Source organism: Embleya hyalina (genome assembly GCF_003967355.1).
GTDB classification, from domain to species: Bacteria; Actinomycetota; Actinomycetes; order Streptomycetales; family Streptomycetaceae; genus Embleya; species Embleya hyalina.
In genome coordinates this window covers 1,371-59,041 of sequence record NZ_BIFH01000045.1, presented here as the reverse complement: position 1 = coordinate 59,041, position 57,671 = coordinate 1,371, and the positions used below count along the sequence as shown (strand labels likewise).

Genomic DNA, 57,671 nt, shown 5'->3' with positions numbered 1-57,671 from the left:
GGGCGGCGTCGGGGTGGGCCGGCTCGGGGAGGGTGATCTCCGCGTAGACGTCGTCGCCGGTGCGCCAGGCGGCGGTCAGGCCCCGGAAGGTCTCGCCGTACTCCAGGCCGAGGTCGGCCAGGTCGTCGTAGAGGGTGTCGACGTCCACCGGTTCGGCGTCCTTCGGCGGCCACTGGGTCAGGTCGAAGCGTGGTGTGTCGGTGGCGGTGGTGGTGAGTACGCCTTGGGCGTGGCGGGTCCACGTCGTCGAGGCGTCGTCCTCGACGCGTGCGTGGATGGACACCTCGCGCCCTCCTGCTTCGTCCGGGGCGGCGACCGCGACCTGGAGCCGCACACCGCCGTGCGCCGGCACCACGAGCGGGGCATGGAGGGTCAGTTCCCGCAGTACGGGGCTGCCGGTCTCGTCGCCGGCCCGGATGGCGAGTTCGACGAGGGCGGCTCCCGGCACGATCACCGTGCCCGCGACCACGTGGTCGGCCAGCCACGGCTGGGCGGCCAGGGACAGACGGCCGCTGAAGACGACGGACTCCCCGCCCGCGACCTCTGTGGCGGCGCTGAGCAGCGGGTGGTCCACGGCACCCAGACCGGCACCGGTGACGTCGCCGGTGGACGTTCCCGATTCGAGCCAGTAGCGGCGGTGCTGGAAGGCGTAGGTGGGGAGGTCGAGGTGTCGGGTGGGGGTGGTGGTGAAGTGGGCCGTCCAGTCGACGGCGGTGCCGTGGGTGTGGAGGGTGGCGAGGGTTTCGAGGAGGGTGCGGGTCTCGTCGCGGTCCTTGCGGGTGGTGGGGACGAAGATGGTGTTCTCGTCGGTGTCGAGGGTCTGGCGGGCGAGGGCGGTGAGGACGCCGTCGGGGCCGATCTCGACGAATGTGGTGGCGCCGGCCGCGCGGGCGGTGGTGACGGAGTCGGCGAAGCGGACGGCGTGGCGCACGTGCTCCACCCAGTAGGCCGGGGTGGTGAATACGCCTTCCTCGGCGAGTTTGCCGGTGACGTCGGAGACCACGGGGATGCGCGGTTCGAGGTAGGTGAGGTTTTCGGCGACCTGCCGGAAGTCCTCCAGCATGGGCTCCATCAGCGGCGAGTGGAACGCGTGCGAGACCCGCAGTCGGCGGACCCGGATCCCCCGCTCCCGCATCGTGCTGCCGATGTCGTCGACGGCCGCTTCGGTGCCGGAGATCACGATCGCCATGGGCGCGTTGACGGCGGCGATGCCCACCTCGTCCTCACGGCCGGCGAGGAGCGGCAGGACGTCCGCCTCGGGCGCGGCGACGGCGAGCATCGCGCCGCCGGTGGGGAGGGCCTGCATCAGCCGGGCCCGGGCGGCCACCAGGCGGCACGCGTCCTCCAGGGAGAACACGCCCGCGACGTGCGCGGCGGCAAGTTCGCCGATCGAGTGTCCGACCAGGACATCCGCCGTGACCCCGTAGGAAAGCAGGAGCCGGTACAGCGCGACCTCGAACGCGAACAGCGCCGGTTGGGTCATCCCGGTCTCGTTCAGCGACTCGGCACGCTCGCTGCCCACTTCGGCGAAGACCACCTCGCGGATCGGACGCGCGAGCAGCGGGTCGAGCGCCGCGCATACTTCGTCGAACGAGGTTGCGAACGCCGGGAATGCGGCCGCGAGTTCGCGGCCCATGCCCAGACGTTGGCTGCCTTGGCCCGCGAAGAGCAGAGCCAGCTTCCCGCTGCTGCCCCTACCCGTGATCACGCCGGCGGCCGGCGATCCGGAGGCGAGGGCTTCCAGACCGGCCAGCAGTTCGTCCCGGCTTTCGCCGATGACGATCGCGCGTTCGTCCAGCATCGCGCGGTTGTTCGCGAGGGTCGCGCCCACGGTGGTGATCGAGGCTTCGTCGGTTTCGGTGATCCATGTGTGAAGTCGTTCGGCCTGGGCGGCCAGTGCCTCCGTGTTTCGTGCGGAGATCATCCACGGCACCAACGGCTTTACGTCGCCGATGACTTCGGCCTCGGTCTCGACCTCGGCCGGATCGCCCTGCTCGACGACTACGTGTGCGTTGGTGCCGCTGATTCCGAACGAGGAGATCGCCGCTCGTCGGGGGCGGTCGAGTGTGGGCCAGTGTTGGGCTTCGGTGAGGAGTTCGACGGCTCCTGTGGACCAGTCGACGTGTGGTGACGGCGCGTCGACGTGGAGGGTTTGCGGCAGCACTCCGTGGCGCATGGCCATGACCATCTTGATGATGCCCGCGACGCCTGCGGCGGCCTGGGTGTGGCCGAGGTTGGACTTCACGGAGCCGAGCCACAGCGGCCGGTCCTCGGGTCGGTCCTGGCCGTAGGTGGCGAGCAGCGCCTGCGCCTCGATCGGGTCACCGAGCGTTGTACCCGTGCCGTGCGCTTCGACCGCGTCCACGTCCGACGCGGACAACCGCGCGTTCGCCAGCGCCTGGCGGATCACCCGCTGTTGCGAGGGGCCGTTGGGGGCGGTGAGGCCGTTGCTGGCGCCGTCCTGGTTGATCGCCGAGCCGCGGACGATCGCGAGGACCCGGTGGCCGTTGCGCCGCGCGTCGGACAACCGCTCGACGAGCAGCATGCCCACACCCTCGCCCCACCCGGTGCCATTCGCCGATGCCGAGAACGCCCTGCAGCGCCCGTCCACCGACAGCCCCCGCTGACGGGAGAACTCGATGAACGTCCCCGGCGTCGCCATCACCGTGACACCGCCGGCGAGTGCCATGTCGCACTCGCCCGAGCGCAGTGCCTGTACCGCCCAGTGCAGGGCGACGAGCGACGACGAGCACGCGGTGTCCACCGTGACCGCCGGACCCTCGAACCCGAAGGTGTAGGCCACTCGGCCCGAGGCGACGCTGCCGGAGTTGCCGGTGCCGATCAGTCCTTCCAACTCCGGCGGCGCCCCGCCCGGTTGCGGGCCGTAGTCGTGGTACATGACGCCGGCGAAGACTCCGGTACGGCTGCCGCGCAGTCCGGCCGGATCCAGGCCCGCCCGCTCCAACGCCTCCCAGGACGTCTCCAGCAACAACCGCTGCTGCGGGTCCATGGCGAGGGCTTCGCGCGGCGAGATCCCGAAGAAGTCCGGGTCGAACCCGCCCGCGTCGTGGAGGAATCCGCCGTGGCGGGCGTATGTCGTGCCTCGGTTGTCCGGGTCCGGGTCGTACAGCTTTCCGAGGTCCCAGCCGCGGTCGGTCGGGAATTCGCCGATGGCGTCGCGGGCTTGGGCGAGCAGTTGCCAGAGGTCTTCGGGCGAGGTCACCCCGCCGGGGTAGCGGCAGGCCATGCCGACGATGGCGATGGGTTCGTCGTCGGCGGTGGTCGTGGCGACGAGCGTCGGGGCGTGGGTTGTGGTGCCGAGGAGTTCGTCGCTCAGGTGGTGGGCGAGTGCGGTCGGCGTGGGGTGGTCGAAGACCAGCGTGGTGGGCAGGCGTAGTCCGGTTGTGGTGTTGAGTCGGTTGCGGAATTCCACGGCGGTGAGGGAGTCGAATCCGAGGTCCTGGAAGCTCCGGTCGCGGGGGACCGCCTGCGTGTCGGGGAAGCCGAGGACCGCGACCAGGTGGCCACCGATCAACTGCACCAGTTCGTCGAGCCGTTCCGCGTCGGTGAGGCCGGACAGGCGGCGCTTCAAGGCGTCGTCCACTCCGGTCGCCTCGGTGCCGTTGCGCACCCGACGCATCGGGGCGCGTACGACTCCGTGCAGGATCGGCTGCAACACCCCTGCTCGGGCGTGTGTTTGAAGGGCCGGCACGTTGATGCGAACCGGCACGAGGACGTCATGGCCGCTGCGGACCGCGATGTCGAAGAGGTCGAGCCCCTCGTCGGAGGACAGCGCGGCAATCCCCGAACGTTGCATGCGTTCCAGGTCCACCCGGCTCAGGGCGCTCGCCATGCCGCCGGTCTTCCACAGGCCCCAGGCCAGGGAGGTGGCGGGCAGACCTTGTGCGCGGCGGTGTTCGGCGAGTGCGTCCAGGAAGGTGTTCGCCGCCGCGTAGTTGGCCTGACCGGCTCCGCCGAGGATGCCGGAGAGGGAGGAGAAGAGCACGAAGGTGGTGAGGTCGAGTTCGCGGGTGAGTTCGTGGAGGTGCCAGGCGGCGTCGGCCTTCGGCCGCAGGACGGTGTCCATACGGTCGGGCGTGAGGGCGGAGATCGTGGCGTCGTCGAGGACACCTGCGGTGTGGATGACGCCGGTCAACGGGTGGTCGGCGGGGATGTTCGCGATCAGGTCGGCAAGGGCCTCGCGGTCGGCGACGTCGCAGGCCGCGATGGTCACCTCGGCGCCGTGGTCGGCGAGTTCGGTCACCAGCTCCTCGGCGCCCGGGGCGTCCGGGCCGCGGCGGCTGGTCAGTAGGAGGCGGCGCGCGCCGTGTTCGAGCACGAGGTGGCGGGCGACGAGAGCGCCCAGGCCGCCGGTGCCGCCGGTGATCAGTACCGTGCCGTCCGGTGTGAATACCGGCGCGGCTTCGTCCGTGACGGGGACGGTGGCGCGGGTCAGGCGGGGGGTGTAGGTCTTGCCCGTGCGGATGGCGAGTTGGGGCTCGCCGGTGGCCAGGGCCCGGCCGATGGCGTCGTGGGATGTGGGGTCGTCGTCCAGGTCCAGCAGTACGAACCGGTCGGGGTGTTCGGCCTGGGCGGCTCGTACCAGGCCCCATACGGCTGCCTGCACCGGATCCGGGCCGCCGGCGGTGTCCGTGACCACCGCGCGATGTGTGGCCACCACCAGCCGGGAGGCGGCGAACCGCTCGTCGGCCACCCACTCCTGCACCCGCGCCAGCACGTCGTGCGTGACGTGGTGCAGCGCATCCGGAACATCCCCGGCCGACTCCGAGGGCGCGAGCAACACATACCCGGGGATATCCTCGGCCGCCGCGAAACCGTCGCTCCCGAGCGCCGCCCACCGCAGGTCCTCCCGCGACGAGGTATCCACCGTCATCCAGCTCAGCCGGAAGAGGGCATCGCGGAGGCCATCGCCCGAGGCGGCCGGCCGGTCGATCGCCATCGGGCGCAGGATGAGGGAGTCGATTTCGGCGACGGGTGCGCCGGTGGTGTCGGCGAGGGTCAGGGACACTCCGCCGTCGGTCGGGGCGATCCGGACGCGGAGTGTGGTCGCGCCGGTCGCGTACAGGCTCACGCGGTTCCAGGCGAACGGCAGGTACGGGCGCCCGGACTCGGCTTCGGGGAGGAAGTCGCCCAGCGCCGTGCCGTGCAGGGCCGCGTCCAGCAGGGCCGGGTGCAGACCGAACCGCGCGGCGTCCGCATGCGCCGACTCGGCCAACACCACCTCGGCGTAGACGTCGTCGCCGGTGCGCCAGGCGGCGGTCAGGCCCCGGAAGGTCTCGCCGTACTCCAGGCCGAGGTCGGCCAGGTCGTCGTAGAGGGTGTCGACGTCCACCGGTTCGGCGTCCTTCGGCGGCCACTGGGTCAGGTCGAAGCGTGGTGTGTCGGTGGCGGTGGTGGTGAGTACGCCTTGGGCGTGGTGGGTCCACGTCGTCGAGGCGTCGTCCTCGACGCGTGCGTGGATGGACACCTCGCGCCGTCCCGATTCGTCCGGGGCGGCGACCGCGACCTGGAGCCGCACACCGCCGTGCGCCGGCACCACGAGCGGGGCATGGAGGGTCAGCTCCTCCAGCACCGGACTGCCGACCTCGTCACCGGCCCGCACGGCGAGTTCGACCAGAGCCGCGCCCGGCACGATCACCGTGCCGCCGACCGCGTGGTCCGTCAGCCACGGCTGGGCGGCCACGGACAGACGGCCACTGAAGACCACCGCCTCCCCGCCGGCAACCTCTGTCGCGGCACCCAGCAGCGGGTGATCGACGGCGCTCAGACCCACACCGGTGACATCACCGGCTGTGTTGGTGGACTCCAACCAGTAGCGGCGGTGCTGGAAGGCGTAGGTGGGGAGGTCGAGGTGTCGGGTGGGGGTGGTGGTGAAGTGGGCCGTCCAGTCGACGGTCAGGCCGTGTGTGTGGAGGGTGGCGAGGGTTTCGAGGAGGGTGCGGGTTTCGTCGCGGTCCTTGCGGACGGCGGGGACCAGGATCGCGTTCTCGTCGGTGTCGAGGGTCTGGCGGGCGAGGGCGGTGAGGACGCCGTCGGGGCCGATCTCGACGAACGTGGTGGCGCCGGTGGCGCGGGCGGTGGTGACGGAGTCGGCGAAGCGGACCGCGTGGCGGACGTGCTGGACCCAGTAGTCCGGATCGGTGAGCACACCCTCCCCGGCGAGCGTGCCGGTGACGTCGGAGATCACCGGGATGGTCGGTTCGCGGTAGGCGAGTCCTTCGGCGATCTGCCGGAACTCGTCCAGCATCGGGTCCATCAACGGCGAGTGGAACGCGTGCGACACGCGCAGTCTGCGGACGCGTACCCCGCGCTGGGTCATCTCGCGGCCGATGTCGTCGACGGCCGATTCGGTGCCGGAGACCACCACCGCCGACGGTGCATTGACCGCAGCGACGCCGACCTCGTCCTCACGCCCCGCGAGCAGCGGCAGTACATCCGCCTCCGGCGCGGCGACCGCGAGCATCGCGCCGCCCGCCGGGAGGGCCTGCATCAACCGGGCCCGGGCCGCCACCAGACGGCACGCGTCCTCCAGCGAGAACACCCCGGCCACGTGCGCGGCCGCAAGCTCACCGATCGAATGCCCGACCAGGACATCCGCCGCGACCCCGTACGACACCAGCAGCCGATAGAGCGCGACCTCGAACGCGAACAACGCCGGCTGCGTCATCCCGGTCTCGTTCAGCAACCCGGCCCGTTCGCTGCCGTGCTCGGCGAACACCACCTCGCGCACGGGGTGCGCCAGCAATGGGTCCAGCACCGCGCACACCTCGTCGAACGCAGCCGCGAACACCGGGAACGCAGCCGCCAGTTCGCGGCCCATGCCCAGGCGCTGACTCCCCTGGCCCGCGAACAGCAGCGCCAACTTCCCGCCGCTGCCGCTGCCCGTGACCACCCCGGCCGCAGACGACCCGGCCGTCAACGCCGCCAACCCGGCCAGCAGCTCGTCCCGCCCGGTACCGATCACGACCGCGCGTTCGTCCAGCATCGCGCGGTTGTTCACGAGGGTCGCGCCCACCGTGGTGATCGAGGCTTCGTTCGTTTCGGTGATCCATGTGTGAAGTCGTTCGGCCTGGGCCGCCAGTGCCTCCGTGTTTCGTGCGGAGATCATCCACGGCAGCAACGGCAGTTCCGGAGCATCGGTCTCGGCAGCCGCGATCTCGACCACCTCGCCCTGCTCGACGACTACGTGTGCGTTGGTGCCGCTGATTCCGAACGAGGAGATTGCTGCGCGTCGTGGGCGGTCGAGTGTGGGCCAGTGTTGGGCTTCGGTGAGGAGTTCGACGGCTCCTGTGGACCAGTCGACGTGTGGTGACGGCGCGTCGACGTGGAGGGTTTGCGGCAGCACTCCGTGGCGCATGGCCATGACCATCTTGATGATGCCCGCGACTCCGGCAGCCGCCTGGGTGTGGCCGAGGTTCGACTTCACGGAGCCGAGCCAAAGCGGCCGGTCCTCGGGCCGGTCCTGGCCGTACGTCGCGAGCAGCGCCTGCGCCTCGATCGGGTCACCGAGCGTCGTACCCGTGCCGTGCGCCTCGACCGCGTCCACGTCCGACGCGGACAACCGCGCGTTCGCCAGCGCCTGCCGGATCACTCGCTGCTGTGAGGGGCCGTTGGGGGCGGTCAGTCCGTTGCTGGCGCCGTCCTGGTTGATTGCGGACCCGCGCACGACGGCCAATACGCGATGCCCGTTCCGGCGGGCGTCCGACAGCCGTTCGACGAGCAGCATGCCGACGCCCTCGCCCCACCCGGTGCCGTCCGCCGCTGCGGCGAATGCCTTGCAGCGGCCGTCGATCGACAGTCCTCGCTGTCGTGAGAACTCGATGAAGGTGTTGGGGGTGGCCATCACGGTGACACCGCCGGCGAGTGCCATGTCGCACTCGCCCGAGCGCAGTGCCTGCACCGCCAGGTGCAGGGCGACCAGCGACGACGAGCATGCGGTGTCCACTGTCACCGCCGGACCCTCGAACCCGAACGTGTACGACACCCGGCCCGACGCCACACTGCCCGAATTCCCGGTGCCGATCAGCCCTTCCAACTCGGGTGGAGCCTCACCCGCTTGAGGGCCGTAGTCGTGGTACATCACGCCGGCGAAGACTCCGGTACGGCTGCCGCGCAGTCCGGCCGGATCCAGGCCCGCCCGCTCCAACGCCTCCCAGGACGTCTCCAGCAACAGGCGCTGCTGCGGGTCCATCGCCAACGCTTCACGTGGGCTGATCCCGAAGAAAGCCGGATCGAACTCCCCAGCGTCGTGGAGGAATCCACCACGCCGGACATACGACGTCCCCCGGCTCTCCGGGTCCGGGTCGTACAGCTTTCCGAGGTCCCAGCCGCGGTCGGTCGGGAATTCGCCGATGGCGTCGCGGGCTTGGGCGAGCAGTTGCCAGAGGTCTTCGGGCGACGTGATTCCGCCGGGGTAGCGGCAGGCCATGCCGACGATGGCGATGGGTTCGTCGTCGGCGGTGGTCGTGGCGACAGCCGCTGGCATGTCGGTGCCTGTGCCCAGGAGTTCGTTGCTCAGGTGGTGGGCGAGTGCGGTCGGGGTGGGGTGGTCGAAGACGAGGGTGGTGGGCAGGCGTAGTCCGGTTGTGGTGTTGAGTCGGTTGCGGAACTCCACGGCGGTGAGGGAGTCGAATCCGAGGTCCTGGAAGCTTCGGTCGTGGGGGACCGTCTGCGTGTCGGGGAAGCCGAGGACCTGTGCGGCCTGGTCGCGGACCAGGTCGGTGAGCAGTTGTTCGCGGGCGGTGGGTGCGAGTGCGGCGAGTTGTTGCGCCAGACCGTCCACGGCGGCGCCGGTGTTGTGGGCGCTGCGTCGTGCCGGAGAACGCAACAGTCCCCGCAGCAGCGGTGGCGCGGCAGCGCCGCCCGTGAAGGACGACAGTACGAAACGGGCCGGAACGAGAGCGGCATGGTCGGAGCCGAAAGTGGCGTCGAACAGGGCCAGGCCGTCTTGGGCGGATAGCGGTGTGATGCCGGAACGCTCGAGGCGTCGCAGATCGACCTCGTCGAGTTCGCCGGCCATGCCGCCTTCCGTCCACAGGCCCCAGGCCAGGGAGGTGGCGGGCAGGTCTTGTGCGTGGCGGTGTTCTGCGAGTGCGTCCAGGAAGGCGTTGGCGGCGGCGTAGTTGCCCTGTCCGGCTCCGCCGAGGACGCCGGAGATCGAGGAGAAGAGCACGAAGGTGGTGAGGTCGAGTTCGCGGGTGAGTTCGTGGAGGTGCCAGGCGGCGTCGGCCTTGGGTCGCAGGACGGTGTCGATGCGGTCGGGGGTGAGCGATGCGATGGTGGCGTCGTCGAGGACGCCCGCGGTGTGGACGATGCCGGTGAGCGGGTGGTCGGCGGGGATGTTCGCGATCAGGTCGGCGAGGGCGTCGCGGTCGCCGACGTCGCAGGCGACGGCGACCGCGAGGGCGCCGTGCTCGGCGAGTTCGGCGACGAGCGCGTCCGCGCCGGGGGCGTCCGGGCCGCGGCGACTGGCCAACAGCAGGTGCCGCACGCCGTGTTCGACCACCAGGTGGCGGGCAACCAACGCACCCAGGCCACCGGTGCCACCGGTCACCAACACCGTGCCCTCCGGCGTGAAGACCGGCACCTGGTTCTGCGTCGCGGGGAGGGGCATGCGCGTCAGGCGCGGTATCCGTACCTCACCGGCGCGGACGGCTAGTTGCGGTTCACCGGTGGCCAGAGCGCGATCGATGGCGTGCTCTGTTGCGGGGTCGTCGTCCAGGTCCAACAGTACGAACAGGTCGGGGTGTTCGGCCTGGGCGGCCCGCACCAGACCCCACACCGCCGCCTGCAGCGGATCCGGGTCGCCGTCCGTGTCGGTGATCACCGCGCCGTGTGTGACGACCACCAGCCGGGAGGCGGCCGAATGCTCGTCCGCCACCCATTCCTGTACCCGCGCCAGCATCTCGCGGGTGACGTGGCGCAACGCGTCGGGCACGTCCGTGTCCGCGGTGCGTGGGGCGGTGTCGGGGGCGGTGACGAGCACGTAGTCCGGGGCGTCGTCCCGTTCGGGAACGTCCACGTCGGAGGGCGGGGTCGTCCACTCGATCCGGAACAGCGAGTCGCGGTTCCGGGCTCGGAGGCCGGCCGGGCCGTCGACGGCGAGTGGACGCAGTGTCAGGGACCCGATCTCGGCGACCGGCGCACCGGTCGAATCGGCGACCGCCAAGGCGACCTGCCCGCCGGAGGCCGAGGAAACCCGCACCCGAAGCGTCGTCGCACCGGTGGCATACAGCCTGAATCGGTTCCAGGCGAACGGCAGATATGGCTGCCCCGCCGGGGCCTCGTCCAGGAATTCACCCAGGCCGATGGCATGCAGGGCCGCATCCAGAAGAGCCGGGTGCAGACCGAAGCGCGCCGCGTCGGCATGCGCCGACTCCACCAAAGCGACCTCGGCGAAGACCTCGTCACCGACGCGCCAGGCGGCCGTCAGGCCCTGGAAGGCCTCCCCGTACTCCAGCCCCAGGCCCGCCAGATCGTGGTACAGGTCCTCCACCGGGACGGTCTGTGCGCCCTTCGGCGGCCAATTCGTCAGATCGAAGGCGGGCGTTCGGGCAGTGTCGGCCAGTATGCCTTCAGCATGCTGTTGCCAGTTCCCTCCCGTTACGGCGTCCTCGGCTCGCGAATGGATGGCGAGCGTGCGTCGCCCGGTTTCGTCCGCGGACTCAAGAGTGAGTCGAAGGTGAACGCTGCCTCGGTCGGGCACTACGAGCGGGGCGTGAAGGGTGAGTTCCTCCAGCTCGGCGCAGCCCACCTCGTCACCGGCCCGGACGGCGAGTTCGGCCAGTGCGGAGCCCGGGAGGATCACCGTGCCGCCGACCGCGTGGTCGGCCAGCCACGGCTGAGCCGCCAGGGACAGCCGACCGGTCATCAACAGGCCATCCGAGCCCGGGAGTTCCGCCAACACGCTGAGCAATGGGTGCTCGACCGCCGCCAGACCCGCCGAGGCCAGGTCTCCCGCCGGTGCGCCGGACTCCAACCAGTAGTGCTGACGCCGGAAGGCGTAGGTGGGGAGGTCGAGGTGTCGGGCCGGGCTGGTGCCGAAGTGGATGTTCCAGTCGACGGTCAGGCCTTGTGTGTGGAGGGTGGCGAGGGTTTCGAGGAGGGTGCGGGTTTCCTCGCGGTCCTTGCGGACGGCGGGGACCAGGACCGCGTTCTCGTCGGTGTCGAGGGTCTGGCGGGCGAGGGCGGTGAGGACGCCGTCGGGGCCGATCTCGACGAACACCGACGCGCCGGCCGTGCGGGCGGTGGTGACGGAGTCGGCGAACCGGACCGCGTGGCGAACGTGCCGGACCCAGTAGCCGGGGTCGGTGAGCACACCCTCCCCGGCGAGCGTGCCGGTGACGTCCGAGACCACCGGGATGGTCGGCTCACGGTAGGCGAGCCCTTCGGCGACCCGCCGGAACTCCGCCAGCATCGGCTCCATGAGCGGCGAGTGGAACGCGTGTGACACCCGCAACCGGCGAACCCGCACTCCCCGCTCGGCCATCACCCGGCCGATGTCCTCCACGGCCGTTTCGGTACCGGAGACCACCACCGCCGATGGTGCATTGACCGCGGCGATCCCCACTTCGTCCTCACGACCCGCGAGCAGCGGCAGTACATCCGCCTCCGGCGCGGCAACCGCGAGCATCGCGCCGCCCGCCGGGAGGGCCTGCATCAACCGGGCCCGGGCCGCCACCAGGCGGCACGCGTCCTCCAGCGAGAACACGCCCGCGACGTGCGCGGCGGCCAGTTCGCCGATCGAATGCCCGACCAGGACATCCGCCGTGACGCTGTACGAGACGAGCAGCCGGTAGAGCGCGACCTCGAACGCGAACAACGCCGGCTGCGTCATCCCCGTCTCGTCCAGCAGTTCGGCCCGCTCGCTGCCCGGCTCGGCGAACACCACCTCGCGCACGGGGTGCGCCAGCAATGGGTCCAGCACCGCGCACACCTCGTCGAACGCGGTTGCGAACACCGGGAACGCGGCGGCGAGTTCGCGGCCCATCCCCAGTCGTTGACTGCCCTGTCCGGCGAACAACAGGGCCAGCTTTCCGCCACCGGTACCGCTGCCCGTGATCACTCCGGCCGCCGGCGATCCGGAGGCCAGGGCTTCCAGACCGGCCAGCAGTTCGTCCCGGCTCTCGCCGACCACGACCGCACGCCGATCCAGGACCGCCCGCGAGGACACGAGTGCGCCGCCCACCGCAGCAGGATCCACGCTCGCCTCGTCCGCAACCCACTCCCGCAGCCGCCCCGCCTGAGCGGCAAGCGCCTCGGAGCTCCGCGCCGAGATCACCCACGGCACCAACGGCAACATGGCACTGCCGATCTCGGCGTCGGCCTCGTCCGACTCGCCCTGCTCGACGACTACGTGTGCGTTGGTGCCGCTGATTCCGAACGAGGAGATCGCCGCGCGTCGGGGGCGGTCGAGTGTGGGCCAGTCGTGGGCTTCGGTGAGGAGTTCGACGGCCCCCGTGGACCAGTCGACATGCGGCGACGGCGCGTCCACGTGAAGGGTCTGCGGCAACACCCCGTGCCGCATGGCCATGACCATCTTGATGATCCCGGCCACGCCCGCAGCCGCCTGCGTGTGCCCGAGGTTCGACTTCACCGACCCCAGCCACAACGGCCGACCCTCGGGCCGATCCTGCCCATAGGTCGCGATCAGCGCCTGCGCCTCGATCGGGTCACCCAGCGTCGTGCCGGTGCCGTGTGCCTCGACCACGTCCACGTCCGACGCGCCCAGGCCCGCGTTGGCCAATGCCTGCCGGATCACCCGCTGCTGCGAGGGGCCGTTGGGGGCGGTCAGTCCGTTGCTGGCGCCGTCCTGGTTGATTGCGGACCCGCGCACGACGGCCAATACGCGATGCCCGTTCCGGCGGGCGTCCGACAGCCGTTCGACGAGCAGCATGCCGACGCCCTCGCCCCACCCGGTGCCGTCCGCCGCTGCGGCGAATGCCTTGCAGCGGCCGTCGATCGACAGTCCTCGCTGTCGTGAGAACTCGATGAAGGTGTTGGGGGTGGCCATCACGGTGACACCGCCGGCGAGTGCCATGTCGCACTCGCCCGAGCGCAGTGCCTGCACCGCCAGGTGCAGGGCGACCAGCGACGACGAACATGCGGTGTCCACTGTCACCGCCGGACCCTCGAACCCGAACGTGTACGACACCCGGCCCGAAGCGATGCTGCCGGAGCTGCCGGTTCCGATCATCCCCTCCAACTCGGCGGGAACGGCAAATAGTTGCGACGCGTAGTCGTGGTACATCACACCGGCGAAGACTCCGGTGCGGCTGCCTCGCAGCCCGGTCGCGTCGATCCCCGCACGTTCCATGGCCTCCCAGGACGTCTCCAGCAACAACCGCTGCTGCGGGTCCATGGCAAGGGCCTCACGCGGTGAGATCCCGAAGAAGCCCGGGTCGAATTCCCCGGCCTCGTAGAGGAATCCACCATGTCGGGCATACGACGTCCCCCGGTTCTCCGGGTTCGGGTCGTACAGCTTCCCCAGGTCCCAGCCGCGATTCGCCGGGAACTCGCCCACCCCGTCCCGGGCCTGGGCCACCAGCTCCCAAAGCCCTTCCGGAGATACCACGCCGCCGGGGTAGCGGCAGGCCATGCCGACGATGGCGATGGGTTCGTCGTTGGCGGTGGTCGTGGCGACAGCCGCTGGCATGTCGGTGCCTGTGCCCAGGAGTTCGTTGCTCAGGTGGTGGGCGAGTGCGGTCGGGGTGGGGTGGTCGAAGACGAGGGTGGTGGGCAGGCGTAGTCCGGTTGTGGTGTTGAGTCGGTTGCGGAACTCCACGGCGGTGAGGGAGTCGAATCCGAGGTCCTGGAAGCTTCGGTCGTGGGGGACCGTCTGCGTGTCGGGGAAGCCGAGGACCTGTGCGGCCTGGTCGCGGACCAGGTCGGTGAGCAGTTGTTCGCGGGCGGCGGGTGCGAGTGCGGCGAGTTGTTGCGCCAGACCGTCCACGGCGGCGCCGCTGTTGTGGGCGCTGCGTCGTGCCGGAGAACGCAACAGTCCCCGCAGCAGCGGTGGCGCGGCAGTGGCGCCGGTGAACGACGACAGTACGAAACGGGCCGGCACCAGATTGGCCCGTTCGGAACCCAGGCATGCCCTGAACAGCGCCAGGCCGTCCTCGGCGGACAACGGCGCGATGCCGGTGCGTTCGAGTCGCCGCAGGTCGGCCGCGTCGAGCTCACCCGCCATGCCGCCTTCCGCCCACAGGCCCCAGGCCAGGGAGGTGGCGGGCAGACCTTGTGCGCGGCGGTGTTCGGCGAGTGCGTCCAGGAAGGTGTTCGCCGCCGCGTAGTTGGCCTGACCGGCCGCGCCGAGGACGCCGGAGACGGACGAGAACAGTACGAAGGTGGTGAGGTCGAGTTCGCGGGTGAGTTCGTGGAGGTGCCAGGCGGCGTCGGCCTTCGGCCGCAGGACGGTGTCCAAACGGTCGGGTGTGAGGGCGGAGATCGTGGCGTCGTCGAGGACACCCGCGGCGTGGACGATGCCGGTGAGGGGGTGGTCGGCGGGGATGTCCGCGATCAGGCCGGCGAGGGCGTCACGGTCGGCGACGTCGCACGCGACGGCATCCACCCGGGCACCGTACTCGGCCAGTTCGGCGACCAGGTCCCGGGCACCGGGAGCGTCGGCGCCGCGCCGGCCGGCCAACAGCAGGTGCCGCACGCCGTGCTCGGCCACGAGGTGGCGGGCGACGAGAGCGCCCAGGCCACCGGTGCCGCCGGTGACCAGCACCGTGCCCTCCGCCGCGAACACCGGTTGCCCGCCGTCGGGGACGGTGGCCCTGGTCAGTCGCGGCACCCGCACCTCACCGGCGCGGACGGCGAGTTGCGGCTCACCGCCGGCCAGGGCCCGGCCGATGGCGCGTTCCGACGCGGGGTTCTCGTCCAGGTCCAACAGCACGAACCGATCGGGGTGTTCGGCCTGTGCGGCCCGCACCAGACCCCACACCGCCGCCTGTACCGGATCCGGGTCCCCGCCCTCGTCGATGACCACGGCACCACGCGTGACCACCACCAGGCGGGACGCGGCGAACCGCTCCTCCGCCACCCACTCCTGCACCGCAGCCAACACGCCACATGTCGCCCGCCGCAACGCACTCGGAACATCCCCGGCCGACTTCGACGCACCGGAGTCCGACACGGCCAGCACGACATGCCCGGGGACGTCCCCGGCCGCCGCCAACGCCGCCGAATCCGCGAACGACGCGGCCGCCGAACCGAAACCGTCACCCCCAAGCACCGCCCACGGCAGCCCGTCGCGGGGGTCAGCGGCGGCGGGCACGGCAGTCCAGTCGACCTGGAAGAGAGCGCCACCGATTGCCGCTCCCGCCACCCGCTCGGTGGATACCGGACGCAGCACCAGAGAGCCGATCTCGGCCACGGGTGCACCGGTGCCGTCCGCGAGGGCCAGGGCCACTCGGCCGCTGGTGCCCGTGGGCGTGACGCGCACGCGGAGCCCGGTGGCCCCGGTCGCGTGCAGGACCATGTGGTTCCAGGCGAACGGCAGATAGGGGCGTCCTGCCTCGTCCGGCAGGAAGTCGCCGAGCGCAATCGTGTGCAGGGCCGCGTCGAGGAGGGCGGGGTGGACGCCGAAGCGTGCCGCGTCGGCATGCGCCTGCTCGGGCAGGCCGACCTCCGCGAAGATCTCCTCGCCCACCCGCCATGCGGCGGTCAGACCCCGGAAGACCTCCCCGTACTCGATTCCCTTTCCGGCCAGTTCGTCGTAGAGCGTGTCGACCGGGATGAGCTGCGCGTTCTGCGGAGGCCACTGTGCGAGATCGAAGGACGACGTGGGCGCGGGGGGCGCAAGTACGCCCTCGGCGTGTGCGATCCAAGGCGCCGTGAGATTGCCGTCTTCGATACGTGAGTACACGGTCAACGGCCGCTTTCCGTCGGCGTCGGCCGTTCCGAGTACGAGTTGGAGCCGCATACCATCGTGCGCCGGCACCACGAGCGGAGCGTGAAGGGTCAACTCCTCCAGTACGGGGCTGCCGGTCTCGTCACCGGCCCGGATGGCGAGTTCGGCCAGTGCCGAGCCCGGGAGGATCACCGTGCCGTCGACCGTGTGGTCGACCAGCCACGGTTGGGCGGCCAGGGACAAACGCCCGCTGAAGACCACCGATTGCCCGTCCGCGACCTCCGTCGCGGCACTGAGCAACGGGTGATCGACGGTACCCAGACCGGCCCCGGCGACGTCACCGGTCGTGGCGGCGGATTCGAGCCAGTAGCGCTGACGCCGGAAGGCGTAGGTCGGCAGTTCCACGTGGCGGGTGGGGGTCGTCGCGAAGTGGGCCGTCCAGTCGACGGTCAGGCCTTGTGTGTGGAGGGTGGCGAGGGCTTCGAGGAGGGTGCGGGCTTCGTCGCGGTCCTTGCGGACGGCGGGGACCAGGACCGCGTCCTCGTCGGTGTCGAGAGTCTGCTTGGCCAGAGCGGTCAGGACGCCGTCCGGACCGATCTCGACGAACACCGACGCGCCCGCCGCGCGGGCGGCGGATACGGAGTCGCCGAACCGGACCGCGTGGCGCACGTGCTCCACCCAGTAGCCGGGGTCGGTGAGCACACCCTCCCCGGCGATCGTGCCGGTGACGTCCGAGACCACCGGGATGGTCGGCTCACGGTAGGCGAGCCCTTCGGCGACCCGCCGGAACTCCGCCAGCATCGGCTCCATGAGCGGCGAGTGGAACGCGTGTGACACCCGCAACCGGCGAACCCGCACTCCCCGCTCGGCCATCACCCGGCCGATGTCCTCCACGGCCGTTTCGGTACCGGAGACCACCACCGCCGATGGTGCATTGACCGCGGCGATCCCCACTTCGTCCTCACGACCCGCGAGCAGCGGCAGTACATCCGCCTCCGGCGCGGCAACCGCGAGCATCGCGCCGCCCGCCGGGAGGGCCTGCATCAACCGGGCCCGGGCCGCCACCAGGCGGCACGCGTCCTCCAGCGAGAACACCCCGGCCGCATGTGCGGCGGCAAGCTCGCCGATCGAATGCCCGACCAGCACATCAGCCACGACCCCGTAGGACGTCAACAGCCGGTAGAGCGCGACCTCGAACGCGAACAACGCCGGCTGCGTCATCCCCGTCTCGTCCAACAACCCGGCCTGTTCGCTGCCCGGCTCGGCGAACACCACCTCACGCACAGGATGCGCCAGCAACGGGTCAAGAACCGCACACACCTCGTCGAACGCAGCCGCGAACACCGGGAACCCGGCAGCAAGTTCCCGCCCCATCCCCAACCGCTGACTACCCTGACCCGCGAACAACAGGGCCAATTTCCCGCCGGCAGCGCTGCCCGTGACCACCCCGGCCACAGACGACCCGGCCGCCAACGCCGCCAAACCGGCCAGCAACTCATCCCGCCCGGCACCAACCACCACCGCACGCTGATCCATGACCGCCCGCGAGGAGACCAACGCCCCGCCGACCGCCGCGACATCCGCGTCCGTGCGGTCGGCGGTCCACTCCCGCAGTTGTCCCGCCTGAGCCGCCAGCCCCTCCGCATCGCGAGCGGACACCACCCACGGCACCAACGGCAACACCGCGCCGTCGGGCCCCTCGGCCTCGACTTCGGCAGCCGCGACCTCGACCACGTCTCCCTGCTCGACGACCACATGCGCGTTCGTCCCGCTCACACCGAACGACGAGACCGCCGCCCTGCGCACCCGAGAAACCTCCGGCCACTCCCGAGCCTCGGTCAGCAGCTCGACGGCTCCCGCCGACCAATCCACATGCGGCGACGGCGCGTCCACATGCAGCGTCTGCGGCAACACCCCGTGCCGCATGGCCATCACCATCTTGATGATCCCGCCGACACCCGCAGCCGCCTGCGTGTGCCCGATGTTCGACTTCAACGACCCCAGCCACAAAGGCCGTTCATCGGGTCGGCCCTGCCCGTACGTGGCGATCAACGCCTGCGCCTCGATCGGGTCACCGAGCGTCGTACCCGTGCCGTGCGCCTCGACCGCGTCCACATCCGACGCGCCCAACCCAGCGTTCGCCAACGCCTGCCGAATCACCCGTTCCTGCGACGGACCGTTCGGCGCCGTCAGCCCGTTGCTCGCCCCGTCCTGGTTGATCGCCGACCCGCGCACGACCGCCAACACCGGATGCCCGTTCCGCCGGGCATCCGACAGCCGCTCCACGAGCAGCATGCCCGCGCCCTCGCCCCACCCGGTGCCGTCCGCCGCCGCCGAGAACGCCTTGCAGCGCCCGTCCACCGACAACCCCCGCTGCCGCGAGAACTCCACGAAGACGTTGGGCGTGGCCATCACGGTCACACCGCCGGCCAGAGCGAGATCACACTCGCCCGACCGCAGCGCCTGTACCGCCCAGTGCAATGCGACCAGCGACGACGAGCACGCCGTGTCCACCGTCACCGCCGGACCCTCCAGCCCGAAGGTGTACGCCACCCGGCCCGACGCGATACTGCCCGCGCTGCCATTGATGACGAACCCTTCGAACCCTTCCGGGGCCTGCGGCAGACGCGAACCGTAGTCGTGGTACATCACCCCGGCGAAGACCCCGGTACGGCTGCCCCGCAGCCGTGCCGCGTCGATCCCGGCCCGCTCGATCGCCTCCCACGACGTCTCCAACAGCAGCCGCTGCTGGGGGTCCATGGCCGTGGCTTCCCGAGGTGAGATCCCGAAGAACCCGGGGTCGAAGCGATCGGCGTCGTGGAGGAAGCCGCCCTCGCGCGTGTAACTCGTCCCGGCATGCTCGGGGTCGGGGTCGTAGAGCCCGTCCACGTCCCAACCGCGGTTGGTCGGGAAGGTGGTGATGGCATCGTCGGCCCGGACCAGGAGTCGCCACAGGTCGTCGGGTGAGGCGATGTCACCGGGGTAGCGGCAGGCCATGCCGACGATGGCGATCGGCTCGTCGTGCACCGCTGTCCCGACGGAGGCGACCTGCTTCGACTCGGCGACCGTACCCGCGAGTCGGCCGCGGATATGCGTGGCCAGCGCGTCGGGGGTGGGGAAGTTGAACAGGAGTGTGGCGGGGAGACGGAGTCCGGTGGCGGTGTTCAGCCGGTTGCGCAGCTCCACGGAGCTGAGCGAGTCGAAACCCAACTCCTTGAAGGCGAGGGCCGTGTCGACCGCGTGGGACACGGCGTGCCCCAGCGTCAGCGCGACGTGCGTGCGGATGAGATCCAGGATCTCGCGTTCCTGCTCCTCGGCCGCCAGGCCACTCAACCGGTCCGTCAACGCGCCCGAGGTCGATGCCGACGGCGCCGCGTTGCCCGCCGTCGCGCGCCGTACGGGAGTCCTGACCAGGCCGCGGAAGACCGCCGGGATCTCGTCCTGCCCACGCAGCGCCGCCGTGTCGAGGCGGGCCGGTATCACCGACCCCGTGTCGAGCGAGAGCGCGGCGTCGAAGAGCGACATGCCCGCAGCCGCCGGGAGCGGCGCGACGCCGGTCCGGCCGAGGCGTGCCACGTCGACCCGGCTCAGCGAGCCGGCCATACCGCTGTCCAGGCCCCACAGACCCCAGGCCAGCGAGGTGGCGGGCAGGCCCTGCGCACGTCGATGCAGGGCGAGCGCGTCCAGGAATACGTTGGCGGCCGCGTAGTTGCCCTGGCCGGCGCTGCCCACCGTGCCGGCGATGGAGGAATACAGGACGAAGGCCGACAACCCGAGGTCCTTGGTGAGGTCGTGCAGGTGCCAGGCGGCATCCGCCTTCGGCCCGAAGACCCGGTCGATCCGCTCCGGGGAGAGCGACGACACGGCGCCGTCGTCCACGACGCCGGCCAGATGCACGACCGCCGTCAACGGCCGCGTGCTGGGGATCGACGCCAACAGCGCGGCGATTTGGTCCCGTTCGCGCAGATCGCAGGTCGCGAGTTCGACCTCCGCGCCGAGCGACTCCAGCTCCGCCACCAGGACGTCGGCACCCGTCGCGGCGGAGCCTCGGCGGCCGGCCGACAGCAGGTGTCGAACGCCGTGTTCGGCGACGAGATGACGCGCGAGCAGCCTGCCCAGCTCACCCGTCCCGCCGGTGAGCAGCACGGTGCCCTCCGGGTCCCAGGGCGTAGGCTCCGCGGTGTCGATCCGCTCCGGAATCACGGCGAGGCGGGGTACGTGCACGACGCCGCGACGCAAGGCCGCTTGAGACTCGCCGGTGGCGCAGGCCGCGAGGATCGCGGCCGTCGAGTCGGCGTGGCCGTCGGTGTCGAGGAGCGTGAACCGCCCCCCGTGCTCCGACTGCGCGGACCGAACCAGACCCCAGACGGGCGCGATCGACGGATCGGGCACGTCACCTTCGCCCGTCGCCACCGCCCCGGTGGTCACGAACACCAACCGGCAGGCGGCGAACCGCTCGTCCGAGAGCCATTCCTGAAGCAGGCGCAGCGCCGCGTAGGTGCCGCGCCGCGCCTCGCCGGGTACATCCGCGCCGTCCTCGACGGCAACGTCCGCTTCCGCCCGGACCTGCTCGGCCTGCCCGGTCCGGGGCAGCCGTACGAGCACCACGTCGGGCACATCCTCGCCCGCGCCGACGGCCTCGCGCAGAGCGGACAGGTCGGCGTAGGAGGCGGTGAGATCCGCCGGGTCCGATGCCGGACCGGCTCCGAGGACGACGACTCGCCCCGGTCCCGCCGCTTCCGCGACGGCCGTCGGCGGCAGGACCTTCCACTCCACTCCGAAGAGCGAGCCACTCGACCGGTCCGCCACCGCGGCGGCCAGCTGTTCCGCGGACGCGGTCCTGACTCCGAGCGACCGTACGGAGGCGACCGGCAGCCCGAACGGATCCGCGACGTCCACGGACACCTCGTCCGGCCCCACGGACGCCATCCGCACCCGCAGCGAGGTGGCGCCCACCGCGGCCAACGAGACTCCGGACCAGGCGAACGGCAGGAAGGGACGGCCGTCCTCGGACTTCGGCAGCACGACCCCGAGCGTGACCGCGTGCAGGGCCGCGTCGAGGAGGGCGGGGTGGATGCCGAAGCGTGCGGCGTCGGCGTGCGCCGATTCGGGGAGGGCGATCTCGGCATAGACCTCGTCACCGGCGCGCCAGGCGGTGGTCAGGCCCCGGAAGACCTCGCCGTACGCCAGACCCGTCCCGGCCAGTTCCTCGTACAGCCCCTCCACCGGGATCGGCCGCGCGCCGAGCGGTGGCCACTGGGTCAGGTCGTACGGCGTCGCCGTCGCGGCGGGCGCCAGCACGCCCTGGGCGTGCCGCAGCCAGCTCGAAGCCTCCTGCACCCGCGAGTACACGCCGATCCCGCGCAGCCCTGCGTTGTCGGGGCCGCCCACCAGGACCTGGAGCTGAACGGACCGGTCCGGCGGGAGGAGAAGGGGAGCCTCCAGCGTCAGTTCGGCCACCGTGTCGCAGTCGTCGGTCTGCGCCGCGGCTTCCAGCGCCAGCTCGACGAGGGCCGTGCCCGGCAGCAGCACGTTTCCGAGGATGTTGTGGTCGGCGAGCCAGGGGTGGGTGTCGAGGGAGAGCCGTCCGGTGAGGGTGAGTTGGTCGGTGCCCGGGGAGGGGATGGCGGCGGTGAGGAGGGGGTGGTCGATGGGGGTGAGTCCGGCGGTGGTGACGTCGCCGGTGGTGGTTCCCGATTCGAGCCAGTAACGCTGACGTCGGAAGGCGTAGGTCGGCAGTTCCACGTGGCGGGCGGGGGTCGTCGCGAAGTGGGCCGTCCAGTCGACGGTCAGGCCCTGCGTGTGGACGGTGGCGAGGGCTTCGAGGAGGGTGCGGGCTTCGTCGCGGTCCTTGCGGACGGCGGGGACCAGGATCGCGTTCTCGTCGGTGTCGAGGGTCTGGCGGGCGAGGGCGGTGAGGACGCCGTCGGGGCCGATCTCGACGAACACCGACGCGCCGGCCGTGCGGGCGGTGGTGACGGAGTCGGCGAACCGGACCGCGTGGCGAACGTGCCGGACCCAGTAGCCGGGGTCGGTGAGCACACCCTCCCCGGCGAGCGTGCCGGTGACGTCCGAGACCACCGGGATGGTCGGCTCACGGTAGGCGAGCCCTTCGGCCACCTGCCGGAACTCCGCCAGCATCGGCTCCATCAACGGCGAGTGGAACGCGTGCGAGACCCGCAACCGGCGGACCCGCACCCCTTGGTCGGCCATCACCCGGCCGATGTCGTCGACGGCCGTTTCGGTGCCGGAGACCACCACCGCCGACGGTGCATTGACCGCAGCGACGCCGACCTCGTCCTCACGACCCGCGAGCAACGGCAGTACATCCGCCTCGGGCGCGGCGACCGCGAGCATCGCGCCGCCCGCCGGGAGGGCCTGCATCAACCGGGCCCGGGCCGCCACCAGACGGCACGCGTCCTCCAGCGAGAACACCCCGGCCACATGCGCGGCGGCAAGCTCACCGATCGAATGCCCGACCAGTACATCCGCCGTGACGCCGTACGAGACGAGCAGCCGGTACAGCGCGACCTCGAACGCGAACAACGCCGGCTGCGTCATCCCCGTCTCGTTCAGCAACCCGGCCCGTTCGCTGCCCGGCTCGGCGAACACCACCTCGCGGACCGGACGCTCCAGCAACGGATCCAGAACCGCACACACCTCATCGAAGGCAGCCGCGAACACCGGGTACCCGGCGGCAAGTTGGCGCCCCATCCCGAGCCGCTGGCTACCCTGCCCCGCGAACAACAGGGCCAACTTCCCGCCGGCAGCGCTGCCCGTGACCACCCCGGGCGCAGACGACCCGGCCGCCAACGCCGCCAACCCGGCCAGCAACTCGTCCCGCCCGGCACCAACCACCACCGCACGCTCGTCGTGCAGCGCCCGCGAGGACACCAACGCGCCACCCACCGCAGCAAGGTCAACGCGCGCGTCGCGAGCCACCCACTCCCGCAGCCGCCCCGCCTGACCGGCCAGCGCCTCCGCATTCCGCGCCGAGATCACCCACGGCACCAACGGCGGCACCACGCCGTCGACCTCTTCGGCCGCAGCCTCGACCAACTCGCCCTGCTCGACGACCACATGCGCGTTCGTCCCGCTGAACCCGAACGACGAGACCGCCGCCCGCCGAGGCCGATCGACCTCCGGCCACTCCCGGGCCTCGGTCAACAGCTCGACGGCCCCGGCGGACCAGTCCACATGCGGCGACGGCGCGTCCACGTGCAGCGTCCGCGGCAACATCCCGTGCCGCATCGCCATCACCATCTTGATGACGCCACCCACACCCGCAGCCGCCTGCGCATGCCCGATGTTCGACTTCAACGACCCCAACCACAACGGCCGATCCGCCGGGCGCCCCTGGCCATACGTGGCGATCAGCGCCTGCGCCTCGATCGGGTCACCCAACGTCGTGCCCGTGCCATGCGCCTCGACCACGTCCACATCCGACGCACCCAGCCCGGCATTCGCGAGCGCCTGCCGAATCACCCGCTGCTGCGAGGGCCCGTTCGGCGCCGTCAGACCATTACTCGCACCGTCCTGATTGATCGCCGACCCACGCACGACCGCCAACACCGGATGCCCGTTCCGCCGGGCATCCGACAGCCGCTCCACCAGCAGCATGCCCACACCCTCGCCCCACCCGGTGCCATCCGCCGCCGCAGCAAACGCCTTGCAACGCCCATCCACCGACAGCCCCCGCTGCCGCGAGAACTCGATGAACGTCCCCGGCGTCGCCATCACCATCGCCCCGCCGGCCAGCGCCATGTCGCACTCGCCCGACCGCAACGCCTGCACCGCCAGGTGCAGCGCGACCAGGGACGACGAACACGCCGTATCGACCGTCACCGCCGGGCCCTCGAGTCCGAGGGTGTACGCCACCCGACCCGAGGCGATGCTCGCCGAGCCGCCCGTGAGGAGGTACCCCTCCACGTTTTCCGGAGCCTCGTGCCGACGTGGGCCGTAGTCCTGCGGAGCGATGCCCGCGAAGACGCCGGTGCGGCTTCCGTGCAGCCGGGCCGCGTCGATCCCGGCCCGTTCGATCGCCTCCCACGACGTCTCCAGCAACAACCGCTGCTGCGGATCCATCGCCAACGCCTCACGCGGCGAAATACCGAAGAAACCCGGATCGAAATCCCCGGCCTCGTACAGGAATCCGCCATGCCGGGCATACGACGTCCCCCGACCGTCCGGATCAGGGTCGTACAACCGCCCCAGATCCCACCCACGATCCACCGGGAACTCCCCGATCACATCGGCACCCGACGCCACCAGATCCCACAACCCCTCCGGCGACACCACCCCACCCGGATACCGACACGCCATACCCACAATCGCGATCGGCTCGTCGAGGACGGCGGCCGAAACCGCGCGCACTCCCGCCTCGGCCGACGCCTGCGCATCACCTCCCGGACCCCGCAACTCCGTACGAAGGTAGGCACCCAGGGCCTGCGGCGACGGATAGTCGTAGAGGAGCGAGCTGGGCAGGCTCAGGCCGGTCGCGGCGACCAGACGATTACGGAGTTCCACGGCCGTCAGGGAGTCGAATCCCGCGTCTTTGAACGCCTTCCCGGCACCGATCAGGCCGGGCCCGACGTGTCCCAGCACCAGCGCCGCCTGGCTGTTCACCAGGTCGAGGAGCGTGTGCTCCTGCTCCTCGGGGGTCATCCCGAGCAGGCGCCGGGCCAGGGGCGCGGCAGCGGACGCGGCGCCGGCGTCGCCGACCGTACGCCGGGTGGACGGCGTACGCACCATGCCACGCAGCAGCGCGGGTACCGCGCCGCCCCCGGCTCCGGCCTTCGCAGGGTTCAGCCGGGCCGGTACGGTCAGCGCGGCATTCTGCGCCAGCGCCGTGTCGAAGAGCGCGAGTCCGGTCTCCTGCGGCAGCGGGGCGATGCCCAGGCGCGTCCACCGGGCCAGGGCGGTCGCGTCGAGCGTGCCCGCCATGCCGCCGGCGGAGTCCTCCCACAGACCCCACGCCAGAGAGGTGGCGGGCAACCCGAGGGCCCTGCGGTGCGCGGCGAGGCCGTCCAGGAAGGCGTTGGCAGCCGCGTAGTTCGCCTGGCCGGCGCTGCCCAGCGTCGCGGCCACGGACGAGAACAGCACGAAGGCCGTCAGATCCAGATCCCGGGTCAGCTCGTGCAGCAACCAGGCCGCGTCGGCCTTGGGCCGCCACACCGTATCCAGCCGCTCCGGTGTCAGGGCGGAGACGATGCCGTCGTCCAGGACACCGGCGGCGTGTACGACGCCCGTCAGCGGACGATCGTCGGGAACGGCGGCGATCAGCCGGGCGAGGGAGTCACGGTCGGCGACATCACACGCGACCGTTTCCACGTGCGCACCGAATTCGGCCAGCTCGGCGACGAGTTCGGCCGCTCCGGCGGCGTCGGGCCCGCGGCGGCCGGCCAACACGAGGTGGCGTACACCGTGTTCGGTGACGAGACGGCGTGCGACGAGCCGGCCCAGCGTGCCCGTGGCGCCGGTGATCAGAACGGTGCCGTCCGCGTTCCACGGCCCGGCGGACACCTCCGCCGGGGCATCCCGCCTCGTCAGCCTGGGGACTCGGATCACGCCGCCCCGTACGGCCACCTGCGGTTCGGCGGAGGCGAGAGCTGCGGAAACGGCCCGCACGAAACTCTCGTCCCCGACCTGGCCCTCGTCCGGATCCACGTCCAACAGCACGAACCGGTCCGGATGTTCCGTCTGCACGGAGCGGACCAGGCCCCAGACCGCCGAACCGGCCGTGGCCGAGGCCGCGCCGACCACGTCGACCGCCGCTCCCCGGGTGACCAGGACGAGCCGGGACGCGGTGAACCGGTCGGCCGCGAGCCACTCCTGCACCGTCGACAACACACCCTGCACGCAGGTACGCGCATGCGACACGACGTCGTCCGCCGCAACGCCGACGGCACAGGGCAGCAGCACGAACTCGGGCGCGGACACCCCGTCGGCGAGCGCCCGGTCCAACTCGGCCAGGCTCGTGTACGTGCGCGTGGGCGGCCAAGCCTCCGACGGGTCCGCGACGATCACGGTCCGGTCCGAAACCGAGGTGCCGCGGTCGCCGGTCACCGGCACGGTGACCCAGTCGACATCGAACAATTCGCCGAGGTCGGCGGACCGCCGAGCCGAGACACGGTCCCGTGGCATCGTGCCGACGGTCACGGACTCCACCGTCGCCACCGGAGCCCCGGTGTGATCGGCGATGTACAGGTGCACGTCGCCGGAGGCCGTCTGCGCGACGCGCGCGCTCAGGCGTGCCGCGCCGGTGGCGTGGAGCGTCGCACCCTTCCAGGCGACGGGCAGGAGCACCGAGTCGGCGTTCGCGGCGGAGGAGAGATGTTCCGCCTGGTGCGCGTGCAGTACGGCGTCGAGCAGAAGGGGGTGCAGGCCGAACGCTTCCCGTGAGGACAGCAGTTCCTCGGGCAGCTCCACCTCGACGAACGTCTCGCTCCCACGCCGCCTGATCTCCTGCAGTACGGGATACAGCGGACCGCTCTCGTAGCCGAGATCCGCCAAGCGCTCGTACACGCTCTCCACCGGAATGTGCACCGCATCGACGGGCGGCCGGCCGACCGGCTCGGCGGGAGGCTCCGGCTGCGCGGTGGTGAGAACCCCGGAGGCATGCAGCGTCCAGCCGGACGAGGCGGGCTCGTTCGCGTTACGGGTGTGGATACCGAGTACGGACCGCCCGGAACCGTCCGGCCTGGTCACCGAAACCTGGAGCTGCAGGGCATCCCCGGGCGCGTCGGTCGGGGTGATCGGAGCGGCGAGCGTCAGCTCCTCGATATGCCCACAGCCCACCTCGTCCCCGGCTCGCAGGGCCAGTTCCACGAGGACGGCACCGGACAGCAGGACGGCCGCTGGCACGGAAGGCGGAGTCGGCCAGGGGAGGGAGGCGGCGGACAGACGCCCGCTGAGAATCACGGAACCGTCGGCGACTTCGGTCGCGGCGGTGAGGAGGGGGTGGTCGATGGGGGTGAGCCCGGCGGTGGTGACGTCGCCGGTGGTGGTTCCCGATTCGAGCCAGTAGCGCCGACGCCGGAAGGCGTAGGTGGGGAGGTCGAGGTGTCGGGTGGGGGTGCCGGTGAAGTATGTGCCCCAGTCGACGGTCTGGCCTTGTGTGTGGAGGGTGGCGAGGGCTTCGAGGAGGGTGCGGGTCTCCTCCCGGTCCTTACGGACGGCGGGCACCAGGACCGCGTTCTCGTCGGTGTCGAGGATCTGGCGGGCGAGGGCGGTCAGGACGCCGTCGGGGCCGATTTCGACGAACACCGACGCGCCGACCGCGCGGGCGGCGGTGACGGAGTCGGCGAACCGGACCGCGTGGCGGACGTGCCGGACCCAGTAGCCGGGGTCGGTGAGCAGACCTTCCACCGCCACTTCACCGGTGACGTCGGAGACCACCGGGACGGTCGGCTCACGGTAGACAAGCCCCTCGGCGACCCGCCGGAACTCGTCCAGCATCGGGTCCATGAGCGGCGAGTGGAACGCGTGCGACACCCGCAACCTGCGGACACGCACTCCCCGCTCGGCCATCACCCGGCCGATGTCGTCGACGGCCGTTTCGGTGCCGGAGACCACCACCGCCGTGGGCGCGTTGACCGCAGCGATACCGACCTCGTCCTCACGGCCGACAAGCAGCGGCAACACATCCGCCTCGGGCGCGGCAACCGCGAGCATCGCCCCACCGGCAGGCAGGGCCTGCATCAAGCGGGCCCGGGCGGCCACCAGGCGGCACGCGTCCTCCAACGAGAACACCCCGGCCACATGCGCGGCAGCAAGCTCGCCGATCGAATGCCCGACCAACACATCAGCCGTGACGCCGTACGAGACCAGCAGCCGGTACAGCGCGACCTCGAACGCGAACAACGCCGGCTGCGTCACCCCCGTCTCGTCCAACAACCGCGCTTCCGCCGAGCCCGGCTCGGCGAACACCACCTCACGCACAGGATGCGCCAGCAGCGGATCCAGAACCGCACACACCTCATCGAACGCAGCCGCGAACACCGAAAACCCGACGGCAAGTTCCCGCCCCATCCCCAGCCGCTGGCTACCCTGCCCCGCGAACAACAGCGCCAACTTCCCGCCGCTGCCACCGCCCGTGACCACCCCGGCCGCAGACGACCCGGCCGCCAACGCCCCCAACCCGGCCAGCAACTCGTCCCGCCCGGCACCAACCACGACCGCACGCTCGTCCAACACCGCACGACCATCGACCAACGCCCGACCCACCACCGCAACGCCCAGGCCCGGGGCGCCCACAGCCCACTCCCGCAACCGCCCCGCCTGATCGGCCAACGCCTCCGCATTCCGCGCCGAGATCACCCACGGCACCAACGGCGGCACCACACCGTCGGACCCCTCGGCCTCGACTTCGGCAGCCGCGACCTCGACGACCTCACCCTGCTCGACGACCACATGCGCGTTCGTCCCGCTGATCCCGAACGAGGAGACCGCCGCCCGCCGAGGCCGATCGACCTCCGGCCACTCCCGGGCCTCGGTCAACAGCTCGACGGCCCCGGCAGACCAGTTCACGTGCGGCGACGGCGCATCGACATGCAGCGTCTGCGGCAACACCCCGTGCCGCATGGCCATCACCATCTTGATGATCCCGCCGACACCCGCAGCCGCCTGCGCGTGCCCGATGTTCGACTTCAACGACCCCAACCAAAGCGGCCGTTCCTCGGGCCGGCCCTCCCCGTATGCCGCGATTAGCGCCTGCGCCTCGATCGGGTCGCCCAGCATCGTGCCCGTGCCGTGTGCCTCGACCGCGTCCACGTCCGACGCGCCCAACCCCGCATTCGCCAACGCCTGCCGGATCACCCGTTCCTGCGAGGGGCCGTTCGGCGCCGTCAGCCCGTTGCTCGCCCCGTCCTGGTTGATCGCCGAGCCGCGCACGACCGCCAGCACCCGATGCCCGTTCCGGCGAGCGTCCGACAGCCGCTCGACGAGCAGCATGCCCACACCCTCGCCCCACCCGGTGCCATCCGCAGCCGCCGAGAACGCCTTGCAGCGCCCGTCCGGCGACAGTCCCCGCTGCCGCGAGAACTCGATGAACATGCCCGGAGAGGCCATGACGGTGGCCCCACCGGCGAGCGCCATGTCGCACTCACCCGACCGCAGCGCCTGTACCGCCCAGTGCAACGCGACCAGCGACGACGAGCACGCCGTGTCCACCGTCACCGCCGGACCCTCGAACCCGAACGTGTACGACACTCGACCCGAGGCAACGCTGACCGAGTTGCCGGTCAACGCGTAACCTTCCGCCGCCTCCGTGGGCTCGTGCAGCCGTGGCCCGTAGTCCTGCGACATCACCCCGGCGAAGACCCCGGTACGGCTGCCCCGCAGTCCGGCCGGATCCAGACCCGCCCGCTCGATCGCCTCCCACGACGTCTCCAGCAACAACCGCTGCTGCGGATCCATCGCCAACGCCTCACGCGGCGAAATACCGAAGAAACCCGGATCGAAATCCCCGGCCTCGTACAGGAATCCGCCATGCCGGGCATACGACGTCCCCCGACCGTCCGGATCAGGGTCGTACAACCGCCCCAGATCCCACCCACGATCCACCGGGAACTCCCCGATCACATCGGCACCCGACGCCACCAGATCCCACAACCCCTCCGGCGACACCACCCCACCCGGATACCGACACGCCATACCCACAATCGCGATCGGCTCGTCGTCCGCCGCCCGGACCGGGGTGACGGCGGCCGACTCGACGCCGACACCGGTGAGTTGCTTCCGCAGATGTGTGGCGAGGGAGCGTGGTGTGGGGAAGTTGAAGAGGAGTGTGGCGGGGAGCCGGAGGCCGGTCGTCGTGTCGAGCCGGTTGCCGAGTTCGACGGCGCTGAGGGAGTCGAAGCCGAGTTCCTTGAACGCGAGCGTGGTGTCCACGGTCCGGGAGGTGGCGTACCCCAGCGTCAGGGCCGTCTGGGCGCAGATGAGATCAAGCAGCTCACGTTCCTGCTCCTCGACCGGCAGACGGCTCAACCGGCCCGCCAGGGAGACCTTTTCGGTGCCCGGGGCACCGGCGCCGGCACCGGCACCGGCACCCTCGACCTCCTCCGGAGCCGACGACCTGCGCCTCGCCGGCTCGGCCGTGGCAGCGGAGGCAGTCGAACCAGACCCAGACCCAGACCCAGACCCAGACCCCGATCCCGACCCCGCATCCACGTCCGGAAGCCAGTACCGATCCCGCTGGAACGCATACGTGGGCAACTTGACGCGCCGCGTGCCGGACCCGGCGTACACCCCGTCCCAGGCCACGCCGGTGCCCCGTACGTACAACCTCGCCAACGCCTGCCGGACGGTGCGGGGTTCGGAGCGCCCGTCGCGCAGCGCGGCGACGAAGTCGGTGTCGGCGCCGGCCTCCGTGGTCGTGTCCAGGCACTGCCGCGCCAAGGCCGTCAGTACCGAACCGGGGCCGATTTCCACGAAACCGGTGATCCCCTCGGCGGCCAGTGACCCGATGCCGTCGCCGAACCGCACGGCTTCGCGCACGTGGCGCACCCAGTGTTCGGGGGAGCACAACTGCTCACCGGTCGCCGGAGCGCCGGTGAGGTTCGAGACGATCGGAAGGGTGGGTTCGTGGTACGTCAGCCCTTCGGCGACCCGCCGGAACTCGTCGAGCATCGGCTCCATCAACGGCGAGTGGAAGGCGTGGGAGACCTGTAGCCGGTGAACCTTGCGGCCGAGGGCGCGGAAGGCTTCGGCGATCTCCTCGACCCGGTGCCGTGCCCCGGAAACGACCGTGGACGTCGGGCCGTTGACGGCGGCGATGGCGACGGCGGTCGACTCCTCCCCGTCGAGCCAGGGGAGGACCTCCGCCTCCGTGGCCTCCAGGGCGATCATCGCGCCACCCTCGGGAAGGCTCTGCATCAGACGACCGCGCGCCGCGACGAGGGCGCAGGCGTCCGGGAGGTCGAGCACTCCGGCGACATGAGCTGCGGAGATCTCGCCGATGGAGTGTCCGATCAGGTGGTCGGGGCGTACGCCCCAGCTCTCGTAGAGGCGGGTGAGCGCGACCTCGAAGGCGAAGAGCGCGGGCTGCGCGAAGGCCGTCCGGTGGAGCAACTGCGCCTCGGGGGTGCCGTCGGCGCCGAACATCACCTCGCGCAGTGGGACGAAGGGTTCGCCGGCGGTGGAGCCGGCAGCGGCGGCGGACGCGGACGCGATCTCGTCGAACGTCGTGGCGATCCCGTTCAGGGCGTCGGCGAACACGGGATACGCGGCGGACAACTCGCGTCCCATACCCGGTCGTTGGCTGCCCTGACCCGAGTAGAGGAAGGCGATGCGCGCCGGCCCGGTGCCCGGTGCCCGTCCGGTGATCGTCTCGCCCGAGGGCTCACCCCGGGACAGCCGGTCCAGGGCGTCCGCGGCCTGCTCGACGGTGTCGACGACGACGGCGGCCCGGTGCGCGAAGGTCTCGCGTGTGGTGGCCAGTGAGCGGGCGGTGTCGACCAGGTGGGCGCGGGAGTCGCCGGGTGTGGCGACGTCGGCGAGCAGATGATCCCGCAGCCGTGCCGCCTGCCCGCGCAGCGCGGCCTCGCTGTGCGCGGTGACGGGCAGGATCACCGGCCCCTCGCGCCCGTCGACGGCAGCCGCTGCCGCGGCTTCCGCCTCGTCCGCCTCGCCCGACCCGTTCGCCTGGTCCGCCCTATCCGCCTCGTCCGCCTCGAACCCGACCAGTACGACATGGCAGTTGGTGCCACCCATGCCGAAGGAGCTGACCCCGGCCAGCGGCGGTACATCCGTACGCGGCCACGGGCTCAGCCCGGTGTTCACCCGCAGGTTCAGCTCGTCCAACGGGATCCGCGGATTGGGCGTCTCGAAGTTCAGCGACGCCGGGAGCCGGCGGTGGTGGATGCTCAGCGCGGTCTTGAGCAGACCGACGATGCCCGCGGCGCCCTCCAGATGGCCGACGTTCGTCTTGGCGGAGCCGACCAGCAGCGGCGAGCCGGGCTTCTTCGCGGAACCGATGGCGGCGCCGAGGGCGCCGGCCTCGATCGGGTCGCCGATCCGGGTGCCCGTGCCGTGCAGTTCCACGTACTGGACGTCGGCCGGGTCCACGCCCGCCCGCCGGCAGGCCAGTCGTACGACCTCTTCCTGCGCGTTCCGGTCCGGGACCGTGAGCCCCTCGGCGGCCCCGTCGTTGTTCACGGCGCTGCCCGCGATCACGCAGTACACCCGGTCGCCGTCGGCCAGGGCGCGGGCAAGTGGCTTGAGGACCACCACGGCGCCGCCCTCGCCGCGGACGTAGCCGTTGGCCCGGGCGTCGAAGGTGAAGCACCTGCCGTCCGGGGAGAGTCCGCCGAACTTCGCGGCGGCGACGGTGCCTTCCGGGGTGAGGTTGAGGTTGACGCCGGCGACGATGGCGAGGTCGGACTCGTCGTCGCGCAGGCTCCGGCAGGCCATGTGCACGGCGGTCAGCGAGGCGGACTGCGCGGAGTCGACCGTCAGGCTGGGGCCGCGGAGCCCGAGCGCGTAGGAGACCCGGTTGGCGAGCAGTGCCCGGCTCAGGCCGGTGAGACTGTGCCGCGTCACCGCTTCGGGGCCGTTGCCCTGGAGCAGGGCCGCGTAGTCGCCGGCCATCGCCCCGACGAACACGCCCGCGGCGGACCGGCGCAGGCTGCCGGGGACGATTCCGGCGTCCTCGAGCGCCTCCCAGCTCAGTTCCATGACGAGCCGCTGCTGCGGATCCATCATCGCGGCCTCGTTCGGCGGGATTCCGAAGAATCCCGCGTCGAATTCGGTGATGCCGTCGATGAAACCGCCGTGCCGGATGTTCGCCCGGCCGGGGGCGGCGGAATCCTCGTCGAAGAAGTCGTACGAGTCCCATCGGCCCGCGGGCACTTCCGTGATGGCATCCCGGCCATCCGCGAGAAGTCGCCAGAAGGATTCCGGATCCTTGGCTTGGGGGAGCCGACACGCCAGACCGACGATCGCCACCGCGTCTTCGGAAACATTACGAGAGGGGACTTCGAGGAACATAACCCAATCCAGATTCCAGCGGAGCGATAAAAGGCGGGGACTCTCTTGCGCATCGGCCGATCGGGACACGCCGGATCACCGGTCGGGTTTACGGGATCGACCGGTGACGGCGGGTGGGATCAGCTGATCACGTCACATTTCTCGAATCCGGTCCCGACGGCGACGGGCTCCCGGAGCGTGGCGAGCGGGTTGTCCGGGTCGAACTTCCCGGAGTGCGCGTAGGCATTGAGGGTGCCGTCGGGGCGCAGACCCAGCAGGTCGGGCCGGCCGTCGAGGTCGATGTCGGTGAGCGTCATCATCGACATGTCGTGCCAACCGTGCGCGATGGTGTACCAGGTGCCGCCGCCGGCCGCCCCGGCCGGGGTGCCGGGTCGGTCCGGGAACTCGTAGAGGTCGAGGTCCCCGTTCGCGCGGCGCACGAGCAGATCGAGATTGCCGTTGCCGGTGAAGTCGGCCATGGCGAACGGGAAGTCGTCGACGGTGATCTCGGTGAGCGGGACGGGGTCGCGGCTGTAGGTGTGGTTTTTCACCACTCCGGCGTCGAGGTGCACGAACGCGTCCACGTTTCCGGCCCCCTCGCCCCGGGAGAAGGTGTCGTCGGTGCCCGTGCCGGTCAGGTCGGCGAAGCCGATCGTCTCCCACCTCCGGCCGTCGTCGCGCTTGCCGGAGACCCGGAGCGGATCGGCGAACGGGCCGATCTCGCCGGGCTTTCCGATGTTCCGGAGCAGGAAGAAGCCGAACTCGCCGTCCTCGCCCGGGTTGAATTCGCTCACGCTGAACGCACAGATGTCCGCCCGGCCGTCTCCCGTGGCGTCCACCGCGCGCACGAAGAAGAAGCGCCGCCAGCCGAATCCCTCGGCGATTTTGACCGGCGCCTCGAAGGTGTCGGTCCCGTTGAACGTGCCGCTGTGCGGGTGGACGAAGAGCTCGCCGGTCTCGGCATTCCGCACCAGCAGATCGGGCCGCCCGTTGCCTCGGAATGATCGGCATTGACCGTTCGCAAATATCGGCGCCATTGCGGAGAGCTCCTCTTGATATGTGAGCCGAGTAGCATTTATTGTTTCCGGAGTGTGAGAGGCGGGTAACCCCTAACGCCCCCCTAAGTGTTGCCCCCAGAAGGCGGCCCTTGCGGCGGTGTGCGGTGGGGTGGGGGCACAATGATTCGTGACACGCATCATGGGTGTGCGCTCCCGGAAGGCTGGATTCTTGCGGCATGCACGATCCGAAACCGAAGCCCGTCGTCCCCGCGTCGCGCCGGCCGCGCCCGGCGTCGGACCCGGCGTGATGTCCGGCGGCACGTCCGCGGGCAGGGCCGGCCGCACGTCCGGTGGTGAACTCGGGTGAACGTCGACTCGACGCGCTTCGGACCTCGGCAGTGGCCCGTCGAGGGACAGGGCGTGGGGGCGTGGCAGCAGTCCGGACCGGCCCGGCTGCGGGGACACGTCCTGGTGGTGCTCCTCATCGTCCTGGTGCCGCTCGTCACCGTGCACATGGACGGGGGGAGGTGGACGGGGCTGCGCTGGTCGCTCCTGGTCGCGGATCTCGTGCTCTACGCGGGGAGCTTCCTGGTCGTCACGCAGGTCGGGCAGCGGCAATCGCGGTGGCGACGGTCCCTGATGGTCGGCTGGCTCCTCGTGGTGGGTGCGGCCCTGCCGGTCGTCACGGGAGATGTCACGATGCTGGTCCACCTCGCCTACGCGATCGTGGCGGCGGTCGTGCTGCTGCCGGCCGAGGCGAGCCGACTGGTCGGACTCGGGGTGGCGTTGGCCCAGGTGATCGCCACCCGGGTGGTCGACGGCCGGGTCGACTGGGACGGGACGTGGCTGCTGGTGCTGCTGACGTTGTCGTTCTCGTCGCTGTTCCTGCTCGCCCGGGTCGTGTCGCAGTTGAGCGCCGCCCGAGCGGTCATCGCCCACCAGTCGGTCGTGGACGAGCGGAATCGGCTGGCCAGGGATCTGCACGACGTGCTGGGCCACACGGTGGCCACGATCGCGCTCAAGGGGGGCGTCGCGCGCAGGATGCTGGAGAGCGACGTGGACCGGGACACCGTACACACGGAGGTCCGCGACATCGAGGAACTGTCCCGCAAGGCGATGCGGGAGATCCGCAGCACGATCTTCGACACACGGTCGGTGTCCCTGGACGACGAGTTGGCGAACGCCGTACTGGCGCTGCGCGCGGCGGGGATCTCCGCGACCCTGCCCGGGACGGGCGACGTGGTGCGTCTCGAACTGCGCGACGTGTTCGCCTATGTGCTCCGCGAAGGGGTGACCAACGTGATCAAACACAGCCGGGCCCGGCGGTGCGAGGTGCGGTTCGGGGAGACGTGGCTGGAACTGGAGGACGACGGCAACGGTCGGATCTTCGCCAAGGACGCCTGGGCGGAAGCGGGCGGCGGCTACGGCCTGTTGGGCCTCGCCGAGCGATTGCGCGCGCTCGGGGGGGATCTCACGACGGGCCGGGTACGCACGGGCGGTTTCCTGCTGCGGGCCGAGGTGGAGAACCCGGCCGCGCGCCCGCCGGCGACGGCCTGACGTTCGGGGCCGGGCGGACGGCTCGACACTCGGGGCCGAACGGACGACGGCCCGGCGCTCGGCGGCTCGGCGGACGGCTCGGCGCCCACCGCCTCAGCGGCGGGCCGCCGGCTCGTCGTCGCCCTTGACGGAGCCGTTCAGCGTGGCCTGTACGCCGGCCTGGAAGCGGCTGTCGGCGTCGAGCTCGTTCATGATCTCCTTGATGTGCCGGCGGCACTTGCGCACCGACATGCCCAGCCGTCGCGCCACCACGTCGTCCTTGAAGCCCTGCGCCAGCAGACGCACGATGGACAGCTGTAACTGGCCCAGCGCCTTGGCGTCGCCGGTCGTGTCCGGCGCGGACGACGCCGCGTCCCACGCCTGTTCGAAGGTCGCACGCAGATGGCCGACGACGGTCGCGTCGCGCACGGCGACGGCGGGAGGCTCCGGGGTGCTTCCCGACTCCGCGGTGGGCGAGGGCTCGCGGCCGAACACGATCGCCACCTCGGTGCCGAAGAGGATCAGCTGACCGGCCGGTTCGGCGTGCGTCCGGACCAGGGCCCCGGCCTCGGCGAGTTCCGCCATGTGCGTATGGACCGTCTGATCGGCGAGGGTCGCGTGCCGGTAGATCGCCCGGACCCGGATCCCGCGCCGCGCGGCGTCGAGGAGTTCCGGATGCATGCTTCCGACGGAGTCGCACGGCAGCGGGTCGCCGCGGCGGCTGAGCAGGATCTCGCTGCGGCAGCGCTCCGTCTGGTCCTTGAGCATCCACCTGATCTGGTCGGCGGCTTCCAGCGGCTCCAGGCTCTGTTCGAGCTGTGCGCGCAGGCGCCGCCCTTCCAGATAGGCGGGCAGGAGCTTTTGCAGCCGCAGCCTGGTCCCCACGATCTCCTGCTGCAGGCTGCGTATTTCGTCCTCCGGAATTCGCACCAATTCGGTTGCCGCGGCCTCCGGGCTCACCGGAACAAGGACGTCCGCATCATGCGCCGACGGCTGGAGAAGTCTGAGGGTCAGCAGATCCCGGCGAATGCCGTCGACCTTTTCCGGAGAAAGGCCGAGGACTTCGGCAATCCGGTCGCTCCGGAACTGCCCGATGCGTACCGCCTGCCCGAATGCCCGTGCATGCAGCTGGTCGGGGTCGACAAACTCGGGCATTCACTGGCCTCCGCGGTCCCCGGGCCCACTCTCGGCCGAGCGCGCCAAGAGCAGGCTAGGCGGTGCACGCCGGTGGCTACCAGAGAATTTCCGCCCTCCCCGGATGGTAACCCGACTCCGTCGATCGGCCGCCGGTCAACGGCGCCCGACGTCCCCGACGCGGGTGCCCGGGTCCGGAAGCCAACTGCCGTGGAAGCCGTACGGGACACGTTGCGGCAGATGAATGGTGGCCACGGGCGGCGCGCCCAGGTCGCCGGCGTCCACGATGACCAGGTCGCTCTTGTCGGTCGAGGCGTCGTAGACGAACGTCATGAGCCAGCCCTCGCCGCCGGGGCGGTCGTCCGCCGGCGCGAAGGCGGCCTCGCTGGGGATCCGGCCCGGGCCGAAGGTGTGCTCGGTGACGCTGCCGGTGTGCATGTCGTAGCGCAGCAGCGCCCCGGGGACGGGGTCGTGCCGGGGGTGCGAGGCGGCGACCACGGTGTGCACGTGCCGGGCGTCGAGCCCGGCCAGCCGATCGTCGATGCGGGGGAACTCGGTGTTGCGGTCGTCGAGTTGCTCCTCGGTGACCTTCCCGGTGGTCAGGTTCACCGTCCACCGCCAGAGCGACGCGACCGGATACGCCTCACCGCTGTCCGTGCGCCACAGCTCCGGATAGCGGATGACGCTCAGGACGATGCCGTCGCCTTCGTCGTGGGCGTTGGGCACGTGGAAGACATAGCAGGGGTCGATGTCGAACCAGCGCACCTCGCCGTGCGGGTCGTCGCGCCTCAGCACGCCCAGGCGGGCGGCGTACGAGGGGTCCCACCGGTAGGGCATGGGCAGGCCGGAGATCGCCCGTTCGACGTCGAAGACGACCGGCAGATCCATGAAGACCACGTGCTCGGCGGTCAACGCGAAGTCGTGCATCATCGTCGAGCCGACCCCGGTGATGTCGCGGCTGACCGTCAGCTCGCCGGCGGCGTTCGTCCGGTGGTAGGTGAGGTACGGGGCGGTGAGCATCCCGCATCCGAAGAAGTGCAGCTCGCCCGTGGTCGGGCAGGTCTTGGGATGCGCGGTCATCGCGGTGCGGAGTTTCCCCCCGAAGTCGTGCGCACCGGCCGTGTCCAGCTCGGGGGTGAGCAGATAGGGGAGGGTCGACTCGGACAGGGCCAGGACGCGACCGGCGTGGCGCACGACGCTCGTGTTCGAGGCCCCGGCGGTGAGATCCCGGTTGCCGAGTTCGTCGTAGACCATGGCGTCGTCGGTGAAGGTCGAGTTCCGAACCCAGCGGTTGCGGTAGGACGTGGCGCGTCCCGCCTCGAGCCGCACGCCGTGGACCATGCCGGAACCGAGGAACCAGTGGGCGGAGGCGGCCTCGTGCGGATTGGGGCCGTTGCGCAGATACCAGCCGGTCAGCCCCCGGGGGACGCTGCCGGTCACCGGCAGGTCGTGGGAGGTGAGTTCGTCGACGACGGGGGCGAAGTTGCCCACGAGGTGTGGGGCGGGCGTGGTCAAGCTACCGGTTCCTCTCGAACTGCGGACGTGTGGGCCGGCGGTGACTCACCCGACCTTCGTCGCGGTGAACAGGAAGAAGCGCGGGATCCCGGGAACGTGCCGGGGGATGGGCGGCCCGTTCCAGCGCCCGAACGAAGCGCCCTCGTCCCCCACGCACTTGATCACGGTCGGCTCCCAACCACCCGCGGACAGCAGGCTTTCCGGCTGGTCGGATCCGAACTGCCAGGGAGAGCCGTCCTCCGCCAACAGCGGAAGGCAATGTTGCGGGAAGTCGTGCTCGGAGATCAGGAACTGGTGGCTGACGATGTCCCCGGTGAACACGCTGCCGATCGGCGCGATGTCGGCGATCGCCCGCACCAGATCGTTCGCGGCCGTTTCGGGCAGGTAGTAGAGCAGGCCCTCGGCGACCCACAGGGTCGGTACGGAGGGATCCCAGCCCGCCGCGAGCAGTGCCCGCTGCCAGTCCTCGGTGAGATCGACGCCCACCGTGCGCCGGTCGCAGCCGTGCTTGGCGTCGAGTTCGGCGAGCCGCTGCTCCTTCCACTCCAGCAGGTCGGCGTGGTCCACCTCGAAGAGCGTGGTGCCGGCCGGCCAACTCGTGCGTACCGAACGGGTGTCGAGGCCGGCCGCGAGGAACACGACCTGCCGGAACCCGGAGTGCTCGGCGATGACCTCGTCCAGATAGCGGGTACGGATCGCGAGGCTGTTCGCCGCGCCGGGCCGTTCGTAGCGGGCACGCAGCGCGTGGCCCTCCTCGCCGGCCAGTTCCTCGGCCAACTCGTCGACGAACAACGCGTCCTCGCGCTGCGACTCGCCGGCCCGAACGGCGGCGGTCCACAGGGCGGTGGCGGAAACGCTTTTCATGCCGACTCCTTGGCGATTGTCGTGTGTCGTGTGGTGTGTGCCGTGTTTCGTGATGATTCCCGGCGCACCCGCGGGGTTCGGAATACCCGTGGGGTGGGGGTCGAATTCCTCGTGGCCCGGGCAGGCGAAGTTGTACGAGCGTGCGAAGAGGATTGGTGCCACTCGCGTTTCGCGCCGTGGCGGAAGCCTCCACCGGGCGGCACTCGGGCCGGCATCGTCGAGTATTGGCGAAGCGGGAGAGCCGGGTAACCCCCTAAGGGCCCCTAGGTGTGACCCCCAGAACCGCATTGAAGGGTGGGGTGCGATACCGGTACGGCGGTACGGTGCGAAAGCAGGCCCGGCGACTCGGAGGAGCGGAAATGCCGCGGTACACCATGACCATTGGTGGCGAAAGTGTGGCGGCGGACGCGACGTTCGGGGTTGTCGATCCGGCCCTGGGCGAGGTGCGTGCCGAGGCGCCCGACTGTGGCGCGGAGCAGCTCGACGCCGCCTTCGACGCGGCCGCGCACGCCTACCGGTCCTGGCGCAGGGACGAGGGCGGGCGGCGCAAGGCCCTGCACGCGGCGGGCGACCTGCTGATGGGCAGGGCGAACGAGCTGGCCCCCGTGCTGACCCGTGAGCAGGGCAAGCCGCTGGCCGACGCCGCGTTCGAGATCATCGGCTCCGGATACTGGCTGAAGCACTTCGCCGATCTGCCGATTCCGTACGACGTGATCCGCGACGACGACGCGGCCCACGTCGAGGTGGTGCGTCGGCCGATGGGCGTGGTCGCGGCGATCACTCCGTGGAACTTCCCGCTCATGCTGGCCTGTTGGAAGGTCGCCCCGGCGCTGCTCGCGGGCAACACGATGGTGCTCAAACCCTCGCCCTACACGCCGCTCACCACGCTGGTGTTCGGCGAGATGATGCGCGAGGTGCTGCCGCCGGGAGTGCTGAACGTGGTCAGCGGGCGGGATCCGCTCGGCGCGCGCATGACGGCGCATCACGTGCCCCGGAAGATCAGCTTCACCGGCAGCGTCGCGACCGGCAAGCGGGTCGCCGAGGCGGCCGCGAGCGACCTCAAGCGGGTGACGCTCGAACTGGGCGGCAACGATCCCGCGATCGTGCTGGACGACGCGGACCCGGCCGAGATCGCGCCGAAGTTGTTCGGCTCCGCCTTCCAGAACAACGGGCAGCTCTGTTCGGCGATCAAGCGCGTCTACGCGCCGGAGCACCTGTACGACGACCTGGTCGAGGCGCTGGCCGCGATCGCGCGCACGGCGAAGGTGGGCAACGGCCTGGAGGAGGGCGTGCAGTACGGGCCCCTGAACAACAGGCCGCAGTGGGAGCGGGTCGTCGAACTGGTGGCGGACGCGGTCGGTCGAGGTGCGCGGGTCGCGGCGGGCGGCAGGGCGATCGACGGCCCCGGATACTTCCACGAGCCGACCGTCCTGGCGGGCGTCGACGACGGCTTTCGGATCGTCGACGAGGAGCAGTTCGGTCCGGTGCTTCCGGTGGTCCGGTACACCTCGCTCGACGACGTGGTGGAGCGCGCCAACGCGTCCCACTTCGGCCTGTGCGGCTCGGTCTGGGGCGCCGACGCCGATCGCGCCGCCGAGGTGGCGGGCGAGCTGGAATGCGGGACGGCCTGGATCAACACGCACTTCGCGGTCCACCCGGACCAGCCCTTCGGCGGCCACAAGTGGAGCGGCGTCGGCTCCGAGAACGGCCGCTGGGGCGTGGAGGCGTTCACCGAGGTACAGGTACGCCATCGCGCGAAGGGTTAGCCGCGCCCGCGCCCGCGGGCCGTGTGTCAGTGGTCGGGTGTCGGCCGGCTTCGGCGTGCTCCGGCGAGGACGGAGTCGAGGAGGCCGGGGAAGAGGTCGTCCAGGTCGTCCCGGCGTACCCGGACCAGCCGGGTCCGGCCTTCGATGGTCGTCCAGGTGACGCCGGCTTCGCGCAACACCCGGTAGTGGTGGGACAACGTCGTCTGGTGCACGTCGAGTTCCTCGCCGGCCGCGGAGCAGTTGTCCGGGCCCGTGCGGTCGAGCCGCTGCACGAGTTCGAGCCGTACGGGATCGCCGAGCGCGCGCAACACGTCCACGAGCCGGATGGCGTCCCGGGTCGGCTGTGACACCTCACGCATCGTCCGCCTCCTGCTCCTGCCGCTTCGGCTCCTGCCGCCGCCGCTCATCGCGTCGCGCCGAGCCTATCCGACACATTGATACATGGACAAGCATCCATGCATTGCCTACGCTGCCGACTCGTCAACTCTTGCGATCCGCCGCACCGGAAGGCAGCGCCGCCCCATGTTCAAACGACTCGCGCCGTTGGCCCTGGCGACCTTCGCCGTCGGCACCGACAGCTACGTCATCGCCGGTCTGCTCCCGTCCATCGCCGACGACCTGGATGTCTCGACGCCCGCCGCCGGGCAGTTGGTCACGGTCTTCGCCCTGGTCCTCGCCGTGTCGGCACCCGTCATGGCGGCGGTGGCCGGTGCCCTGGACCGACGTACGGCCCTGCTCGTGGCGCTCGGCGTGTTCGTCGTCGGCAACGCCCTCACCGCGATCGGCACCGGCTACGAGGTGGTCATGGCCGCCCGCGTCCTCACCGCGATCGGCGCCGGCACGATCACCTCGACCGCGTCCGGTACGGCCGCCGCCATCGTCGAGCCCGAACGCCGCGGGCGGGCACTGGCGTTCGTACTCGGCGGCCTGACCCTGGCCACCGCCGTCGGGCTGCCGCTGGGGACGCTGATCGGCCGCACCGACTGGCGCTTCACCCTGTGGGCCGTCGCCGGACTCGGCCTGCTCGCCGCGGTCGGCGTGGCGCTCGGCCTGCCCAAGGTGGTCCTGCCGGCGGCATCCCTGGCCGACCGCCTGCGCCCGCTGCGGCAGCGTCGTGTGCTGAGCCTGCTGGCGATCACCGCGCTGACGTTCCTGGGCTCCTACACGCTCTACACGTACATCGCACCCGCGCTCGACGACGCCACCGCCGGTTCCGACGGACGGCTGACCCTGATCCTGACGGCCTGGGGCACCGGCACCCTGGCCGGCAACCTCGCGGCGGGCCGCCTGGTCGACCGCCGCGACCCCACACGGGTCCTCACCGTCGCGCTCACGGTGGCCACCGTCGCGTTGGCCCTCACGCCCGCGGCCGTACACACCTTGGCCTCGGCGATGGTGTGGGCCGTGATCTGGGGCGGGGCCGTCGGCATCATCGTCGTCCCGCAACAACACCGACTCATCGCCCTACACCCCACCGCCGCGCCGGTACTCCTGGGCCTCAACTCCTGCGCCATCTACACCGGAATCGCCCTCGGCGGCGCCCTCGGCGGCCTGACCCAACAATGGCCGGCCCTGACCCCACCCCAACTCGGCTACCCGGCAGCCGCCCTGACCGCCGCCACATTGCTCCACCACCTGGCCGCCGGCCGCCGCAACCGGGCCCGCACGACGTCGCCCCAGGACAGGCACCCGTCCACCATCTGATGGGCCATCAACGCGGTTCGCCCGCTTCGGCGGCGAGCCTTCGGGCTGGTGCGGAGGCGGTCGCGCCATAGCCTGGGTCGCATGATCAGGAGTGTCGTTTTCGACGTGGGTGAGACCCTGACCGACGATGCCCGGTTCTGGGGGCGTTGGGCCGAGTGGGTGGGAGTCCCGGCGCACACCATGTCGGCCCTGGTCGGGGCGGTGACAGCCCTGGGGATGGACAACGCGGAGGCGTTGCGTCGGATCCGGCCGGGTTTCGACGTGGACGCCGAGCGCACCGCGCGCGAGGCGGCCGGCGTCGGCGAGGTACTGGAGGAGTGGGACCTGTATCCGGATGTGCGCCCGGCGTTGGTGGAGTTGCGGGCGGCGGGCGTGTGGGTGGGTGTCGCGGGCAACCAGACGCGGCGAGCGGGCGAGTTGCTGCGCGCGTTGGACCTTCCGGTGGACGCCGTGGCGGTGTCCGAGGAGTGGGGTGTCGCCAAGCCCGAGGATGCCTTCTTCCTGCGGCTGCTCGCATGGGCTCCGGGGGAGCCCCACGAGATCCTGTATGTAGGTGATCACCCGGTGAACGACCACGTTCCGGCGGCCCGGGCCGGGTTGCGCACGGCCTTGGTACGGCGCGGACCTTGGGGTTACCTGTGGGCGGGTGATCCCGAGGTGAATCGCGCCGACTGGACGATCGATTCGCTGTCCGAAATCGCGCACCTCATCGGGCGGTAACCACACGAATCGGCACCCCGGGCGCATCGACGAGGGTAGCGTGCAGGACATGCCGCCACCCTCGCGAACACGATGGTCGCGAGCGCAACGGGGCGCTGCCGAATCAGGAGATCACCGTCGGAAGTCGCCTCACCGCGCCGGTGGGGAACCGTGGACCCACCATCCGCCCCGCCGCCGACCGATCGGAGACGGAGCGGACTCGGGTTGCTCAGCGGTGCGAGTCGAGGAAGGTGGTCCAGGACTCGGCGCGGGTCCGGATGACCGGCGAGTCGCCGACCTTGCTGTCGCGGACGCCGACCGCGCTGGTCAGTGCGGCGACCTCGACGCAGTCGTCCCCCTGAGTTCCGCTGTAACTGCTCTTACGCCACGTCGTGGTATCTGACTTCATAGCTCTCCTGCCATCTTCCGGATGAGCGCGGCCGAGTCCGCCATCGTGAGCGCCTGTGCTCGGATGATTCCATATCGCTGGCGCAAGACTCTGACCAGTTCGGGATCGGTCACCTGCGCGCCTCCGGCTTGGGACTCAAGGTGAGCGATCACCTGTCCGTTCGGCATCTCCAGCAGCAGCATCGGCCCGTCAAGCCCGACGTGCTCCATGCACTGTGTCGGCATGAGTTGGATTGACACATTGCGCATAGCCGAGCATTCGAGGAGTCTTCCCAGCTGGGCCTTCAGGATTGCCTTGCTGCCGATGGGCCGTCGAAGGACCTGCTCCTCGACGACGTAACTACAGATTGCTGTCGGCTTCCGCGTGAGCAACTTCTGCCGTTCGATGCGACCTTGGACACGGGCTTCGATGTCGTCGTCCTCCAACGGTGGGCGAGCGGCGCGAAGCAATGCGCGCATGTAATCCTCGGTCTGTAGCAATCCGGGGATGAGCGAGAGCTGGAACGAGTCCGCAGCGACGCACTGCTTCTCCAACTCGGCTGTCTCAACGAATGATTCGGCAACCTTCTCGCCGACCAGATACCCGGCCGCATCCATGAGAGCTCCGCCGGCGTCGAGTTCCCGGTCGAGGTGTTCCAACAGAGGTGAGAGCGCGGGCCGTCTGCCGCACTCGATGGCGTGGATGAGGGATGCGGACTGGTTCACCAACTCGGCCAGTTGTTCCTGTGTGAGTCCCTTCCTCTTGCGATGGAAGCGTACTTGGCCCCCGAAGAGTCGTCGGGCAGCGCTCGGGGATTTGGGCTTCGGCGGCACGGTTTCTGCCTCCCGGTCGATGTGATTACAGGAGATTGCCCGGCGGGGACACGTGGTTACGGATTTCTCGATGAAGGTTACGAATCCTGGTGTAACCGCCGGATACCTCCTCACCGTATGTGATGACGGGCAGTATTGGGGTCATGACAGCAGAACAACCCACGGGCGGGTTGCCCATCGTCTACCAGGCGTCAGGGGTGCCTGGTATTCGTGTCGGACAGACCTTCTCAGGCCCCGACTTCGACGCGGCTCGGATCTTCGCGCCGTGCTTACCGCATGTTGACGGCACCTGAACTGTCCCCTGCCGCCGTCCGATTCCGGCCATGCCCGGCGGGCGGCACCCGGTCCCCGTAGCCACCGGCGCGGATGCGGAGACCGGGTCTCACATCCTTGCTGGAGTCCCACATGATTTCCGTGTCCCCGTCCGGCGACGAGGTCCGTCCGATCCGGATCACCGCACCCGGTCGTAATCCCCTGGACGTCACGCGAGCCGAACTGACCGCTTTGGTGCACGAGTCGCGGATGTACCTGATGCGGACCTTCCCGGCGCCGTCGGTTGGGTCGCTTTCGGACTCGAGCGGCTGAGCCCCGTTCGATGCCGTCCGCCACCGTCGAAAGCAGCTTTGTGTACCCGCCAATTCTCGTCCGTCTTGTCGCAACTGTGGCTGAGCGCAATCGGCTTCAGGGCCTTTGGCTCGATCCCGCGACGGCGTCACCGTGCCGGTGGCGCGATCACCACCGCTGTTGCCGGGTCGCCGGGGTTGCGTTGCGGGGGGCCGTTGCCGATGCGCATCGGGGTGGCATATCGGCGGAGGGCATTGCCCGGGTCACCGGGTTTTCTCCGGGCTATGTGCGGATGATCGCCCACCGTGCGCGTGCCGAAGTCCACGACCCTGTCGTCCTGTTCCATACGCAAGGAGAGATCATGTCCGGCACGCCTCCCTGGGCTGTTGGCGAACACCTGTGGCGCAAGGTCGACCACCACACGCGACGTCATCATCTCGGCACCATTACCCGCGTTTGGCATGACGGTGTCCGGTGGATGGTCGAATACGAATACGGCGCCCTCGCCGAGAGGGTCACCACCGCACCTGCCGCCGAGATGTACCGCGAAGGGCCGATGACTCGACCCGTCTGACCTCCGATGGTGGAAGTGGGGGAAGTCGTCGGGGCGTTGCCGGGTGGGTGGGGTGCTTGCGGCGGGGAGGGGGCTCGGGTCGAATCTGCTCCGGAGCCTTCCCGAATGGGCCGGGCGGTTCCGGCGCGCGTTGAGACTTCGGCTGCGGGTGGCCGGTGCGGGGCCTGTCCGAGTCGGTGATGGGCCGCCGCCGGCGTTCGGGGCTGCGGGAGCGGGGAGTTTCCGGCGAGACGGGCGCGTTGCTCGGCGGAAAAGCGCCGGCAGCGGGTGGCCGGGGTGGCGGTCCGGTCGGGTTCTCCGGGTGGCGTTTCCGGGTGGGTGGGGTATGTGGCGCGGGTGTGCGGATTCGGATGGGGTGGGGTGTTGCGGCCGCGATGTGGGGGAGACCGCTGGTCGGCGGTGATGGGTGCCTTGTGTGGAGGGCGCGGTATCCGGGTTTGGTTCTCGCCGGGCACTTTCGGTCTCCGTGGGGGCGTTCACGAGGGCGGAGGACACGAAACCGGCGCTCGATACCCGACTTTCCCTGCCGGCCCCCGCAAAACCGCAGGTCACGGAAATGTGAAGTCCCGAGCCGTCCATCGCAAACCGGATCCCGGCTCCTTCCTCTTCGAAACGCCGGCGCGTCCCCGGTCTGCCCCGGGTGATCACGATCGACAACGGCAACCCCCGTCCGTCCACCGCGAGATGCAGCCTCGTCGTGAGGCGTGCGCCGGGGTGGGTGAGCCGCATGTACTGTGCGCCGACGTGTTGTGGCCTGTTCATCGGCGCGGTCGCGCTGATCGGGATCGGCTCGATGTTTCCGTCCGGCGCGGGCGACACTTCGGTGATGTTCGGCCCGGGCTTTGCCGCGGCACCTGAGCACCGGTGCGGGTGCGCACGACCGCCGGCGGTCACCGCGTTTTGCGTGGGGGGACGCTGAGGGTGAGGTGGTAGTAGCCGGTGGGTTCGAGCTCCCCGACCGGGGTGCCGTCGACCTCCACCCAGGCGTGGGCGCGAAATGGGCCCGTGCGCACACCGGTGCACCACGTCGGCCAGGTGCCGCCGAGTCGACACAGCAGTGCGGTGGCCAATGAGCGTTGCAGGCAGCCCCGACCGGCGCAGCGGAGGCTGACGGCGACGACGGCGTCGCGGGCGGCCTGGGCCTGGGCGGCGGTGGCGGGGGTGGCGCCGGTGCGGGCCAGGTGCAGGGTGGCGCGGATGCCGCGGGGTGGGAGTGCGGCGACTACGCGGGCGGCGCCGACGGCCAGGCGGGCGGTGACGTTCCGGCGCCGGGTCAGGGGGCGGCCTGCCTCGAGTGCGCTCGGGGTGGTCACCGGCCGGCCAGCTTCCTCTTGCGCAGGTTCTCGAGCAGGGCCGCGACGTCCGTCGCGGCCTGTTCGCGGGTGATGCCGTAACGCTCGCTGAGGAGTTCGGCGGCCTGATGGGCGGTGGCACCGTCCAGGAGGGTTCGCAGGACCAGGGTGCCGGTGGGGTTGAGTTGGAAGTATCGGCCGCGGCGCTCGTCGAGCAGCACCGTGCCGTGCTCGGTGGGAGTCAGGCTCACGTCGGGTTTGAGGGCGAACGTCACGGTGTTCCTCGGGTGGCGGCGGCCGGTGACCGGTGCGGGTGGGTTGGATCGCGGAGCCAGAGCTCGCAGGCCAGGGTGGGTTCCAGGGCGATGAGCGGCCGGACGGTGGGATGGTCGCCGAGGAGGGTGGCGCGTACACGGTGGTCGTCGACCAGGCCGCGGCCGGCGAGGGCGGAGTGCTCGAAGAGCCCCAGCAGGGTGGCGCGGTGGCGGCGCAGCCCGGTGTAGGCGTCCTCTCCGTACTCGCCCTTGGTCGCGCGGACCAGGAGTTCGTCGGGTACGAGGCCGCGCATGGCTTCGGCGAGCAGGGGTTTGTAGCGGTTGGGGCTGCCGCGGTGGTCGGGGCGTACGGCCAGGGCGGATTCGATCACGCGGTCGTCCAGGTACGGTGCGGCGAAGTCGACGCCGTGCGCGGCCATGAGCGCGGCGGCGTAGCGGATGGCGGCTCCGGCCTGTCGTACCCGCTCCAGGGTGCTGTGCGTCCCGCGGTCCGGGGCCAGCGGCGCGGGGCGTTCGACGGCGGCCCGGCGGGTGTGGGCGCGGACGGTGTGCACGGCGTCCGGAGTGGCCCAGTCGGGCATGCGCAGTGGCGGCGTCCAGCCCAGGGCGGGGTGGAACTGCGGGGGCGCGGGGGCGGTCAGGTGCCGGGCGCTGTGGTCGAGCCAGGCGGGGAAGGTGCGGGAGTCGGCCAGGGCGCGGGCCGTGGCGCGCGGTCGCCAGTGGGCGAGGGCGCCGTGTCCGCGGGCGTGCCGCAGGGCGACGAGGGGGTGGGCGCGGGCCAGGCTGTGCAGGTGTGCCGGGGCCGGGGTGAAGAGTTCGTCGCCGCCGTGTCCGCACAGGTGCAGGCGGGATCCGCGGCCGGCGACGTGGTGGGTGATGTCGGCGAACCAGGCCCCGGCGCGTACCCACGAAGGCGGCCCGTCGGGCAGTACGAAGCCGCCGGGGTGATCCAGGCCGGCGTACATGGTCGGGGCGTGTTCGTGGTCGAGCAACAGGTGCGTGGTTCCCGGGAGTCGGTCGCCGAGGCGGCGGGCGAAGGCCATGTCGTCGCCGCCGGGGTCCAGTTGCGGGGCGCACACGGTCAGCAGGGTTCCCGGGCGGCTGTCGGCGGCGGCCAGGCAGGTGAGGGTGCCGGAGTCCAAGCCGCCGGAGAGGTCGCTGCTGACGAGGCCGTCGGGCGTGGCGGCGACGCGGGTGCGGACCGCTTCGCGCAGCGCCGTGCGTACCGCGGGCGCGCCCTGGTGGAGGGTCAGTTCCGCCGGGGGCGGGTGCCACCAGCGCACGGTGCGGGTGGTGCCGTCGGGGGCGAGCAGCAGCCAGCAGTCCTCGGGCACCTGCCGTACTCCGCGCCACACGGGGCGTGGGCCCAGCGGGTGGGGTGCGAAGGGGGTGAGCAGTCGCAGCGCCAGTGCCTCGTCGTCCACGTCGGCGCCGGTGAGGCCGGCCAGGATGGCCGGCCGATCGGAGGCCACCGGCGTGCCGTGGACGCCGGTGTGGAAGACCGCCCGGACACCCGAGAGGGTGCCCTGGACGCGGACCCGGCCGTCGAAGGAGGCCACGAGGTGGGCGCTGCCGGGGAGGCGCCGGGCCAGCGCGTCGAGCCCGGCCGCGTCGTGTGCGCCGGCCAGGGCTCGCTCCGCTTCGCCGGCGGCGAGCGGGCAGTGGCCGATCAGGGCCAGCCGGTCGCGTCCGACCGCGACCGTCGTCAGGGTGCCGGGAAGCCGGCGGCCGACCAGCCACGGCCGGCCCGACGCGTGCGCCAACACCTGCGCACCGTCCGCGAGCAGGATCCGGGCCACGGCCGCCGCGCCGGCACAGTCCGGGAGTACGACGAACCCCGCCTCCACCGACAACGGCCTCTCCCGTTCGTAGCCCGGATCCTCGGCCGCCCGTGTGGGGGCCGTTCACCCGATTTCGTCAGGACGTTCGTTCCAGGATGAATTCCAGGAGTTCCCCCTGCTGGCCGAGGGTTACTTCGGCGAACCCGCCGACCTCGACCACCTCGGGTGCCACGTACTCCTGCGGTTCCGTCGTGCTCTCGTATCGCTCCATGACCTGCTCCTTCCGAGCGCCCGGAGCCCGAAGCCGATGCCGGGTCATCCGAGCAGGGGAAAATGCGTAACAAATATACGACAAAGGTATATTTGGTGCATGTGATCGATCGCCGACCGGGGAAGGCGTCGGCGCCGATCGGGCCCGGTCGGGCGCGGGACTTCGGGCTCGCGCGCGGCGAACGAGGCCACGACCGGGGGCACCGCCTCGTCGAGGCGGGACGACACGCTCGGCGGGTCGATTGAGCGGTGTCCGTGGACTCTTCGATCGTCCGCGCCCACCCACACGCGGCCGGGGCACGCAAGGAGGGGTTGCGGGCGGGAACGAGCCGGGTGGCGTGGGGCGGGCGCCTTGGCGACGAGGCCCCATCTCGCGGTGGGCGGGCGGGGGTTGCCGTGGTCGCTCGGGGCCGCGCCGGTGTTCGGACGACCGGGGTCCGGATCCGGTTTGCGTCGGACGGCTGGGGGCGTCGCATTTCGGTGACCTGCGGTTTTGCGGGGCCGGCAGGGAGAATCAGGTGTCGAGTGCCGGTTTCGTGCGCTCCGGCCCCATCAACGCCCCTGCCGAGACCGACCCGCGCCACATACTCCACCCACCCGGGAAGCCTCCCCGGACAACCCGACCGGACCGCCTCCCCACCCACCCCGCTGTTGGCCGGTTTTCGCCGAGCAACGCGCGAGTCTCGTCAAAACTGCCGGGTTCCCGCAGTCCCGAACGCCGGCGGCGGCCCACCCCACGTCCCGGACAGACCCCGCACCGGCATCCCGCAAGCCAAAGACCAACCCTCGCCACACACCCCGACCGGCCACCGCGCCCCGCCGGGATCCGTCCCCGCCCGAAGGCGAGTCGCTGGTCGGTCGGCCTCGTGCTCGCCGCCCGCCCACCCGCCCCACCCGGCCCTCAGAGCGGTGGCCAGCTTCGCATCGCCGCGTCGGCGATCTGCTGTAGGTCGTCGCGAGGTGTGCCGCCGGCGGCCTGTACCGCGATGCCGTTGGCCAGGGCCATGAGGTGGCGGGCGAGCGTTGTCGGGTCGGCGTCGGCGGGCAGGTCGCCCTCGTCGACGGCTCGATCGAAGCGGTCGCGGAGGCGGGCGATGGCCTCCTCGCGCCAGGTGATCAAAGCGTCGCGGGCGTCCCGGGCCGTGGCGCCGGCGACCAACGAGGCCTGTACGCCGAAGCAGCCGGTGGGGCAGCCCGGTCGGGTGGTGGCCCGGACCGCGCCGTCGAGCATCGCGCCGGCCACCTGTCGGGCGGTCGGTTCGAGGAGGGCCCGGGCCGCGTACGAGGCGGGGCCCTCGGTGTAGCGCTCCAGCGCCTTCCGGAACAGGTCATCCTTGTTGCCGAAGGCCGCGTACATGCTGGAGCGGGTGATGCCCATGGCGTTGGTCAGGTCGGTGAGGCCGGCGCCCTCGTAGCCCAGTTCCCAGAAGACCCGCATGGCGCGTTCGAGGGCCTCGTCGGTGTCGAAGCCTCTCGGCCGGCCGATCGGTGCCTTCCCCAGCGTCTCCATGTCGCCCACCATACCCTTCGGGATCGATCGGTACAGATGTGCTACGGTCCACTTCAGTACCGATCGGTACTGAATATCGTGGAGGGCGTTCACATGGGGCAGTTCGAAGGCAAGACCGCCGTCGTCACCGGCGGCGGCACCGGGATCGGCCTGGCCACCGCCGTGCGGTTGGCGGCCGAGGGCGCGCACGTGTTCGTCACCGGCCGGCGCTCCGCCGTACTGGGCGCGGCCGTGGCGACGATCGGCGCGGCGAGCGCCACCGCGGTGGTGGGGGACATCGCGAATCCGGGCGACCTGGACCGGCTCTACGACGCGGTCCGCGCCCGGGGCCGGGGCCTGGACATACTGTTCGCCAACGCCGCCGCCGCGTCGTTCGCGACGCTGGAGCAGACCACCGAGGAGCACTTCGACGAGACCTTCGGCGTCAACGTCCGGGGCACGATGTTCACGGTGCGGAAAGCGCTGCCCCTGCTCAACGACGGCGCGTCGGTGATCCTGAACTCCTCCGTGCGCGCCGACGACGGCGTACCGGCGTTCGGGACCTACGCGGCCTCCAAGGCGGCGATCCGGTCCTTCGCCCGGACCTGGGCCAACGAACTCAAGGGCCGGAACATCCGGGTCAACGCGGTCTCCCCGGGCACCATCGACACCCCCGGACTCGACACCTTGGCGGCCACGGGAACCACGCCCGTCAGCAAGGCGGAATTCACCGCGGGCGTCCCGCTCGGTCGGATCGGACGCTCGGACGAGGTCGCCGACGTGGTGGCGTTCCTCGCCTCCGAACAGAGCAGCTTCATCCTCGGCGCCAACCTGTACGTCGACGGCGGCGAGAACCAGGTCTGACCCACGGCCGACCGGCACGCCGCCCGCGTCGGGTCACGGGTCACGGGTCCACGGGTCACGGATGCCGGCGGCCCGACCCGCGGGCGGCGCAGAGGTAGAACAGCTCGGGGTCGCCCTCGTCGAGGCCGTGTACCAGGCCCACCGGACTCCATCCGGCTCGCCCGAGGAGTCGCTGCATCGGCTGGTTGGAAACGTTGGTCGACGTGAACAGCTTCGGAGTCGTACACGAGGCCGCCGCGGCGTCCAACAACCCGCGCCCGACGCCCCTGCCGCGGGCCGGCGGCGTCACCATCAGCATCGCGACGAAGCCCTGTTCGAAGAAGGTGTACTCCACCACGCAGTAGCCGAGCAGGCCGGACGCGTCCTCCGCCACGGTCACCGCGCCCTGCCGGCACCACCTCGCGATGTGCGCCCGCCGCTCGGCGTCACCCGTCATCGCGATCACGTCGATCCCGACCACCGCGTTCGTGTCCGACTCGCTCGCGCGGCGCACCGTGAAGTCGCCCAGGCCCACTGCATCCATCGGTCCATGCTGTCAGTGCGCCCGGACGCCGATCCCGCGGACCCGCGACACGGGCCGCGCCATGCGCGAAGCGCCGCCCGCACTGGCCGGGTGTGCGGGCGCGGGTAGCCGGGTCGCCCGTGCCCGTGGTGGAAACGAAGGCGGGCGCCGGACGGGAGAACCGCTCCCGTCCGGCGCCTGTGCGAACCGCCCCGCCCTGCCTAGCTCTTCGTGGCCATCGCGCGCAGGAAGAAGGTCAGATTGGCGGGACGTTCGGCGAGCCGGCGCATGAAGTAGCCGTACCATTCGGCGCCGTAGGGGAGATAGATCCGCATCAGGTCGCCCTGCTCGACGATCCGGGTCTGCTCCTCGGGGCGGATGCCGTAGAGCATCTGGAACTCGAAGCTGCCGGGCGCCCGACCCGCCCGGTCCGCCAGGTGCCTCGCGATGGCGATCAGGCGCGGGTCGTGCGAGGCCACCATCGGGTAGCCCTTGCCCTCCATCAGGATCCGCAGGCAGCGCACGTAGGACCGGTCCACGTCGCCCTTGTCCTGGAACGCGACCGATTCCGGCTCCTGGTAGGCGCCCTTGCACAGCCGCACCCGCGAGCCCTCGTAGGCCAGGTCCCGGCAGTCCTGCTCGGTGCGCCGCAGATACGCCTGGAGCACCGCGCCCACCCACGGGAAGTCCACGCGCAACTCGCGCAGGATGCCCAGGGTCGAGTCGGTCGTGGTGTGGTCCTCCATGTCCAGGGTGACCGTGGTGCCCACCCGTGCGGCGGCGGTACAGATCCGCCGGGCGTTCTCCAGCGCGGTCCGCTCGCCGATGCCGGGCAGGAACTGGCCCACCGCGGACAGCTTGACCGACACCTCGGCGTCGCGGGCCAGGCCGGTCTCGCCGAGCGTGTCGAGCAGCGTGTCGTACGCGTCCACCGTGGCGTCCGCCTGCGCGCGGTCGGTGGTGTCCTCGCCGAGGTGATCGAGCGTCACCTTGCGCCCGGTCCCGACGAGTTCGCGGGTGACCCGGACGGCGTCGTCGAGCACGTCGCCCGCGACGAAGCGGTCCACGATGGCCCGGGTCGGCGGCAGGTGCTCGACCAGGGAGCGGGTCCGCGGCGAGCGGGCCGCCGCGAGGATGGGGCTGCGGAGCATGTTCTTCTCCCGAAATACCGGTGGGGTGGGGTCAGCCCATGTGTGGGTAGCGGTGGTCCGTCGCCGGGACGAACGTCTCCTTGATCGAGCGCGAGCTGACCCAGCGGGTGAGGTTCTGCATCGCGCCGGCCTTGTCGTTGGTGCCCGACGCCCGCCCGCCGCCGAACGGCTGCTGCCCCACGACCGCACCGGTGGGTCGGTCGTTGATGTAGAAGTTGCCCGCCGCGAACCGCAACACGTGCGCGGTGTGCGCGATGACCTCGCGGTCCTGGGCGATGATCGCGCCGGTCAGGCCGTACGCGGAGACCGACTCCATCTGGGCCAGCATCATGTCGTAGGCGTCGTCCTCGTAGACGTGCACGGCCAGGATCGGGCCGAAGTATTCGTCCTTGAAGATCTCGTGGTCCGCGTTCGCGGAGACCAGCACCGTCGGGCGGACGAACCAGCCGACGCTGTCGTCGTAGGTCCCGCCGGCCGCCACCTCCACCGTCTCGTCGGCGTGCGCCCGATCGATCGCGCCCTTGTTCTTGGCGAACGCGCGCTCGTCGATCACCGCGCCCAGGAAGTGGCTCAGGTCGGTCGGGTCGCCCATCGACAGCCCGTCGACGGTGGCCAGGAAGTCCGCCTTGAAGCCGGACTCCCAGATCGAGCGCGGGATGTAGGCGCGCGAGGCGGCCGAGCACTTCTGCCCCTGGTACTCGAACGCGCCGCGGACGAGGGCGGTGCGCAGCACGGCGGGGTCGGCGCTGGGGTGGGCGACCACGAAGTCCTTGCCGCCGGTCTCGCCGACGATCCTCGGGTAGGTGCGGTAGCCCGCGATGTTCTCGCCGACCGTGCGCCACAGGTGCTGGAAGGTGGCGGTGGAGCCGGTGAAGTGGATGCCCGCCAGGTCCGGGTGGCGCAGCGCCACCTCGGAGACCGCGATCCCGTCGCCGGTGACCAGGTTGATCACGCCCGGGGGCAGGCCGGCCTCTTCGAGCAGTTCCATCAGCAGGACGGCCGAGAAGGTCTGCGTCGGCGACGGCTTCCAGACCACGACGTTGCCCATCAGCGCGGGCGCGGTGGGCAGGTTGCCCGCGATGGCGGTGAAGTTGAACGGGGTGATCGCGTAGACGAAGCCTTCGAGCGGCCGGTGGTCGGTGCGGTTCCACACACCCGGGCTGCTGATCGGCTGCTCGGCCAGCGCGCGCCGGGCGAAGTGCACGTTGAAGCGCCAGAAGTCGATCAGCTCGCACGAGGAGTCGATCTCCGCCTGCTGGGCGTTCTTGCCCTGGCCGAGCATGGTCGCCGCGGCCAGCGTCTCGCGCCACGGGCCGGCGAGCAGGTCGGCGGCCTTGAGGAAGATCGCCGCGCGGTCGTCGAAGGACAGGTCGCGCCAGCCCGGCGCGGCGGCGAGGGCCGCGTCGACGGCGTCCTGCGCGTCGGCGGCGTCCGCGTGCGCGAAGGTGCCCAGGCGCGCGCCGTGGTTGTGCGGCTGGACCACGTCCTCGCGCTTGCCGGCGCCCATACGCCGCTTGCCGCCGATGGTCATCGGGAGGTCGATCGGGGCCGCGGCCAGTTCCGCGAGCTTCGCTTCGAGGCGGGCCCGCGCGGGCGTGCCGGGGGCGTAGTCGTGTACCGGCTCGTTGACCGGGGCGGGAACCTGGGTCACAGCGTCCAAGACGGCGCTCCTGTTCGGTGATCTGCGGCGGGGTGCGTGTGGAGGTGCGTGCGCGGAGTGCGTGCGCGGTCATGTGTGCGCGGTGAGGCGCGTGCGGTGATCCGCGTGCGGATGTGCGGTGCGTGTGCGCCGTGTGCGGACGCGGATCTCGCGCTCAACGGTAGGCCGCGACCGCCGTCGGGTGTTTATCCGATCGGTTAAACTCGAAACTCCGCGCTTGGCCCATCGACCAACACCCCGCGGCATCCACGAAGGGGTCGAACGTGCCCGAATCCGGCGTCCCGCTGCGTGAACTGCTCGCCGCCCTCGGCGGCCCGGTCGGTGACGGCCCGATCCGGGTCGCGGCGGCGGCCGGCGGCCTGGAGGCGGCGGTCCGACACGTGTCGATCCTGGATCCGGAGGAGGAGCCGCACGTGATGCCGGGCGACCTGCTGCTCGCGGTCGGCCTGCGCGGCCGGGCCGCGGCGGGCACGGTGCGGGCGGCGGGTGCGGCCGGCGCGGCGGCGATCGCGGTCAAGGGGGAGAGCGCGGCGCTGCGCGAGGTCGCCGACGCGGCGGGCGTGGTGCTGCTGTCGGTGCGCCCCGAGGCCCGCTGGGAACAGGTGGCCGCGCTCGCGCACGCCGCCCTCGACGAGCGGCCCGACACGGAACCGCCCGACGGCGGCGACCTGTTCTCGCTCGCCCAGACCACCGCGATGCTCACCGGCGGCGGGGTCAGCATCGAGGACAGCGCCAACCGGGTGCTGGCCTACTCGCGGGCCACCGGGCCGGACGAGGCCGACGAGTTGCGGCGGTTGTCCATCCTGGGGTGGCAGGGGCCGGAGGAGTACATGGCCCGGCTGCGCGACTGGGGCGTGTTCCACCGGCTGCGCACCACCGCGCAGGTGGTCGCCGTGGAGGAGCGGCCCGACCTGGGCATCCGGCGCCGGCTCGCGGTCGGGGTGCACGCCGGTGGGCGGTGGCTGGGCACGATCTGGGTCCAGGAGGGCCGCCGGCCGCTCGCCGATCGGGCCGAGGAGGTGCTGGTCGGTGCGGCGCGGGTGGCCACGCTGCACCTGGTGCGCCGGCGGGCCAGGTCGGCCGCGGAGGCCGGGCCGACCCGGGAGAGCGTGGCGGGCCTGCTCGGCGGCTCGATCGCGGCTCGGGCCGCCGCCGCGCAACTCGGCCTGGACCCGGTGCGGCCGGTGCTCGTGCTCGGCTTCGCGGTGCGGGCGGACGTCCCCGACGAGTCGGCGCAGGAGTTGGCCCGGACCGAACTGGCGAACCTGGTCTCGGTCTACGCGGCGGCGCGACACAGCCACGCCCGGGTCGCGCCGCTGGGCCAGAGGGTCTATGTGCTGCTGTCCGCGCCGCCGCCCGAGGCGGTCGCGCTCGGCTGGGCGCACGAGATCGCCGCCGCCGCGCACGGCCACCTCGACCTGGCGGTGCGCGGCGCGGTCGGCGATCCGGCGCCGAGCCTGGCCCGTACCGTCGCGGCCCGGGAGTCGGCCGACCGGGTGCTGGACGCGATGGCGACCGGCGGGGTGTCGGCCGACGTCGCGGCGCTGTCGGAGGTACGCCCGGAGGTGCTGTACGGGGAGGTCCAGGCGCTGCTGACCGAGCATCGGGAGATCCGCGACCCGCGCCTGATCGGGCTGCGGGCGCACGACGGCGAGCACGACACGGAGTACGCGGACTCGGTGCTGGCCTGGCTGGACGCGCTGGGCGACGTGCGCGCCGCCGCCGCGGCGCTGCACATCCACCCCAACACGCTGCGCTACCGGATCCGCCGGGCGGGCGAACTGACCGGCCTGGACTGGGCCGACCCCAAGACCCGCCTGCTCGCCGCGCTGCTGCTGCGGTTGCCCGGGTGACGGCGCGCCACCCGGGCGGATCCGGTCCCGCCGGCTCGGCTCAGACCTTGATGCCCAGCTCCGACAGCAGGTCCAGGCTCACGTACTCGCCACCGGTCCGCGCCGCCGGCCCGTCGCACAACTCCAGCGTGGCGGAGACCATCTGGTCCATCGTCTCGATCTGATCGGGCCGCAACTGCCCACCGACCAACTCCTCGGCGCCCTCGCTGAGTACCGCGGCCCGGGGCTCGATCGTGTTGACCCGGATCCCGGTCCCGTACAGCTCCGCCGCCAGCGCGTTGGTGATCCTGTTCAGCGCCGCCTTGGACGCCCCGTACACCGCGCTCTTGGTCCCGAGCACCCCCAACTCGAACGGCGGCCCCGCCCACGGCCGGGCGGTGCCGCTGGTCACGTTGACGATCCAGCCCTCGCCACGCGTCGCCATGGCCGGCACCACGGCCTGACACAACTCCATCGGGGCCAGCACGTTCACCTCGAAGTGCAGCCGGGCGCGGCGTTGCGGGTACACCCGCAGCGAGGCGTACGAGGCCATCGCCGCGTTGTTGACCAGGATGTCGATCGGCCCGCCCAGCCCCTCCTCGGCGGCGGGCACGATCCTGGCCCGCTGCGTCTCGTCGGACAGGTCGGCCGGCACCACGGCGGTGCGGCGACCGTGCCGGGCGATCAGCGTCTCGGTCCGCTCCAACGACCCGGCCAGATTCCCCTGCCGCACGGTACGCGCGGTCACCGCCACATCGGCCCCCTCGGCCGCGAGCCGCACCGCCAACGCCGCCCCGATTCCCCTGCTGGCCCCGGTGATCAATGCCCTACGTCCCTCGAACCGCTTGACCACGGCGTCCCTCCCCTGATCCGGACAACTGCCTGCCACCATCCTCACAATAGTGGACTAGGTCAACCATCAGAACGCGAAATCCCACGCACGGACGACCGGGCCGGGGCTTTCGGCGGGCGTTGCGCGTGTGGTTGCGGGGTGGTGGCCGGTGCGGGGCTGGTCAGGCTCGTGGGGCGGGCCGCCGGCGGCGTGCGGGGCTCGGGGACGGGGGGGGTTCCGGCGAGATGAGTGTGTTGCTTACCGAAAAGCGGCCAGCAGCGGCCGGCAGGGCGGGCGCTCGGGTGGGGT

24 protein-coding genes (1 of these 24 only partly in view) are annotated in these 57,671 nt (G+C 71.2%); 7 read left to right on the top strand and 17 right to left on the bottom strand.

Features of this window, described 5'->3' with window-relative positions; translation table 11 throughout:
- A protein-coding gene (locus EMA17_RS54875) for a type I polyketide synthase (RefSeq protein ID WP_246127278.1) crosses the window boundary here: on the bottom strand, nucleotides 1-32,860 show its 5' portion. The gene continues 2,171 nt to the left of window position 1, outside the view; 32,860 of the gene's 35,031 nt are visible here — the first part of the coding sequence; it begins with the start codon at nucleotides 32,858-32,860; its stop codon lies off the left edge, out of view.
- Nucleotides 32,861-32,979: 119 nt separating this feature from the next.
- On the bottom strand, nucleotides 32,980-33,876 hold the full coding sequence (locus tag EMA17_RS43460; protein ID WP_126642763.1) for an FG-GAP repeat domain-containing protein: 897 nt from the start codon (nucleotides 33,874-33,876) through the stop codon (nucleotides 32,980-32,982).
- A 324-nt stretch (nucleotides 33,877-34,200) separates the two neighbouring features.
- On the opposite strand from EMA17_RS43460, the gene EMA17_RS43455 reads away from it, so the two are divergent.
- A complete protein-coding gene (locus EMA17_RS43455) occupies nucleotides 34,201-35,394 on the top strand; it encodes a sensor histidine kinase (protein ID WP_126642762.1) in 1,194 nt (397 codons plus the stop codon).
- Nucleotides 35,395-35,487: 93 nt separating this feature from the next.
- Here the strand turns inward: EMA17_RS43455 and EMA17_RS43450 are convergent, their stop codons facing one another.
- From EMA17_RS43450 to EMA17_RS43440, 3 genes are all read right to left on the bottom strand, one after another.
- Nucleotides 35,488-36,528 carry a helix-turn-helix domain-containing protein gene (locus EMA17_RS43450; protein WP_126642761.1) on the bottom strand — a complete coding sequence of 347 codons (1,041 nt, stop codon included), beginning with the start codon at nucleotides 36,526-36,528 and terminating at the stop codon, nucleotides 35,488-35,490.
- 135 nt (nucleotides 36,529-36,663) lie between these two features.
- Nucleotides 36,664-38,022, bottom strand: a complete 1,359-nt coding sequence (locus tag EMA17_RS43445) for a carotenoid oxygenase family protein (protein WP_126642760.1) — start codon at nucleotides 38,020-38,022, stop codon at nucleotides 36,664-36,666.
- A 45-nt stretch (nucleotides 38,023-38,067) separates the two neighbouring features.
- A complete protein-coding gene (locus tag EMA17_RS43440; protein ID WP_160161781.1) occupies nucleotides 38,068-38,886 on the bottom strand; it encodes an SAM-dependent methyltransferase in 819 nt (272 codons plus the stop codon).
- 359 nt (nucleotides 38,887-39,245) lie between these two features.
- Between EMA17_RS43440 and EMA17_RS43435 the strand changes: the two genes are divergently transcribed.
- Nucleotides 39,246-40,652 carry an aldehyde dehydrogenase family protein gene (locus EMA17_RS43435; protein ID WP_126642758.1) on the top strand — a complete coding sequence of 469 codons (1,407 nt, stop codon included), beginning with the start codon at nucleotides 39,246-39,248 and terminating at the stop codon, nucleotides 40,650-40,652.
- Nucleotides 40,653-40,678: 26 nt separating this feature from the next.
- On the opposite strand, the gene EMA17_RS43430 is transcribed toward EMA17_RS43435, so the two are convergent.
- Entirely contained in the window at nucleotides 40,679-41,011 is a 333-nt protein-coding gene (locus EMA17_RS43430; RefSeq protein WP_126642757.1) for an ArsR/SmtB family transcription factor, read from the bottom strand.
- A gap of 163 nt (nucleotides 41,012-41,174) precedes the next feature.
- Here EMA17_RS43430 and EMA17_RS43425 point away from each other — a divergent pair, with 163 nt between their 5' ends.
- Both EMA17_RS43425 and EMA17_RS43420 read left to right on the top strand, forming a co-directional pair.
- Nucleotides 41,175-42,356 carry an MFS transporter gene (locus tag EMA17_RS43425; protein ID WP_126642756.1) on the top strand — a complete coding sequence of 394 codons (1,182 nt, stop codon included), beginning with the start codon at nucleotides 41,175-41,177 and terminating at the stop codon, nucleotides 42,354-42,356.
- An 81-nt stretch (nucleotides 42,357-42,437) separates the two neighbouring features.
- A complete protein-coding gene (locus tag EMA17_RS43420; protein WP_218043249.1) occupies nucleotides 42,438-43,076 on the top strand; it encodes an HAD family hydrolase in 639 nt (212 codons plus the stop codon).
- 208 nt (nucleotides 43,077-43,284) lie between these two features.
- Here EMA17_RS43420 and EMA17_RS43415 read toward each other — a convergent pair whose 3' ends face one another.
- Nucleotides 43,285-43,464, bottom strand: coding sequence for a DUF397 domain-containing protein (locus EMA17_RS43415; protein ID WP_126642755.1), 180 nt, complete (start codon nucleotides 43,462-43,464; stop codon nucleotides 43,285-43,287).
- Nucleotides 43,461-44,390 (bottom strand): helix-turn-helix domain-containing protein, encoded by a 930-nt coding sequence (locus tag EMA17_RS43410; protein ID WP_126642754.1) that lies wholly within the window; start codon nucleotides 44,388-44,390, stop codon nucleotides 43,461-43,463. Before EMA17_RS43410 ends, EMA17_RS43415 begins: the two co-directional genes overlap by 4 nt.
- 547 nt (nucleotides 44,391-44,937) lie before the next feature.
- Here EMA17_RS43410 and EMA17_RS43400 point away from each other — a divergent pair.
- Complete coding sequence (locus tag EMA17_RS43400; protein WP_126642752.1) at nucleotides 44,938-45,414, top strand: hypothetical protein; 477 nt, start codon at nucleotides 44,938-44,940, stop codon at nucleotides 45,412-45,414.
- A gap of 890 nt (nucleotides 45,415-46,304) precedes the next feature.
- Here EMA17_RS43400 and EMA17_RS43395 read toward each other — a convergent pair.
- The 5 genes from EMA17_RS43395 to EMA17_RS43375 all read right to left on the bottom strand — a co-directional run bounded on the left by EMA17_RS43395 (nucleotide 46,305) and on the right by EMA17_RS43375 (nucleotide 50,542).
- Nucleotides 46,305-46,727, bottom strand: a complete 423-nt coding sequence (locus EMA17_RS43395; protein WP_126642751.1) for a lasso peptide biosynthesis B2 protein — start codon at nucleotides 46,725-46,727, stop codon at nucleotides 46,305-46,307.
- Nucleotides 46,724-46,981 (bottom strand): lasso peptide biosynthesis PqqD family chaperone, encoded by a 258-nt coding sequence (locus EMA17_RS43390; protein ID WP_126642750.1) that lies wholly within the window; start codon nucleotides 46,979-46,981, stop codon nucleotides 46,724-46,726. The genes EMA17_RS43395 and EMA17_RS43390 overlap by 4 nt, the downstream gene beginning before the upstream one ends.
- A complete protein-coding gene (locus EMA17_RS43385; RefSeq protein ID WP_246127280.1) occupies nucleotides 46,978-48,828 on the bottom strand; it encodes an asparagine synthase-related protein in 1,851 nt (616 codons plus the stop codon). The genes EMA17_RS43390 and EMA17_RS43385 overlap by 4 nt, the downstream gene beginning before the upstream one ends.
- Before the next feature lie 70 nt (nucleotides 48,829-48,898).
- Nucleotides 48,899-49,033 carry a lasso RiPP family leader peptide-containing protein gene (locus tag EMA17_RS52290; protein WP_160161780.1) on the bottom strand — a complete coding sequence of 45 codons (135 nt, stop codon included), beginning with the start codon at nucleotides 49,031-49,033 and terminating at the stop codon, nucleotides 48,899-48,901.
- A gap of 900 nt (nucleotides 49,034-49,933) precedes the next feature.
- Nucleotides 49,934-50,542, bottom strand: a complete 609-nt coding sequence (locus tag EMA17_RS43375) for a TetR/AcrR family transcriptional regulator (RefSeq protein ID WP_126642747.1) — start codon at nucleotides 50,540-50,542, stop codon at nucleotides 49,934-49,936.
- Between the two features lie 93 nt (nucleotides 50,543-50,635).
- Between EMA17_RS43375 and EMA17_RS43370 the strand changes: the two genes are divergently transcribed.
- On the top strand, nucleotides 50,636-51,385 hold the full coding sequence (locus tag EMA17_RS43370; protein WP_126642746.1) for an SDR family NAD(P)-dependent oxidoreductase: 750 nt from the start codon (nucleotides 50,636-50,638) through the stop codon (nucleotides 51,383-51,385).
- Between the two features lie 55 nt (nucleotides 51,386-51,440).
- On the opposite strand, the gene EMA17_RS43365 is transcribed toward EMA17_RS43370, so the two are convergent.
- The 3 genes from EMA17_RS43365 to pruA all read right to left on the bottom strand — a co-directional run bounded on the left by EMA17_RS43365 (nucleotide 51,441) and on the right by pruA (nucleotide 54,698).
- Complete coding sequence (locus tag EMA17_RS43365; protein WP_126642745.1) at nucleotides 51,441-51,908, bottom strand: GNAT family N-acetyltransferase; 468 nt, start codon at nucleotides 51,906-51,908, stop codon at nucleotides 51,441-51,443.
- A 200-nt stretch (nucleotides 51,909-52,108) separates the two neighbouring features.
- Nucleotides 52,109-53,038, bottom strand: a complete 930-nt coding sequence (locus EMA17_RS43360; RefSeq protein WP_126642744.1) for a proline dehydrogenase family protein — start codon at nucleotides 53,036-53,038, stop codon at nucleotides 52,109-52,111.
- 31 nt (nucleotides 53,039-53,069) lie between these two features.
- A complete protein-coding gene (gene pruA / locus EMA17_RS43355) occupies nucleotides 53,070-54,698 on the bottom strand; it encodes an L-glutamate gamma-semialdehyde dehydrogenase (RefSeq protein ID WP_126642743.1) in 1,629 nt (542 codons plus the stop codon).
- A gap of 263 nt (nucleotides 54,699-54,961) precedes the next feature.
- Here pruA and EMA17_RS43350 point away from each other — a divergent pair, with 263 nt between their 5' ends.
- Nucleotides 54,962-56,551: a PucR family transcriptional regulator gene (locus EMA17_RS43350; protein WP_126642742.1), complete on the top strand. Its 1,590-nt coding sequence runs from the start codon at nucleotides 54,962-54,964 to the stop codon at nucleotides 56,549-56,551.
- Nucleotides 56,552-56,591: 40 nt separating this feature from the next.
- Here the strand turns inward: EMA17_RS43350 and EMA17_RS43345 are convergent, their stop codons facing one another.
- The gene (locus EMA17_RS43345; protein WP_246127277.1) at nucleotides 56,592-57,383 is read right to left on the bottom strand and encodes an SDR family NAD(P)-dependent oxidoreductase; all 792 of its coding nucleotides are present in this window, start codon (nucleotides 57,381-57,383) and stop codon (nucleotides 56,592-56,594) included.
- Between the last annotated feature and the right edge of the window lie 288 nt (nucleotides 57,384-57,671).

Bases quoted from the DNA above. Each gene is read 5' to 3' on its own strand.
- EMA17_RS43460 (WP_126642763.1), bottom strand. From the start codon at position 33,876: ATGGCGCCGATATTTGCGAACGGTCAATGCCGATCATTCCGAGGCAAC.
- EMA17_RS43450 (WP_126642761.1), bottom strand. From the start codon at position 36,528: ATGCCCGAGTTTGTCGACCCCGACCAGCTGCATGCACGGGCATTCGGG.
- EMA17_RS43440 (WP_160161781.1), bottom strand. From the start codon at position 38,886: ATGAAAAGCGTTTCCGCCACCGCCCTGTGGACCGCCGCCGTTCGGGCC.
- EMA17_RS43435 (WP_126642758.1), top strand. From the start codon at position 39,246: ATGCCGCGGTACACCATGACCATTGGTGGCGAAAGTGTGGCGGCGGAC.
- EMA17_RS43430 (WP_126642757.1), bottom strand. From the start codon at position 41,011: ATGCGTGAGGTGTCACAGCCGACCCGGGACGCCATCCGGCTCGTGGAC.
- EMA17_RS43425 (WP_126642756.1), top strand. From the start codon at position 41,175: ATGTTCAAACGACTCGCGCCGTTGGCCCTGGCGACCTTCGCCGTCGGC.
- EMA17_RS43420 (WP_218043249.1), top strand. From the start codon at position 42,438: ATGATCAGGAGTGTCGTTTTCGACGTGGGTGAGACCCTGACCGACGAT.
- EMA17_RS43415 (WP_126642755.1), bottom strand. From the start codon at position 43,464: ATGAAGTCAGATACCACGACGTGGCGTAAGAGCAGTTACAGCGGAACT.
- EMA17_RS52290 (WP_160161780.1), bottom strand. From the start codon at position 49,033: ATGGAGCGATACGAGAGCACGACGGAACCGCAGGAGTACGTGGCACCC.
- EMA17_RS43375 (WP_126642747.1), bottom strand. From the start codon at position 50,542: ATGGAGACGCTGGGGAAGGCACCGATCGGCCGGCCGAGAGGCTTCGAC.
- EMA17_RS43370 (WP_126642746.1), top strand. From the start codon at position 50,636: ATGGGGCAGTTCGAAGGCAAGACCGCCGTCGTCACCGGCGGCGGCACC.
- EMA17_RS43365 (WP_126642745.1), bottom strand. From the start codon at position 51,908: ATGGATGCAGTGGGCCTGGGCGACTTCACGGTGCGCCGCGCGAGCGAG.
- EMA17_RS43360 (WP_126642744.1), bottom strand. From the start codon at position 53,038: ATGCTCCGCAGCCCCATCCTCGCGGCGGCCCGCTCGCCGCGGACCCGC.